Annotated in this window: 50 protein-coding genes, 1 other RNA gene and 2 pseudogenes (1 of these 53 running past the window's edge); 13 read left to right on the top strand and 40 right to left on the bottom strand. The window is 69.8% G+C overall.

The annotated features are described in order from the left end of the window. From lpxC to mraZ, 16 genes are all read right to left on the bottom strand, one after another. On the bottom strand, positions 1-292 hold the beginning of the coding sequence (gene lpxC / locus I7X39_RS18765; protein WP_198112706.1) for a UDP-3-O-acyl-N-acetylglucosamine deacetylase. Its footprint begins 644 nt before the window's first position; only the first 292 of its 936 coding nucleotides appear in the window; it begins with the start codon at positions 290-292; the stop codon falls past the left edge of the window. A gap of 83 nt (positions 293-375) precedes the next feature. Beyond that, a complete protein-coding gene (gene ftsZ, locus I7X39_RS18760; protein ID WP_198112705.1) occupies positions 376-1,614 on the bottom strand; it encodes a cell division protein FtsZ in 1,239 nt (412 codons plus the stop codon). A gap of 96 nt (positions 1,615-1,710) precedes the next feature. Continuing rightward, positions 1,711-2,940: a cell division protein FtsA gene (ftsA, locus tag I7X39_RS18755; protein ID WP_198112704.1), complete on the bottom strand. Its 1,230-nt coding sequence runs from the start codon at positions 2,938-2,940 to the stop codon at positions 1,711-1,713. A gap of 1 nt (position 2,941) precedes the next feature. Further along, entirely contained in the window at positions 2,942-3,763 is an 822-nt protein-coding gene (locus tag I7X39_RS18750) for a cell division protein FtsQ/DivIB (RefSeq protein ID WP_198112703.1), read from the bottom strand. A 7-nt stretch (positions 3,764-3,770) separates the two neighbouring features. Continuing rightward, on the bottom strand, positions 3,771-4,736 hold the full coding sequence (locus I7X39_RS18745) for a D-alanine--D-alanine ligase (protein WP_198112702.1): 966 nt from the start codon (positions 4,734-4,736) through the stop codon (positions 3,771-3,773). Positions 4,737-4,738: 2 nt separating this feature from the next. Further along, positions 4,739-6,145 carry a UDP-N-acetylmuramate--L-alanine ligase gene (gene murC / locus I7X39_RS18740; RefSeq protein ID WP_198112701.1) on the bottom strand — a complete coding sequence of 469 codons (1,407 nt, stop codon included), beginning with the start codon at positions 6,143-6,145 and terminating at the stop codon, positions 4,739-4,741. Further along, complete coding sequence (gene murG / locus I7X39_RS18735; protein WP_198112700.1) at positions 6,142-7,248, bottom strand: undecaprenyldiphospho-muramoylpentapeptide beta-N-acetylglucosaminyltransferase; 1,107 nt, start codon at positions 7,246-7,248, stop codon at positions 6,142-6,144. Before murG ends, murC begins: the two co-directional genes overlap by 4 nt. Continuing rightward, positions 7,245-8,489 carry a putative lipid II flippase FtsW gene (ftsW, locus tag I7X39_RS18730; protein WP_198112699.1) on the bottom strand — a complete coding sequence of 415 codons (1,245 nt, stop codon included), beginning with the start codon at positions 8,487-8,489 and terminating at the stop codon, positions 7,245-7,247. The genes murG and ftsW overlap by 4 nt, the downstream gene beginning before the upstream one ends. Then, positions 8,486-10,249 carry a Mur ligase family protein gene (locus tag I7X39_RS18725; RefSeq protein WP_198112698.1) on the bottom strand — a complete coding sequence of 588 codons (1,764 nt, stop codon included), beginning with the start codon at positions 10,247-10,249 and terminating at the stop codon, positions 8,486-8,488. Before I7X39_RS18725 ends, ftsW begins: the two co-directional genes overlap by 4 nt. 4 nt (positions 10,250-10,253) lie before the next feature. Beyond that, complete coding sequence (mraY, locus tag I7X39_RS18720; RefSeq protein WP_198112697.1) at positions 10,254-11,432, bottom strand: phospho-N-acetylmuramoyl-pentapeptide-transferase; 1,179 nt, start codon at positions 11,430-11,432, stop codon at positions 10,254-10,256. After that, positions 11,426-12,832: a UDP-N-acetylmuramoyl-tripeptide--D-alanyl-D-alanine ligase gene (locus tag I7X39_RS18715; RefSeq protein ID WP_198112696.1), complete on the bottom strand. Its 1,407-nt coding sequence runs from the start codon at positions 12,830-12,832 to the stop codon at positions 11,426-11,428. Before I7X39_RS18715 ends, mraY begins: the two co-directional genes overlap by 7 nt. After that, on the bottom strand, positions 12,832-14,331 hold the full coding sequence (locus I7X39_RS18710; protein ID WP_198112695.1) for a UDP-N-acetylmuramoyl-L-alanyl-D-glutamate--2,6-diaminopimelate ligase: 1,500 nt from the start codon (positions 14,329-14,331) through the stop codon (positions 12,832-12,834). Before I7X39_RS18710 ends, I7X39_RS18715 begins: the two co-directional genes overlap by 1 nt. After that, the gene (locus tag I7X39_RS18705) at positions 14,331-16,106 is read right to left on the bottom strand and encodes a peptidoglycan D,D-transpeptidase FtsI family protein (RefSeq protein ID WP_198112694.1); all 1,776 of its coding nucleotides are present in this window, start codon (positions 16,104-16,106) and stop codon (positions 14,331-14,333) included. Before I7X39_RS18705 ends, I7X39_RS18710 begins: the two co-directional genes overlap by 1 nt. Then, positions 16,103-16,396 (bottom strand): cell division protein FtsL, encoded by a 294-nt coding sequence (ftsL, locus tag I7X39_RS18700; protein ID WP_310739946.1) that lies wholly within the window; start codon positions 16,394-16,396, stop codon positions 16,103-16,105. Before ftsL ends, I7X39_RS18705 begins: the two co-directional genes overlap by 4 nt. A gap of 13 nt (positions 16,397-16,409) precedes the next feature. Then, a complete protein-coding gene (rsmH, locus tag I7X39_RS18695) occupies positions 16,410-17,339 on the bottom strand; it encodes a 16S rRNA (cytosine(1402)-N(4))-methyltransferase RsmH (protein ID WP_198112766.1) in 930 nt (309 codons plus the stop codon). 49 nt (positions 17,340-17,388) lie between these two features. Next, positions 17,389-17,817, bottom strand: coding sequence for a division/cell wall cluster transcriptional repressor MraZ (mraZ, locus tag I7X39_RS18690; RefSeq protein ID WP_198112765.1), 429 nt, complete (start codon positions 17,815-17,817; stop codon positions 17,389-17,391). Between the two features lie 236 nt (positions 17,818-18,053). Here mraZ and I7X39_RS18685 point away from each other — a divergent pair, with 236 nt between their 5' ends. Continuing rightward, the gene (locus tag I7X39_RS18685; protein ID WP_198112692.1) at positions 18,054-18,374 is read left to right on the top strand and encodes a hypothetical protein; all 321 of its coding nucleotides are present in this window, start codon (positions 18,054-18,056) and stop codon (positions 18,372-18,374) included. A gap of 99 nt (positions 18,375-18,473) precedes the next feature. On the opposite strand, the gene I7X39_RS18680 is transcribed toward I7X39_RS18685, so the two are convergent. From I7X39_RS18680 to I7X39_RS18635, 10 genes and pseudogenes are all read right to left on the bottom strand, one after another. After that, positions 18,474-19,358 (bottom strand): carbonic anhydrase, encoded by an 885-nt coding sequence (locus I7X39_RS18680; RefSeq protein ID WP_198112691.1) that lies wholly within the window; start codon positions 19,356-19,358, stop codon positions 18,474-18,476. Between the two features lie 61 nt (positions 19,359-19,419). Continuing rightward, on the bottom strand, positions 19,420-20,175 hold the full coding sequence (locus I7X39_RS18675; protein WP_198112690.1) for a substrate-binding periplasmic protein: 756 nt from the start codon (positions 20,173-20,175) through the stop codon (positions 19,420-19,422). 49 nt (positions 20,176-20,224) lie between these two features. Next, positions 20,225-21,445, bottom strand: a complete 1,221-nt coding sequence (locus I7X39_RS18670) for a multidrug effflux MFS transporter (protein WP_198112689.1) — start codon at positions 21,443-21,445, stop codon at positions 20,225-20,227. An 87-nt stretch (positions 21,446-21,532) separates the two neighbouring features. After that, positions 21,533-21,947: RNase P RNA component class A (gene rnpB / locus I7X39_RS18665), an RNA gene on the bottom strand. 22 nt (positions 21,948-21,969) lie between these two features. Continuing rightward, positions 21,970-22,974 (bottom strand): FHA domain-containing protein, encoded by a 1,005-nt coding sequence (locus tag I7X39_RS18660; RefSeq protein ID WP_198112688.1) that lies wholly within the window; start codon positions 22,972-22,974, stop codon positions 21,970-21,972. Beyond that, on the bottom strand, positions 22,971-24,317 hold the full coding sequence (locus tag I7X39_RS18655) for a S1 family peptidase (protein WP_198112687.1): 1,347 nt from the start codon (positions 24,315-24,317) through the stop codon (positions 22,971-22,973). The genes I7X39_RS18660 and I7X39_RS18655 overlap by 4 nt, the downstream gene beginning before the upstream one ends. Beyond that, positions 24,314-25,012, bottom strand: coding sequence for a DUF3025 domain-containing protein (locus tag I7X39_RS18650; protein ID WP_198112686.1), 699 nt, complete (start codon positions 25,010-25,012; stop codon positions 24,314-24,316). Before I7X39_RS18650 ends, I7X39_RS18655 begins: the two co-directional genes overlap by 4 nt. 425 nt (positions 25,013-25,437) lie before the next feature. Further along, positions 25,438-26,163 (bottom strand): annotated as a pseudogene (locus I7X39_RS23345) (NYN domain-containing protein); the annotation flags it as partial. Beyond that, positions 26,160-27,203 carry a dihydroorotase gene (gene pyrC, locus I7X39_RS18640; protein ID WP_198112684.1) on the bottom strand — a complete coding sequence of 348 codons (1,044 nt, stop codon included), beginning with the start codon at positions 27,201-27,203 and terminating at the stop codon, positions 26,160-26,162. The gene pyrC and the pseudogene I7X39_RS23345, both read right to left, overlap by 4 nt. Before the next feature lie 37 nt (positions 27,204-27,240). After that, positions 27,241-27,603 carry a hypothetical protein gene (locus I7X39_RS18635; RefSeq protein WP_198112683.1) on the bottom strand — a complete coding sequence of 121 codons (363 nt, stop codon included), beginning with the start codon at positions 27,601-27,603 and terminating at the stop codon, positions 27,241-27,243. 173 nt (positions 27,604-27,776) lie between these two features. On the opposite strand from I7X39_RS18635, the gene I7X39_RS18630 reads away from it, so the two are divergent. Next, on the top strand, positions 27,777-28,154 hold the full coding sequence (locus I7X39_RS18630; protein WP_198112682.1) for a rhodanese-like domain-containing protein: 378 nt from the start codon (positions 27,777-27,779) through the stop codon (positions 28,152-28,154). After that, a pseudogene (locus I7X39_RS23340) lies at positions 28,118-28,600 on the top strand (SRPBCC family protein); the annotation flags it as partial. The gene I7X39_RS18630 and the pseudogene I7X39_RS23340, both read left to right, overlap by 37 nt. 60 nt (positions 28,601-28,660) lie before the next feature. Here I7X39_RS23340 and I7X39_RS18625 read toward each other — a convergent pair. The 8 genes from I7X39_RS18625 to I7X39_RS18590 all read right to left on the bottom strand — a co-directional run bounded on the left by I7X39_RS18625 (position 28,661) and on the right by I7X39_RS18590 (position 39,437). Further along, a complete protein-coding gene (locus I7X39_RS18625; RefSeq protein ID WP_198112681.1) occupies positions 28,661-29,530 on the bottom strand; it encodes a DUF4394 domain-containing protein in 870 nt (289 codons plus the stop codon). Between the two features lie 8 nt (positions 29,531-29,538). Continuing rightward, entirely contained in the window at positions 29,539-33,303 is a 3,765-nt protein-coding gene (locus I7X39_RS18620; protein WP_198112680.1) for a sensor histidine kinase, read from the bottom strand. Positions 33,304-33,519: 216 nt separating this feature from the next. Next, on the bottom strand, positions 33,520-34,254 hold the full coding sequence (locus I7X39_RS18615) for an amino acid ABC transporter ATP-binding protein (protein WP_198112679.1): 735 nt from the start codon (positions 34,252-34,254) through the stop codon (positions 33,520-33,522). A 5-nt stretch (positions 34,255-34,259) separates the two neighbouring features. Next, complete coding sequence (locus tag I7X39_RS18610) at positions 34,260-34,922, bottom strand: amino acid ABC transporter permease (RefSeq protein ID WP_198112678.1); 663 nt, start codon at positions 34,920-34,922, stop codon at positions 34,260-34,262. Further along, positions 34,919-35,659 (bottom strand): amino acid ABC transporter permease, encoded by a 741-nt coding sequence (locus I7X39_RS18605; protein WP_198112677.1) that lies wholly within the window; start codon positions 35,657-35,659, stop codon positions 34,919-34,921. The genes I7X39_RS18610 and I7X39_RS18605 overlap by 4 nt, the downstream gene beginning before the upstream one ends. Positions 35,660-35,721: 62 nt before the next feature. Beyond that, entirely contained in the window at positions 35,722-36,621 is a 900-nt protein-coding gene (locus I7X39_RS18600) for an amino acid ABC transporter substrate-binding protein (RefSeq protein WP_198112676.1), read from the bottom strand. A 106-nt stretch (positions 36,622-36,727) separates the two neighbouring features. Beyond that, on the bottom strand, positions 36,728-37,651 hold the full coding sequence (locus I7X39_RS18595; protein ID WP_198112675.1) for a LysR substrate-binding domain-containing protein: 924 nt from the start codon (positions 37,649-37,651) through the stop codon (positions 36,728-36,730). Continuing rightward, a complete protein-coding gene (locus I7X39_RS18590) occupies positions 37,632-39,437 on the bottom strand; it encodes an ABCB family ABC transporter ATP-binding protein/permease (RefSeq protein WP_198112674.1) in 1,806 nt (601 codons plus the stop codon). The genes I7X39_RS18595 and I7X39_RS18590 overlap by 20 nt, the downstream gene beginning before the upstream one ends. A gap of 64 nt (positions 39,438-39,501) precedes the next feature. Here I7X39_RS18590 and I7X39_RS18585 point away from each other — a divergent pair, with 64 nt between their 5' ends. From I7X39_RS18585 to I7X39_RS18575, 3 genes are all read left to right on the top strand, one after another. Next, positions 39,502-39,918: an acyl-CoA thioesterase gene (locus I7X39_RS18585; protein ID WP_198112673.1), complete on the top strand. Its 417-nt coding sequence runs from the start codon at positions 39,502-39,504 to the stop codon at positions 39,916-39,918. A 12-nt stretch (positions 39,919-39,930) separates the two neighbouring features. Further along, the gene (locus tag I7X39_RS18580) at positions 39,931-41,070 is read left to right on the top strand and encodes an NAD(P)/FAD-dependent oxidoreductase (RefSeq protein WP_198112672.1); all 1,140 of its coding nucleotides are present in this window, start codon (positions 39,931-39,933) and stop codon (positions 41,068-41,070) included. Between the two features lie 162 nt (positions 41,071-41,232). Next, positions 41,233-43,815, top strand: coding sequence for a BACON domain-containing protein (locus tag I7X39_RS18575; RefSeq protein WP_198112671.1), 2,583 nt, complete (start codon positions 41,233-41,235; stop codon positions 43,813-43,815). 34 nt (positions 43,816-43,849) lie between these two features. On the opposite strand, the gene I7X39_RS18570 is transcribed toward I7X39_RS18575, so the two are convergent. After that, complete coding sequence (locus tag I7X39_RS18570; protein WP_198112670.1) at positions 43,850-44,629, bottom strand: SGNH/GDSL hydrolase family protein; 780 nt, start codon at positions 44,627-44,629, stop codon at positions 43,850-43,852. 9 nt (positions 44,630-44,638) lie between these two features. Beyond that, on the bottom strand, positions 44,639-45,526 hold the full coding sequence (locus tag I7X39_RS18565) for a DMT family transporter (RefSeq protein WP_198112669.1): 888 nt from the start codon (positions 45,524-45,526) through the stop codon (positions 44,639-44,641). Between the two features lie 81 nt (positions 45,527-45,607). On the opposite strand from I7X39_RS18565, the gene I7X39_RS18560 reads away from it, so the two are divergent. Genes I7X39_RS18560 through I7X39_RS18540 form a run of 5 tightly spaced genes read left to right on the top strand, consistent with a single transcriptional unit; the run spans position 45,608 to position 51,059 of the window. After that, positions 45,608-46,282 (top strand): hypothetical protein, encoded by a 675-nt coding sequence (locus I7X39_RS18560; RefSeq protein ID WP_198112668.1) that lies wholly within the window; start codon positions 45,608-45,610, stop codon positions 46,280-46,282. A 37-nt stretch (positions 46,283-46,319) separates the two neighbouring features. Then, on the top strand, positions 46,320-49,181 hold the full coding sequence (locus I7X39_RS18555; RefSeq protein WP_232352055.1) for an HD domain-containing phosphohydrolase: 2,862 nt from the start codon (positions 46,320-46,322) through the stop codon (positions 49,179-49,181). 3 nt (positions 49,182-49,184) lie between these two features. After that, entirely contained in the window at positions 49,185-49,538 is a 354-nt protein-coding gene (locus I7X39_RS18550) for a DOPA 4,5-dioxygenase family protein (RefSeq protein WP_198112667.1), read from the top strand. Next, positions 49,535-49,945 carry a GFA family protein gene (locus tag I7X39_RS18545; protein ID WP_198112666.1) on the top strand — a complete coding sequence of 137 codons (411 nt, stop codon included), beginning with the start codon at positions 49,535-49,537 and terminating at the stop codon, positions 49,943-49,945. The genes I7X39_RS18550 and I7X39_RS18545 overlap by 4 nt, the downstream gene beginning before the upstream one ends. Positions 49,946-49,952: 7 nt before the next feature. Beyond that, complete coding sequence (locus I7X39_RS18540) at positions 49,953-51,059, top strand: DSD1 family PLP-dependent enzyme (protein ID WP_198112665.1); 1,107 nt, start codon at positions 49,953-49,955, stop codon at positions 51,057-51,059. Here the strand turns inward: I7X39_RS18540 and I7X39_RS18535 are convergent. Continuing rightward, positions 51,052-51,294, bottom strand: coding sequence for a hypothetical protein (locus tag I7X39_RS18535; protein ID WP_198112664.1), 243 nt, complete (start codon positions 51,292-51,294; stop codon positions 51,052-51,054). The two genes, I7X39_RS18540 and I7X39_RS18535, sit on opposite strands and share 8 nt — an antisense overlap. A 152-nt stretch (positions 51,295-51,446) precedes the next feature. On the opposite strand from I7X39_RS18535, the gene I7X39_RS18530 reads away from it, so the two are divergent. Together I7X39_RS18530 and I7X39_RS18525 are read left to right on the top strand one after the other, a co-directional pair. After that, entirely contained in the window at positions 51,447-51,893 is a 447-nt protein-coding gene (locus tag I7X39_RS18530; protein WP_198112663.1) for a nuclear transport factor 2 family protein, read from the top strand. Between the two features lie 134 nt (positions 51,894-52,027). Continuing rightward, the gene (locus tag I7X39_RS18525) at positions 52,028-52,447 is read left to right on the top strand and encodes a cupin domain-containing protein (protein WP_198112662.1); all 420 of its coding nucleotides are present in this window, start codon (positions 52,028-52,030) and stop codon (positions 52,445-52,447) included. Here the strand turns inward: I7X39_RS18525 and I7X39_RS18520 are convergent. From I7X39_RS18520 to I7X39_RS18510, 3 genes are all read right to left on the bottom strand, one after another. Next, complete coding sequence (locus tag I7X39_RS18520) at positions 52,404-53,093, bottom strand: gamma-glutamylcyclotransferase (protein WP_198112661.1); 690 nt, start codon at positions 53,091-53,093, stop codon at positions 52,404-52,406. The two genes, I7X39_RS18525 and I7X39_RS18520, sit on opposite strands and share 44 nt — an antisense overlap. Before the next feature lie 44 nt (positions 53,094-53,137). Then, positions 53,138-55,321 (bottom strand): catalase/peroxidase HPI, encoded by a 2,184-nt coding sequence (katG, locus tag I7X39_RS18515; RefSeq protein ID WP_198112660.1) that lies wholly within the window; start codon positions 55,319-55,321, stop codon positions 53,138-53,140. 107 nt (positions 55,322-55,428) lie between these two features. Next, positions 55,429-55,727 (bottom strand): helix-turn-helix domain-containing protein (locus tag I7X39_RS18510; RefSeq protein ID WP_198112659.1); only part of this gene is annotated, 299 nt, incomplete at its 5' end.

Below are 55,727 nucleotides of genomic sequence, written 5' to 3'. Positions count from 1 at the left end.
CGATGCGCAGGTTGTCCAGGCCCAGCCCGGCGCAGGCCGAGAGCAGGTGCTCGATGGTCTGCACCTTGGGCGCGCCGGGGTCGCCACCCGGGCTGATGGTGGTGGCCATGCGGGTGTCGCACACGGCCTGCGGGTTGACCGGAATATCGACCGGCTGCGCCAGATCGGTACGGCGGAACACGATGCCGGTGTTGACCGGCGCGGGCCGCAGCACCAGCTCGACCTTGCGTCCGCTGTGGATGCCCACGCCAACGGCGCGGGTCATGGATTTCAAAGTGCGTTGAGCCAGCATGGGCGGGATTGTCCGAGCGGAATGAAAAAAGGGCTCGTACCGCAGCACGAGCCCCTAATCGCCGGTCAGCGCCGGCTTTGAAATCAATCCGCCTGACGACGCAGGAATGCAGGGATTTCAATATCGTCCAGACCCGACGCCGACAGCGCATCAACCTTCTGCGCCGCCCGCCCATAGCGCCACACCGAGGGCATGTCGCGGTTGCCGAAGTCGCCGCCGCCGCCATGGCCCATCACCGGGGCATGGCCCTGGCCCGGCAGGCCGGGGCTGGCCACGGCCTGGGTCAGGATGGGCAGGTTGTCAGTGCCGGTGCGCTGGCCATGCACCACCTGCATCTGCGGGCGGCTGTCGGTCGTTGCGGCTTGCTTGGCGCTGTTCAGGCCGGTGGCAATGACGGTGACGCGCAGCTGGTCGCCCAGGCTGTCGTCGTAGGCGGTGCCGTAGATGACGTGCGCGTCTTCATGGGCCAGGCGCTTGATGGCGCTCATGGCGGCACGCGACTCGGCCAGCTTGAAGGTGGAGCGCGAGGCGGCGATCAGCACCAGCACGCCGCGCGCGCCGGTGAGGTTGATGCCGTCCAGCAGCGGGCAGGCCATGGCCTGCTCGGCCGCCTTGGTGGCGCGGTCCGGGCCGCCGGCCTGGGCGGTGCCCATCAGCGCCTTGCCGGGTTCCTGCATCACGGTGCGGACGTCCTGGAAGTCCAGGTTCACGAGGCCGGGCAGGTGGATCACGTCGGAGATGCCGCCAACGGCGTTCTTCAGCACGTCGTTGCCGAAGGCGAAGGCCTGTTCCTGCGTGGCGTCGTCGCCCAGCACGTCGAGCAGGCGGTCGTTCAGCACCACGATCAGCGAATCCACCGCGGCTTCGAGTTCGGTCAGGCCGGCGTCGGCCTGCTTGTTGCGGCGCGAGCCTTCGAAGTCGAAGGGCTTGGTGACGACGCCGACAGTGAGGATGCCCATGTCCTTGGCCACCTTGGCGATGACCGGGGCCGCGCCGGTGCCGGTGCCGCCGCCCATGCCGGCGGTGATGAACAGCAGGTCGGTGCCTTCGAGCACGTCACGGATGCGGTCTTCGGCTTCAGCCGCGGCTTCCTTGCCGCGCTCGGGAATGGCGCCGGCGCCCAAGCCGCTACGGCCGAGCTGGATCAGCTGGTCGGCGCGCGACTGGTTCAGGGCCTGGGCATCGGTATTGGCCGCAATGAATTCGACCCCTTGCACACCCTGTTCGATCATGTGCTCGACGGCATTCCCGCCGCCGCCGCCAACACCGATCACCTTGATGCGGGTGCCTTGGTTGAACTCTTCGATCATCTCGATGGCCATACTTACCTCCGTGGACCGCGACATTCTCGCGGCAATACTGTGAAAAATCCAGATTCAAACCCGCTTTATTTGGTTTGAACCCCTTGTTTTGTGGTGTCAGAACGTCCCGGCGAACCAATCCTTGAAGCGGTGCATCAGGGTTTTCATGGAGCCGGCCTGCTGAGCCGCCTTGAAACCCCGGGTTCGCGCCAGCCGACCTTCTTCCAAAAGGCCCATGACGGTGCTGGAGCGGGGATTGGCAACCATGTCGAAAAGGGCGGCGCTATACGTCGGATTGCCGCGCCGCACGGGTTTGAGGAACATGTCCTCGGCCAGTTCGATCATTCCGGGCATCACCGCCGAGCCGCCCGCCAGCACGATTCCGGAACTGAGCAACTCTTCGTAACCCGATTCGCGGATGACCTGGTGCACCAGGGCGAAGATTTCCTCGACCCGCGGTTCAATCACGCCCGCCAGCGCCTGCTTGGACAACATGCGCGGCGCACGGTCACCCAAACCCGGCACCTCGACCTGGGCGGCCGGGTCCGCCAGCATTTGTTTGGCCACCCCAAACTCGACCTTGATTTCCTCGGCATCCTTGGTCGGGGTGCGCAGGGCCATCGCGATGTCAGAGGTGATGAGGTCACCCGCGATCGGGATCACGGCGGTATGTCGGATCGATCCGCCGGTAAAGATCGCTACATCGGTCGTGCCGGCGCCGATGTCCACCAGCGCCACGCCGAGTTCACGCTCGTCGGCGGTGAGGGCGGCCAAACTGCTGGCGCTGGGATTGAGCACCAATTGCTCGACTTCCAGACCACAGCGGCGCACGCATTTGACGATGTTTTCCGCCGCCGATTGAGCGCCCGTCACGATATGCACCTTGACTTCCAGGCGCCCGCCGCTCATGCCGATGGGTTCCTTGACCTCATGGCCGTCGATGACAAATTCCTGCGGCTCGACCAGCAACAGGCGCTGATCATTGGGAATATTGATGGCCTTGGCGGTTTCCACCACCCGGGCCACATCCACCGGCGTGACCTCTTTGTCACGCACGATCACCATGCCGGTGGAGTTCTGCCCGCGAATATGGCTGCCGGTGATCCCCGTGAAAACCCGGGTGATTTTGCAGTCGGCCATCATTTCGGCCTCTTTCAGGGCCTGTTGGATGGCTTGCACGGTGGCGTCGATGTTGACCACCACGCCGCGTTTCAAACCATGCGAGGGCGCCATGCCCAAACCCGCGAGCCGCAATTCCCCGCCCGGCATGACTTCGCCGACGACGGCCATGATCTTGGACGTGCCGATATCCAGGCCGACGACCAGATCCTTGTATTCCTTGGCCATGCTAGGGTTTCCTCGTAATTGCTTTGGGGTTGGGGTTGGGATTCACGCCAATACCGGTCAGGCGCAGGGCATAGCCCTCGACATGGCGCAGGTCGGCGCCGGCCACGCTGGTGTGAAAGCGCTGGGCCACGGCCAGGGCATGGGGCAGGAAGCGCTCGTAGCGCTGCACCAGGTCGTCCTCGCTGCCACGGCCCAGTTCCACGACGGCACCGCTGGCCCAGGCCAGGCGCCATGAACCGCGGCCCGAGAGTTCGAGGCGGGTGACACGCTCGCCCAGGCGCTGGCTGCTGCCCTGCAGGCGCATCCACAGGCGCTGTACCTGCGGGGCGCTGCCGTTGGGGCCGGCGAACACGGGCAGGTTCTCGTCCTCGACATCGCCGAGATTGGCGTGGAAGACCTCGCCGTGCGAGTTGAGCAGGGCGCGCTCGGGGGCGGGCTCGCCCCAGTCGCCGCGGCCATCCCAGAGCGCCACGGCACGGTGCTCCTCCAGCTTGACCCTCATCAGCCCGGGCCACACACGCTGCACCTGGGCATGCCGCACCCAGGGCACGGCCTCGAAGGCCTTGCGCGCCTGCGCCAGGTTCAGGGTCAGGAAGTTGCCCTGCAGATGCGGCAGCGCATTGGCCCGCAGCGTGGCCAGGCTGTTGCGCTCGACATCACCTTCGATGCGGATCTGGCGCCAATCCCACCAGGGCCGCTGCGCCAGCCAGCGCCCCCCTGCCGTCACGAGCAGCAGCACGGCCAGCAGCGCCAGCACGGGCGCGGCCAGCTGCATCCAGCGGATGTCGCTGGGCAGGCTGTCGGTGGGCAAGGTGTCGGTCATCAAGGGCTCAGCGGCGATCCAGGCGGGCCTGCGCCAGCAGCCAGAGGCAGAGCTGCGGGTAGTCCAGGCCGATCTGCTTGGCGGCCTTGGGCACCAGGGAGTGCGAGGTCATGCCGGGGCTGGTGTTCATCTCCAGCAGGAAGGGCTTCTGGTCCTTCTGGCGCAGCATCAGATCGGCACGGCCCCAGCCGCGGCAGCCCAACAGGCGGTAGGCCTTCAGCACCAGGGCTTGAACCTCGGCCTCCAGCGCGGCAGGCAGGCTGCCGAACAGGTACTGCGTGCTGTCGCTGACGTACTTGTTTTCGTAGTCGTAGTTGCCGCCCACGGCACGGATCTCGACCACCGGCAGCGCCTGGGCATCCTGGCCATCGCCCAGCACGGCGCAGGTCAGCTCAGGGCCTTCGATGCATTCCTCGAACAGCAGCTCGTCGTCAAAGCCCAGCGCCAGCTCCACCGCGCCCTGCATGTCCGAATAGCCCTGCGCCTTGCTGACGCCGAAGCTGCTGCCCTCATGCGGCGGCTTGACGATCACCGGCAGGCCCAGTTCATCAGGGATGGTGCGCACGCGCTCGCGCGTCAGCTCGTGGCGCGCCAGCACCAGGGCGCGCGGTGTGGGGAGGCCCTCGGCGATCCAGATGCGCTTGGTGCTGACCTTGTCCATCGCGATGGCCGAAGCCATCACGCCGGAGCCGGTGTAGGGGATGCCCAGGCATTCGAGTGCGCCCTGCAGGCTGCCGTCCTCGCCGCCACGGCCGTGCAGGGCGATGAAGGCGCGGTTGAAGCCCTCGTCCTTCAGCGCCTGCAGCGGGCGCTCGGCCGGGTCGAAGGGGTGGGCGTCCACGCCCAGGGACTGCAGCGCGGCCAGCACGCCGGCGCCACTCATCAGCGAGACTGGGCGCTCGGCGCTGCTGCCGCCGAACAGCACGGCCACCTTGCCGAGGGCCTTGGGGTCGATGGAGGAGGTGTCGAACATGCTCAGTTCTTGGCGTTGAAGTGCTCGGCCATGCGCTTGGGCAGGCTGCTCATGGAACCGGCGCCCATGCCGATGACGACGTCGCCGTCGCGCGTCAGCTGGGCCAGCGCGGCAGGCATGTCGGCCACTTCGGGCACGAACAGGGGCTCCTTGCCGGCCAGGCGCAGCGCGCGCGCCAGGGCGCGGCCATCGGCGGCGGGGATGGGCGCCTCGCCGGCGCTGTAGACCTCGGTCAGCAGCACGGCGTCGGCGGCCCCGAGCACGCGCACGAAGTCCTCGAAGCAATCGCGCGTGCGGGTGTACCGATGGGGTTGAAAGGCCAGCACGATGCGCTGGCTGGGGAAGGCGCCGCGCGCGGCGGACAGCACTGCGGCCATCTCCACCGGGTGGTGGCCATAGTCGTCGATCAGCAGGAACTGCCCGCCCTCACCCGCCGGCCACAGGCCGTGGCGCTGGAAGCGCCGGCCCACACCTTGGAACGACGCGAGTGCGCGCTGGATGGGGGCTTCGGCAATGCCGATCTCGGTGGCCACCGCAATCGCCGCCAGCGCATTGCGCACGTTGTGCTCGCCAGCCAGGTTCAGGGTGATGGGCAGGTCGGGCAGTTGGGTGCCGTTGCGGCGCTGGCAGATGAATTGCATCTGCCCGCCACTGAGTGCCTGGATGTTGACGGCACGCACATTGGCATCCTCGCCCAGGCCGTAGCGCACCAGCGGGCGCTCGATGCGCTCGAGCACCGCCTGAATCCCTGCGTCGTCGCTGCACACCACCGCCGCGCCGTAGAAGGGCATGCGGTGCAGGAATTCGATGAAGGCCTGGTGCAGGCGCTCCACCGAATGCCCGTAGGTGTCCATGTGGTCCTGGTCGATGTTGGTGACCACGGACAGCACGGGGCTCAGATTCAGGAAGCTGGCATCGCTCTCGTCGGCCTCGACGACGATGAACTCGCCCTTGCCGAGCTGGGCGTTGGCGCCGGCCGCGTTCAGCAGGCCGCCGATGACGAAGGTCGGATCCAGGCCGGCCTCCACCAGGATGGAGGTCACCAGCGAGGTCGTCGTCGTCTTGCCATGCGTGCCGGCGATGGCGATGCCGGACTTCAGGCGCATCAGCTCGGCCAGCATCACCGCGCGCGGCACCACCGGCACGCGCGCGGCGCGGGCGGCCAGCACCTCGGGGTTGTCGGCCTTCACCGCCGTGGACGTGACGACCGCCTGGGCGTTGCCGATGTGTTCGGCGGCGTGGCCGATGTGGATCGTCAGGCCCAGTTGCGCCAGGCGTTCGGTGACGGCGCTGGCGGATTGATCCGACCCGCTGACCTGGAAACCCAGGTTGTGCAGGATCTCGGCAATGCCGGACATGCCGGCGCCGCCGACACCGACGAAATGGATGCGTTTGACCGCGTGCTTCATGGGGCGCGGCCTCCTTGCGTGAGGGCTTCGATGGCATCCGCCACGCGCTGGGCGGCGCCGGGGCGGTGCTGGGCGCGCGCGGCCGTGGCCAATGCCAGGCAGCGCGCGCGCGTGAGTTCGGTGGAGAGCAGTGCGGCCAGGCGCGCGGGCGTGGCCTCGGGCTGCGGCAGGTGGATGGCCGCGCCCTGCGCGGCCAGGTGTTCCGCGTTGTCGCGTTGGTGCGCGGTGGTCTTCACCACCAGGGGCACCAGCACTGCGGCCACGCCGGCGGCGCAGAGCTCGCTCACCGTGATGGCGCCGGCGCGGCAGATCACCAGATCGGCGGCGGCCAGCTCGGCGGCCATGTCGTCGATGAAGGGGCGCACCTCGGCTCCACCCGGCCCCATCAAGCCGCGCTCGTCGTAATCGGCCAGCACGGCGGCCAGGTTGGCGTTGCCGGTCTGGTGCACCAGCTGCGGGCGCTGCTCGGGCGGTAGCAGGGCCAGCGCGGCGGGGATGGCCTCATTCAGGGCCTTGGCACCCAGCGAGCCACCCACCACCAGCACGCGCAGCGGGCCCGTGCGGCCGGCAAAGCGCTCGGCCGGGGCGGGCAGGTTCTCGATGGCGGCGCGCACCGGGTTGCCCGTCACCACGCCCTGCTGCACCTTTTCCACGCCCTGGAAGCCGAAGCCGAAGGCCACGCGATCGGCCACCGGCAGCAGGGCCTTGTTCGAGAGCAGCAGGCCGGCGTCGGCATTCACCAGCACCAGCGGCTTGCCGAGCAGCGCGGCCATCAGCCCGCCGGGGAAGCAGACGTAACCGCCCATGCCCAGCACGGCGCTGGCACGGCGGCGGCGCAGGATGCCGAGGCAGTTCCAGAAGGCCTTGAGCAGGCGCAGGCCGCCGAACACGGTCTCGATGAAGTTCTTGCCGCGCAGTCCGGAGAAGGCGATGGTGTCCAGCTCGATGCCGGCCCTGGGCACGAGCTGGTTCTCCATGCCATGCGCCGTGCCCAGCCAGCTGATGGTCCAGCCGCGCTGCTTCATCTCGGTGGCCAGGGCCAGGCCGGGAATGACGTGGCCGCCTGTGCCGGCGGCCATGATGACGAGGTGCTTGGCGCTCATGCGCGGCCTCCGCGCATCAGTTGGCGGTTTTCCAAGTCCACCCGCAACACCACCGCCAGCGCGATCAAGTTCATCAAGATCGCCGAGCCGCCAAACGACAGCAGCGGCAAGGTCAGCCCCTTGGTCGGCAGCGCTCCCAGGTTCACCCCGATGTTGATGAAAGCCTGGCCGCCCATCCAGATGCCCACGCCCTGCGCGTACAGGCCGGCAAACACCCGGTCCAGCGCAATCGCCTGGCGGCCGATCTGCACCACGCGGCGCGTCAGCCAGAAGAAGGCGCAGATCACCAGCACCACGCCGATCAGGCCGAGCTCCTCGCCGATGACGGCGAGCAGGAAGTCGGTGTGGGCCTCGGGCAGGTAGTGGAGCTTTTCCACCGAGCCGCCCAGGCCCTGGCCCCACCACTCCCCGCGCCCGAAGGCGATCAGCGAGTGCGTCAGCTGGTAGGCCTTGCCGGCGGCGTACTTCTCGTCCCAGGGGTTCAGGTAGGCAAAGATGCGCTCGCGGCGGAACTCGCTGAAGCTGATCATCAGCACGAAGGCGCCGATCAGCACCAGCAGCACCAGGCTGAACATGCGGCCGTTGACGCCGCCCAGGAACAGCACGCCGATGGCGATGGCCGCGATCACCATGAAGGCGCCCATGTCGGGTTCGGCCAGCAGCAGGATGCCCAGCAGGCCCAGCGTGGCCAGCATGGGCCAGACGGCCTGCCAGAAGTTCTCGCGCAGGTCCATCTTGCGCACCATGTAGCTGGCGCCGTACATGGCGATGGCGAACTTGGCCAGCTCGCTGGGCTGGAAGTTCATCACCCCCAGCGGCAGCCAGCGCCGCGCGCCGTTCACGCCCTTGCCCAGGCCGGGGATCAGCACCACCACCAGCAGCAGGATGGAGCCCAGCACCAGCCAGGGCGCCAGGCGCTCCCACACGCGCAGCGGGATCTGCGTGACCGCCAGCCCGCAGGCCATGGCAATGCCAATGGCCAGCAGATGCCGGCTCAGGAAATGGGTGGGGGCGTAGCGCGCGAACTTGGGGTTGTCCGGCAGCGCGATGCTGGCCGAATACACCATCACCAGGCCCAGGGCCAGCAGGCAGACCACCACCCAGACCAGCAGCAGGTCGAAGCCATGCGCGCGGCTCGGTTGGCTGTCGCGGATCTGGATGCCGTCGCGCACCGGCAGCGCGAAGCCGCTGGCTTCGGCACCGGCCGGCTTCAGCTTGCCCCAGAGACCGCTCCAGTTCACAGCGTCTCCCCCCGCTCGGCCGCCAGCTCGCGCGCCGTGGCCACGAAGACCTCGGCGCGGTGGGCGTAGTTGCGGAACATGTCCAGCGAGGCGCAGGCCGGGCTGAGCAGCACGGTGTCGCCTTCGCGCGCCTGCTCGAAGGCCCAGCGCGTGGCGGTTTCCAGGCTGGCGTGGCGCTCGATCGGCAGCTCCAGCCCCTGCAGGCTGAGCGCAATCTGCTCGGCGTCCTTGCCGATCAAGGCCACCGCGCGGGCATGGCGGGCGATGGGCGCGCGCAGGGGACCGAAGTCCTGGCCCTTGCCGTCGCCGCCCAGCACCAGGCTGAGCAGGCTGCCTTCGCGGTCGGCGCCCAGGCCGGCAATCGCGGCCACGGTGGCGCCCACATTCGTGCCCTTGCTGTCGTCCACGAAATCGATACCGCCCAGCGTGCCCACCCACTCGACGCGATGCGGCTCGCCGCGGTACTCGCGCAGCGCATGCAGCATCGGCGCCAGCGGGCAGCCGATCTCCGTGGCCAGGGCCAGGGCCGCCAATGCATTGGCGCTGTTGTGGCGGCCGCGGATGCGCAGCGCGTCGGCCGGCATCAGGCGCTGGATTTGCAGCTCCACCTCTTCGGCCTTGGCGCCACGCTTGACGCGCAGCGGCGTGTCGTCAGCCGGCAGCGCGCGCGCCAGCCAGGCAATGCCGCCGGCCTCCACGAGGCCGAAATCGCCCGGGGCCTGCGGTTCCTCCAGGCCGAAGCGGCACACGCGGCGTGGCGTCCACTTCACCGTCACCTTGAGCGGCTTGCCGCGCGCGCCCATCGGCGGCGGGGGCGGCGTGGGCACCATGGCTTCCACCAGCGGGTCGTCGCGGTTGATGACCATCAGCGCCTGACTGCCGAAGATGCGCGCCTTGGCGGCCGCATAGGCCTGCAGGTCGCCGTGCCAGTCCAGATGGTCCTGGGTGATGTTGAGCACCGCGGCGGCGCTGGGCTCGAAGCCTTGCACGCCGTCGAGCTGGAAGCTGGACAGCTCCAGCACCCAGACCTCGGGCAGGGCCTTGAACTCGGGCGGGCGCGGCGGCGGCGGCTCGATCGGCAGCGCCTTGTGCTCGAGCAGTTCGTCGAGCTGTTCCAGGCTGATGTCCTCGGCCGGCGCGGGTTCCACCACGTCCACCAGCAGCGGCGCATCCGCCTCCGGCTCGGGTTCGGGCATCGGCAGGTCGAGCTGCTCGGGCGTGTCGAAGGCCGGGGCATGGCCTTCTTCGCGCAGCTTGCTGCTGAGCGTGTCGAGCAGGGTCGGGCCGATGTTGCCGGCCACGGCCACGCGGCGGCCGGCGGCTTCGCAGAGCTGGCCGGTCAGCGAGGTCGTCGTCGTCTTGCCGTTGGTGCCGGTGATGGCCAGCACGGCCGGGGCGTAGCGCCATTGCGCCTTCAGCGCGGCCAGGGCCTCGGCGAACAGGTCCAGTTCGCCCTGCACACGCACGCCGGCCTCGCGCGCGCGGCCCAGCAGGGGCTGCAGGCGGGCATCGAGCGGCGACAGGCCGGGGCTCTTGAACACACGCTGCGCACCGTCCAGTTCCTCGGCGCGCAGCTCGCCGCGCAGGCGCTCGGCCTGCGGCACCAGCGCGGCCAGCGCGGCGTCCTGCGGCGCGGCCTCGCGCGAATCCCACACCCGCACGCGCGCCGCGCCCTGCCAGGCGGCCCAGGCGGCCATGGCCAGGCCGCTGTCGCCCAGGCCCAGCACCAGGATGGATTGGTCGCGCAGCAGGTCCAGCATCTTGTTAACGGAGCTTCAGGGAGGCGAGACCGACCAGGCAGAGCAGCATGGTGATGATCCAGAAGCGGATCACCACCTGCGTCTCCGTCCAGCCCTTCTTCTCGAAGTGGTGGTGCAGCGGGGCCATGCGGAACAGGCGCCGGCCCTCGCCGTACTTCTTCTTCGTGTACTTGAACCAGCTGACCTGCAGCATCACGCTCAAGGTCTCGGCCACGAAGATGCCGCCCATGATGGCCAGCACGATCTCCTGGCGCGTGATGACGGCAATCGTGCCCAGCGCGCCGCCCAGCGAAAGCGCCCCGACATCGCCCATGAAGACCTGGGCCGGGTGGGCGTTGAACCACAGGAAGGCCAGGCCCGCGCCGGCCATGGCCGAGCAGAAGATCAGCAGCTCGCCGGCACCCGGGATGTGGGGCAGGAACAGGTAGCGGCTGAACACCGCCGAGCCGGTGGCGTAGGCGAACACGCCCAGGGCCGAGCCCACCATCACCACGGGCATGATGGCCAGGCCGTCCAGCCCGTCGGTGAAGTTCACGGCGTTGCTGGCGCCGACGATGACGAAGTAGGCAAAGGCCATGAAGCCCCAGACCCCCAGCGGCATGCTGATGGTCTTGAAGAAGGGCACGATCAGGTCGGCCTTGGGCGGCAGTTCGGTGGAGAAGCCGCTCGTCACCCAGCGGAAGAACAGCTCGGCCACGCGCAGGGCATTGACCTCGGAAACCGAGAAGGCCAGGTAGATCGCCGCCAGCAGGCCGATCAGGCTCTGCCAGAAGAACTTCTCGCGGCTGCGCATGCCCTCGGGGTTCTTGTCGACGACCTTGCGCCAGTCGTCCACCCAGCCCACGGCGCCGAATCCGAGCGTCACAGCCATCACCACCCAGACGAAGCGATTGCTCCAGTCGAACCACAGCAGGGTCGAGACCGCGATGCCGATCAGCACCAGCACCCCGCCCATGGTGGGCGTGCCGCTCTTCTTCAGGTGGGTCTGCACGCCGTACTCGCGCACCGGTTGGCCGATCTTCAGCGAGGTCAGGTAGCGGATCACCCAGGGCCCGAAGGCCAGGCCGATGAGCAGCGCCGTCAGGGCCGCCATCACCGCGCGGAAGGTGATGTACTGGAACACGCGCAGCCAGCCCCAATCGGGCATCAGGGCCTGCAGCCATTCGGCCAGCACGATCAGCATGCGGCACCTCCCTTGTCATTCAGTGCCTGCAAGGCCTGCACGGCCTGCTCCATGCGCATGAAGCGCGAGCCCTTGGCCAGCACCGCGGCCGCCGCGGGGCGCTCGGCCGCGATGGCAGCCGCCAGCGCCGCGGCGTCGGCGAACACCCGCGCGCCCGGCCCATAGGCCGCGGCCGCGTGCTGCACGGCCGTGCCGGCACACCACAGGTGCTCGATGCCGCGCTCACGCGCCAGCTGGCCCACTTCGGCGTGGAAGGCCGGGCCCTGGTCGCCCACCTCGCCCATGTCGCCCATCAGCAGCCAGCGCGGGCCGCTCAATCCGGCCAGCAGCTCGATGGCGGCGCGCATCGAATCGGGGTTGGCGTTGTAGCTGTCGTCCACCAGGGCGACGCTGCGGCCGTCGAGTTGCAGCCGCTGCAGCTGCGAGCGGCCCTTGGCGGCCTGGAAGCCTTGCAGGCCTTCGCGCACCGCGGCCAGCGGCGCGCCTGCGGCCAGCGCGCAGGCGGCGGCCGCCAGCGCATTGCGCAGGTTGTGCACGCCGGGCATCGGCAAGGCCACCGGCAGCTCGCCGGCCGGCGTGTGCAGCTCAATCGCCCAATGGCTGTCCTGCCAGGTGGCGTCGGCGGTGAGGTCGGCGCCGCCCTGCAGCGCGAAAGTCAGGTGGGCGCGGTCGCCGGCCAGGTCCCACCAGATCGGTGCGCAGGCGTCGTCAGCCGGGAACACGGCGGTACCGCTGGGCGGCAGGGCCAGGAAGACGGCACCGTTCTCGCGCGCCGTGGCTTCCACCGTGGCCATGAACTCCTGGTGCTCGCGCTGGGCGTTGTTGACCAGGGCCACGGTGGGGGCGGCCAGTTGGGCCAGGGGCGCAATCTCGCCCGGGTGGTTCATGCCGATCTCGACCACCGCCGCGCGGTGCCACACGCCCTCTTCGCTCTGGCGCAGGCGCAAGAGCGTGAGCGGCACGCCGATGTCGTTGTTGAAGTTGCCGGCCGTGGCCAGCGTGGCGTCGGGGCCGACCCAGGCGCGCAGGATGCTGGCGATCATCTGGGTCACCGTGGTCTTGCCGTTCGAGCCGGTCACGGCAATCACCGGCAGCAGCTTCTTGGCGCGCCAGGCACCGGCCAGTGCGGCCAGCGCGGCGCGGCTGTCGGGCACCTGGAGGCCGTTCAAGTTTTCCACGCCGCGCTCGGCCAGCACCGCCACGGCCCCGGCCGCCGCGGCCTGGGGCAGGAAGTCGTGCGCGTCGAAGCGCTCGCCCTTCAAGGCAACGAACAGATCGCCGGCCTGCAGGCTGCGCGTGTCGGTGTGCACGCGCTGGAAGGCAATGGCGGCATCGCCAAACAGCTTGGCTGCGATGCCGCGTGCCTGCAGGGCGCTGCAGGCTTCGCCCAGGGTCCACATCACAGGCCGGCCCTTTCGATCAGGGCGGCACGCGCCTGCAAGGCATCGTCGAAGGGGTGCTTGACGCCCTGGATCTCCTGGTAGTCCTCGTGCCCCTTGCCGGCGATGACGATCAGGTCCTCGCGTGCGGCGCCGAGCACGGCGGCGCGGATGGCCTCGGCACGGTTCTCGATCGCCTGGTGGGCGCCGCTCACGCCGGCGGCGATGTCGGCCAGGATCTGCGCCGGGGCTTCAGTGCGCGGGTTGTCGCTGGTGATGACGACGGCATCGGCCAGGCGCGCGGCAATGGCGCCCATCTGCGGGCGCTTGCCGCGGTCGCGGTCGCCCCCGCAGCCGAACACCACGTGCAGCTGGCCCGCGCGCGCCGCGGCCAGGGGCTTCAGGGCGGAGAGGGCCTTGTCCAGCGCGTCGGGGGTGTGGGCGTAGTCCACCACCACCATGGGCAGCTCGCGCCCGGTGCCGATGCGCTGCATGCGGCCGGGCACCGGCGTCACCGGGCTGCAGGCGGCAATCGCCTCATCCAGGGGGATGCCCAGCGCGCGCAGCGCGGCCAGCACGCCCAGCCAGTTGTGCAGGTTGTAGTCGCCGATCAGGCCGGTCTGCACGCGGCGCTGCTCGCTGCCCTCGATGACATCGAAGGCCAGGCCCTGCGCGGTGTAGTGCGGGTTGGCGCCGCGCACGCGGGCGGCGGCGGCCGTGCCCACGGTCCAGAGCGCGTAGCGGCCCTGCAGCTCGTTGGCCCAAGCCTCGCCCTGAGGGTCGTCCACGTTCAGCACAGCAGCCTGCAGGCCGGGCCAGTCGAACAGCTTGCGCTTGGCCGCGGCGTAGGCGTCCATGCTGCCGTGGTAGTCCAGGTGGTCCTGCGTGAAGTTGGTGAACTGCGCCACCTTGATCTGCACGCCGCCCAGGCGGTGTTCCTCGATGCCAATGCTGCTGGCCTCGATAGCGCAGGCGGCAAAGCCGGCATCGCGCATGGCCTTGAAACCCTGCTGCAGACGCACCGGGTCGGGGGTGGTGAGGCCGGTGTATTCGATCGGCACGGCCGCGGCGCGGCCGTCCGGCGCGGGCGGCTCGCCCACGCCCAGGGTGCCCACCACACCGCAGCGGCGGCCGGCCAGGCTGAGCGCCTGCGCCGTCCACCAGGCGGTGCTGGTCTTGCCATTGGTGCCGGTGACGGCGATGACATCCAGCGCCTGCGTGGGCTGGCCGAAGAACTCGGCGGCGATGGCGCCGGTGTGGCGCTTCAGTTCGGGCAGCGCGGCCACGCGGGCGTCATCAAAACCAAAGGCCTCCAGACCCTCGGCCTCGACCAGGCAGGTGGCCGCACCGGCCGCGAGGGCTTGCTTGACGAAGCTGCGGCCGTCGCGCACATGGCCCGGCCAGGCCACGAAGGCATCGCCCGGGCGCACGGCGCGGCTGTCGCTCACCAGCGTGCCGGTGCACCACTCGCGCAGCCAGCGGGCGGCGGCTTCGGGGGATTTGAGGCGGGTCACACCCATCAGAAACTCTCCTGCACCGGCTTCACGGACTTGTCGTTCATGGCGACGATCTGGCTCTGCACGTCCAGGTCGGGCGGCACATGCATCAGGCGCAGGGTCTGGGCCACCACCTGGCTGAACACCGGAGCGGCCACGGCGCCGCCGTAGTACACGCCGTTGCTGGGTTCATCCACCATCACCGCCACGACGATGCGCGGCTTGGCCACCGGGGCCAGGCCCACGAACCAGCTGCGGTACTTGCGGCCGGCATAGCCCGCGCCCTCCTGCTTGTGCGCAGTGCCGCTCTTGCCGCCCACGCTGTAGCCCAGCACCTGGGCCTTGGGGCCGGTGCCGCCGGGGCTGGCGGCCAGCTGCAGCATCTCGCGCACGGCACGTGCGGTCTCGGGCGAGAACACGCGCACACCGGCGGGGTGCTCGTCGGGGGCGCGCTTGTTCAGCGTCACCGGCAGCAGCTCGCCGTCATGTGCAAAGGCGGTGTAGGCGCGCGCCAGCTGCAAGAGGCTGGCCGAGAGGCCGTAGCCGTAACTCATCGTCGCCTGCTCCACCGGGCGCCAGCTCTTCCAGGGCCGCAGCTTGCCACTCACGGCGCCCGGGAACTGCAGCTGCGGGCGCTGGCCCAGGCCGATGCTGGTGTACATCTCATGCAGGTCCTTGGGCTGGAACTGCATGGCGATCTTGGCCACGCCGATGTTGCTGGACTTCTGGATCACGCCGTCCAGCGTCAGGTCGCCATAGGCATGCACATCGCTGGGGTAGAAGCCGTTGAAGCCGATCGAGCGCGGCGCGACGTTGATGATGCTGTCGCGACGGAAGCGGCCGCTCTCCAGCGCGATCGCCGCGATGAAGGGCTTCATCGTCGAGCCGGGCTCGAACACATCGGTGAGGGCGCGGTTGCGCAGCTGGGCGCCGGTGAGGTTCTTGCGTGCGGCCGGGTCGAAGCTGGGGTAGTTGGCCAGCGCCAGGATCTCGCCGGTCTGCGCATCCAGCACCACCACCGAGCCGGCCTTGGCCTTGTGCTCGGCCACGGCGTCGCGCACGCGCTGGTAAGCGAAGAACTGCACCTTGGCGTCGAGCGAGAGCTGCACATCGCGGCCGTTTTGAGCCGGCAGCTCGTCGCCGATGTCTTCGACGATGCGGCCCAGGCGGTCGCGCAGCACGGCGCGGCGGCCGTCCTGGCCCTGCAGCTGGCGCTGGAAGGCGAGCTCGATGCCTTCCTGGCCGCGGTCTTCCAGATTGGTGAAGCCCACCACATGGGCGGAGGCCTCGCCTTCCGGGTAGCGGCGGCGGAACTCGCGGTCCTGGTAGACGCCCTTGATCTTGGCGTCCTTCAGGGCCTGGGAGCTGGCGTCGTCGAGCTCGCGCTTGAGCCAGGTGAACTTGCCCTCGGTGGCGAGCTTCTTCTCCAGCTCGGCGCGCGGCAGGTCGAGCAGCTTGGCCAGCTCGTCCAGGCGGCTGCGGTCCACCTCCTGCGGCACGGCCCAGGCCGAGGGCACGGCCACGCTGGCAGCCAGCAGCTGGCCATTGCGGTCCTGGATGCGGCCCCGGTTCGCGGGCAGCTCGAGGGTAGCGGAGTAGCGCTGCTCGCCCTGGTCCTGGAAAAACTCCTTGGCCCAGACCTGCACGTACACGGCGCGCCCTACCAGGCCCAGGAAGGAGGCGCCGATCAACGCCACCAGCAGGCGCGAACGCCAGACCGGCGTCTTGACCTTCAGCAGCGGGCTGCTGCCATAGCTCAGTGTTTGTGCAGCCTCGGTGCTGCGACGGAACAGCTTCATGGTTGCGAGGCCGCGGAGGCGGCAGGCGTGGCGGAAGGGGCGGGGGCCGTGCCCAGGGTCACGGCCGGGGTGATGGGGCGCATCTGCAGGCGCTCGCGCGCCAGCTGCTCCACACGCAGATTGGTGGCCTCGGCCTCGCGCTCGGCCTGCAGGTGCTGCAGGTCCGCGTCCAGCTTGCGCGCGGTGAACTTGGCGCGCTCCAGCTGGGCGAACAGGCGGCGATGCTCATAGCTCTGGCGCACCAGGAACAGGCTGGACAGAACCAAGGCGATCAGCAGCAGGACGTTCACGCGCAGCCACATATCAGTTGATGCGCTCGGCCACGCGCAGCACGGCGGAGCGCGAGCGCGGGTTGGCGGTCACTTCGTCCGCGCCCGGGTGGATGCGTGCGATGCCCTTCAGCGGCATGGCGCGCGGCGGCGCGAAGGGCGCGCGGCGGTCCGGCTCGTCCTTGCTGTGCAGCTGGATGAAGCGCTTGACGATGCGGTCTTCCAGCGAGTGGAAGCTGATCACCGCCAGGCGCCCGCCCGGCTTCAGATGCCGGAGGCTGGGCTCGAGCGCGCCGCGCAGCTCTTCAAGCTCGGCATTGACGTGAATCCGTAGAGCTTGAAACGTGCGGGTCGCAGGGTCCTGCCCCGGCTCTCGGGTCTTGACGACGCGCGCGACAAGCTCGGCGAGCTCTCGGGTGCGTTCCAGCGCGGGGCCAGATTCGCGGCGAGCCACAAGCGCCTTTGCAATCGGGCCAGCAAACCGTTCTTCCCCATAGTCACGAATCACCTCCGTCAGCGTGCGCACATCGGCGCGGGCCAGAAACTCGGCAGCGGATTCGCCCCGGGTCGTGTCCATGCGCATGTCCAGAGGACCGTCGGCACGGAATGAAAAACCCCGTTCGGGGGCGTCGATCTGCGGGCTGGAGACCCCGATGTCGAGCAGCAAGCCGTCCACGGCCAGGAAGCCCTGATCGGCCGCCACCTCGGCCCATTCGGAAAAGCGCGCGTGGTGGATGGAAAAGCGCGGGTCGTCGATGGCCTGGCCGGCCTGCAGCGCCGCCGGGTCGCGGTCCAGCGCCAGCAGGCGGCCCTGCGGACCCAGGCGCGAGAGCAGCAGCCGGCTGTGGCCGCCGCGGCCGAAGGTGCCGTCGATGTAGACGCCGTTCAGGTCGGCCTCGGCGTGCAGCAGGGCGTCCACCGCCTCATGCAGCAGCACGGTGATGTGCGGGCGGGTTGCGCTCAGGTCGGCGCTCGAATCGGCGCGGTCAGGGGCAGTCACGGCGGGCGGCCCCTTAGAAGTTCAGTTCGGCAATGGAAGCCGGCATCGCCGAGGCCATGGTGGCGGCCTCGTGGTCGGCATGCACCTGGGCGTCCCAGAGCTCGAAGTGCGAGCCCACGCCCATGAATTTCAGGTCGCGCTGCAGCTTGGCGAAGCTGCGCAGCTCCGGCGCGATCAGGAAGCGGCCGGCGCTGTCCAGCTCCACGTCCTGGGCGCTGCCCAGCAGGAAGCGGCGCCAGGCGGCGGCGTCCTGCGGCAGGGCGAGCAGGCGGGCGCGCAGTTCCAGCCAGATCGGCTGCGGGTAGAGCTTCAGGCAGCCTTCAGGGCTCTTCACCAGCGTGAGCTGGCCGCCGCACTGCTGCGCCAGGGTTTCGCGAAAGCGCGTAGGCACAGCGGTACGGCCCTTGGCGTCCATCGCCAAGACCGAAGTCCCCTGAAACACCTCGCCCATCGAGTCGGCCACGCCGCGCCCCCAGCTAAACCACTAAAACCCACTTTTCGCAACTTTACTCCCGCCTTATCCCCTCCCACAGCTCCGTGAAACAAAAAAACTTCCTGTCGCATCAAGTACTTAGGACGACATTTGAAGGCAACCAAGGAAGCAAAAGTCATTGCAAATAAAGCACTTGCATGAGTTAGCGAAAGTACCGCCTCAAGAGCGGCACAGCTCGTCACAGAATGCGCCTCCGTATCAATCCGGATGCCGCCGCCATGCCCCGCCAGATGCCCCAGCTGCTGCTGCTGCTCCTGACCCTGACCGCGCTCAGCCTGGCGGCGCATCGCCTGGCCGGCTTGCCGCTTCCGGCCGCTGCGGCACTGCTGCTGGCGGGTGTGCTGGCCCAGGGCTTTGCCAGCTACAAGCCCCCGGCGCGGGACTTCTTCGAGCCGCGTCGCGGCCTGGGTCCGGCATTGGCTTGGCTGCTTCGCGCAGCACTGGGCATCGCCGCGCTGTGCGGCGTGCTGCTGGGTCTGCTGTGGACGCTGCGGAACACGCTCTGAGGCCACCGCGCAGAAGTGGCGCGGGCCTTCGGCCGCGTCTGGGCCGGCCCCGGTTGGGGCGGGCGAAGCCGGGAGGCGCCGTGACGGCGCCCCGCGTCCTTAGAAGGATTCTTTGACGATGCGCCCGCCGGCCGGCTGGATGGGCCGGGCGTTCATCGGGTAGAGCTTGGCCAGGATGGCGAGCTGCTGCGCGCCCACGGGCACGGGCTGGCGCATCACCATCCACAGCACGTCCTCGCTGCAGGGCGGCGTGGTCAGGCTGCCCATGAAGGTGTAGTAGCCGCGCTCGGCCGGCAGCAGCAGGTTCAGGTCGATGGTGCCCGAGGCCGGGTTGAGCTGGTGCTTTTCCAGCGGCAGGTGGTTGAGCACCTGCTGCACCTGGGCTTGGTCGCTGCCGCGCTCCAGCAGCACGGCCAGCACGGCCAGGCGGCCGGCTTCGTCCTTGTGCACCAGATGGGCGGAGAGGTCGTAGCCGCGCCCGTTGATGCGTTCTTCGCTGGGTTTGTGGAAGTGGAACTGCTGCAGCTCGTAGCGGCGCTGCATCACGCTCAGGAAGTTGCCCGGCTCGACTTTGACCTGGATGCTGTGGCCGGTGTCGATGACGGAGAAGCTGCTGGCGCGGTACTCGAACTGGATGGGTTCGAGATCGACCTTCAGGGTGTCGCGAATGTCGATCGGGGTCTGCCGCGTGCCGATGGCACACAGGCGGTTCTCGGGGGCCAGCTCACCCCAGCGGTCGGGCGCGCCCTCGCCGGTGTAGCCCCAGTGCGGCTTGACGGCCGACTTGGCCGCCGGCTTGCCCGCTGCCCGGTCCGGCCCGGGCTTGGCGGCCTGGTTGCGCAGCTGCAGCGCTTTGCCGGGCTCCTTCTCCAGCTTCTCGGCCAGGCGCTGGCGCAGGTCCTTGGCGGGCTCTTCGGCATGAACGGCATGGACGGCGGGGGCGGCCAGCAGGGCCAGGGCAAGGCAGAGGCGGGTCAGGCGCATGGTGCAGCTATCGGCAGCAGCCGGGGGCAGCTTGAATTGAACGGCGTTCACCTACCAGTTCTCAATCAAACTCGGCGACGGCCTGCTGGTAGGCCGGCGATTCACGCACCGCTCCCACCGCATCCCAGATGCGTTCGGCCAGCGCGCCATCGCGCAGCACCAGGGCGCGCGACAGCAGCAGGTAATAGGGCTTGGCCACCAGCGGGGGCTCCAGGCGCTCGATCAGCCCGGCCCACTCGGGGTGCTTGCGGATCAGGTGCTCGGCCTGCTGGGTCTGCAGCGCGGCGGCGTCGATGCGCTCGCGCACCAGCTTGGTCAGCACCGCCTCGGCCTGGCGCGTGCCCTCGTCCACCTTCAGGCCCTTGGCCTGCAGCCAGGGCACGATGGAAAAGCCTGCCTGCGCGCCCACCGGGCGTTCCCCGACCTGCAGCTGCTGGCCATCCCAGTGCACGGCGGTGCCCTTGCGGCGAAACAGGTGGTAGCTCTCGGTGAGCATGCGCCGCTCCTCGTCCACCCGGCCGTTGCGCAGCGGGTAATGGGCGAAGGCCTGGCGCTCGGCGCTGAAGCTGGCCTTGAAGGCGCCGTCCACCAGGTTGTCGCGCAGGGATTGCAGGCAGCGCCGCCAGGGCTGGCGCTCCACCAGAATGCGCAGGGCCAGGCGCTCTTCCACGGCGCCGAGCATGACCATGTTCAACCCGCGTCCGCCCTTCAGCAGCCAGGGGTGGCTGTCCTCGTCTTCGGCGCAAAAGCGCAGCACCGGCTGCGCGCCGGCCGTCTGCATCCCCACCACCAGGCACAGCATTCCCAGCCAGCGCATCGCCGCTCCTGCATCTGAAGTGGCCCGAGCCTAGCGCGGATGCCGCAGCTCAAGCATCGGGGCTGACCGGCAGAGCGCGCCGCACCGTGCGCCATGCCACCAAACCCACCAGCATGAAGCCGGCCGAGGTCAGTGCCAGCCCGATCAGCGAGTGCATCACCAGCGGCACCAGCGCGCCCGCCACCAGGGCGTTGGCACCGGCGGCGATGGCCGACTGCAGCGAGCTCGCCATGCCGCGCCGGTCCGGCGCCTGGTCCAGCACCATCAACGTGACCACCGGCACCATCAGCGCCCAGCCCAGGCTGAAGAGCCCGATCAGCGGCAGGCTCCACACCTCGTGGCCGGGCAGCAGCAGGTTCAGCAGCAGGTTCAGCAAGGTGGCGGCAACCATGATGCTGAAGCCGCGCCGGATCTGCACATGGGGCTTGATGCGCCCGGCCAGGCGCCCGCTCAACGCGGCGCCGCCCATGATGCCGCCGATGGTGCAGAGGAAGAACCAGAAGTACTGTGTGGGCGCAAAGCCCAGGTGCTGGCCCAGGAAGGTCGGCGCCGCCAGCACGTACAGGAACATGCCGTTGAAGGGGATGCCGCTGGCCAGCACCAGCAGCAGGAAGCGCGGGTTGCGCAGCAGGCCGCTGTAGCCGCGCATCAGCGGCTTCACGGCAAAGGGCTGCACCGACTCCGGCGGCAGGCTTTCGGGCAGCAGGCGCCAGTTGATCGTCAGCAGCAGCAGGCCCACGCCGGCCAGGAACCAGAAGATGGCGTGCCAGTCGGCATGCACGTACAGATAGCCCCCCACCAGCGGCGCGATGGCCGGCGCCACGCCGAAGAAGATCGTCACCTGCGACATCACGCGCTGCGCCTCGGAGGGCGGGAACAGGTCGCGGATAACGGCGCGCGAGACCACCATGCCGGCACCCGCGCTGACGCCCTGCAACGCCCGGAAGAGGATCAGGGTCTCGATTTGCTGGGAGAGTGCGCAGCCGACCGAGGCCAGCGTGAACAGCGCCATGCCGCCCAGCACCACCGGCCGGCGCCCGAAGCAGTCGGACAGCGCGCCGTGGAACAGATTCATCACCGCAAAGCCCAGCAGGTAGCTGGACAGGGTCTGCTGCAGCTGCACGGGCGTGGCGCCGGTGCTGCGCGCGATGCCCTCGAAGGCGGGCAGGTAGGTGTCGATCGAGAAGGGGCCGATCATGCCCAGACCCGCCAGCAGCACGGCCAGGGTCCAGTGAGGGTAGCGCCAGAGCGTGGCGGCTTGGGGATGCATGGGCGCTGAGCTCGGTACGGCGAAGCGAGCCAGTATCAGGGCGCGCTGCCCCGGAAGCCATCCGTCAGGGCATTGCTGCAAGAGGTGTCGTGAAGCACCCCGATAGGCCGGATTCTGTGTCCGACCCCTTGCGGGGCCGGTGACCGCCATTCCTCTGGGCCGGGGCTCACACCCCGGCTCGATGCCACCTACCCGCCGGCTCAGCGAGCCACCTCAAAACCGGCCTACTTGGTGTTGCTGCGCGTAGAGATTGCCCGTTTCACCCCATGGCCCTCGCCTTGCGGCGCCCCGCCCAGCATGCCCGGCAAGCCAGGCCCTGTGGGTCGGATTCAGGAAGTGGCAGCTTGCACCGCGCCTTCCTTGAGACCATGGACTCGTCTCTGTTGCTCTGATCCTCGGCTCACGCCGGAGGGGTGTTACCCCCTACGCTGCTCTGTGCAGTCCGGACCTTCCTCCAGTGCGGCCTTTCGGCGATTGCACCAGCGGCGGTCTGGAGTGCTTCACGACGGGCCCATTGTCCGTCATCAGTCCTCTTCGCTGATCTCGTTGCCCTGTGGGTCGCGCTTGGCCTTGGCGGCCAGGGGCTCGCGCAGCGCGGCAGCGTCCTTCAGCAGGGCGTCCACCGGGCGCAGCGGCGCAGCGCGCAGCTGCGGCGGCAGCAGCGTGGCCAGATAGGGCGGGCGCCAGCGGTACTGGCGCTGCTCCTGCGCGTTCCAGGCAAAGACGAGCCAGGTGGCCAGCGCGCTCAACACCAGGGCGTTGAGCATCTTGCGGCGCTTGGGCAGGGCAATGCGGCCCTGCCACACCACCAGGCCGGCCAATGCCAGGCCGGGCAGCAGCGTGGCCGGCACCATCAGCCAGGGCGACGAGGCGATGTAGGCGCCAGCGCTCAGCAGACCGTCCAGCACCGTCACCCCCAGCAGCACCAGCAGGGTGCGGCGCAGGTGCAGCTGGAAGGGGAAGCGGCGCTGGAACAGCTGGGTCAGCAAGGCCCACAGTGCGGCCCAGATGCTCACCGCCGCCCCCAGCATCAGCAGCGGGCGCAGATGCGCGGACCAGGGCGTGTCGGGCTCGGCGCCGAGCCAGAACTCGAAGGCCGAGAGGCCGCCCACCGCCAGCAGCAGCAGCAGCATCTGCAGGCCGCTGGACAGGCCCTGGCGGCTGGTCTGCAGCGGCGCCAGCTCTTCGGCCAGCGGCGCGGCCGCATGGCGCAGCCTCAATCGCGTGTGGCCGATCTGGATCACGCCATCGGCGGCCCAGTTCAGCGTGGCGCCGGCGCGCAGATGGTGCAGGCCCTGCCAGGCGCCGTTCAGGCTGGGCAGCAGGGTCAGCGTGGCCTGCGGTTCGGCGTGGATGTGCAGCTCGGCGTGCTCGGCCGCAAGATGGGCGTCGTCCAGATTGAGGGCGCAATCGAAGCTGCGGCCGATGCGCAGACGCGCGCTGCCGTCCTCGTCGGGGTAGACGGCCAGGCTGCTGCGCGCCTGGTCGCCGTCCAGCACATCGATGTAGGCCAGGGGTTTGCGGTTCATCGTGCCGCTCCCTTGCGGCCATAGCCCTGAATGAAGTGGCGGGCCAACTGCATGGCGGCGTCGAAGCTGACGCCGCGGGCATCGAAGCGGCCCAGCAGGCCTTGGGTCGGGTGGTCCACCGCCGTCAGCAGCACGGTGAGGTCGTGCACGCCTTCCATCTTGCGGTAGGCCCGCAGGCAGATGACGGCGCGCGCCGGCAGGCCCTGGGCATCGACGAAGCTCTCGGTGCAATGCGGCGCGGTGCGGTCGCGGTCGTTCGGGCGGCCCAGGTTCTCGTTGCGGAAGCTCTGCGTGTACTGCTTGGCAAAGCGCAGCGCGCCGAGCTTGGCGCCGTCATAGACCTCGGCCTGCACCTCCAGATAACCCGTCTGCAGGCTGTTGTTGATGAAGAGCGCGTGATCCTGACGGCACTGGCTGCGCGCGAACTGCAGGCCCTTGCTTTCGGGGTCGGCGCTGCGGCCCCAGCAGCGCAGGAAGCGCTCCTGCGGGATCGGCAGGCGGTAGCGGGCGTGGCCCCAGTCCTGCCAGGGCTGCGCCATGAAGGCCTTGACCAACTCGTCGCTGTAGGCCAGCAGTTGATCGCGCGCCTGCGCCCAGGCCGGGCCGCGCAGCGGGGCATGGCCGCGCTCGCGCTCCAGCAGCGCCTCGGCAAAGCCACCCGGGATCAGGAAGCTCATCTGCTGCGAGAACAGCAGGGTCGAGACGTTCACCGCCACGACGCGGCCGCGATCGTCGAGCACCGGGCCGCCGCTCATGCCGGGGTTCAGCGAGCCGGCGTAATAGATCAGGTCGTCGAAACTGCGTTCGACCAGGCCGTTGTAATTACCCTCGACGATGGCGAAGGCGACATCGTGCGGATGGCCCAGCGAGTAGATGCGGTCGCCCTTGTCGAGCTTCTCGGCGGCGGGGCGAAAGCGCAGCGGGCTGGTCCAGCGCAGCGGCTCATCCTTTTCGCTGCTGGCGCGCAGCAGGGCGAGGTCGCGGCGCACGTCGATGGCGAGGATCTGCAGCTTGCCGCGGCGGCCGTCGGCGGTCTGGAAGCGCAGGCGGTAGCTGTCGGGCTCCAGCGCCGCCTGGCTGACGACGTGGTAGTTGCTGACGATCAGGCCGTCCTCGCTGACCACGAAGCCGGAGCCCACGCTGGCCTGGCTGTCCTGCTGGGCCAGCAGGGTGCGCACCTGCAGCAGATTGGCGCGTGCGCCATCGAACAGGCGGCGCGCGGTGGCGGACAGGGGGGCCGCCGGCTCGGAAGCCGCTGGGGCCGGCGGAGCCGGCGGCGGGGCCTCCTGGGCCAGCGCGGCGCCACACAGCAGCGCGCCCAGGAGCATCAGGAATCGCTTCATGCGGGGAGCTTCACTCTCAAGGGACGGAAGACGGCCGGATCATCGTAGAAGTCGGGGCTCGCGTTGGCCGGCCACCAGCCCGGCACGCCCAGCACCGGCAGCGGCAGGAAGGGCTTGGCCGCCCAGTCGGCAGCGTTCAGGGTCATCGGGTCGGCCAGCAGCACATGGGCGCACAAGGGCTTGCGCGGGGCCAGCGCCAGCTGCTCCAGCAGCGCATGGCCGAACAGGCGCGGGCGGCTCTGCCACTGGCCGCGCAGGCCCAGGAACAGGTGTGGCCAGTCACGCTGGCGCCAGGCTTCGGCCAGCGCGGGCGGGCAGTCGGGCCACCAGGCGCCGTTCTCGTCGAACAGGGTCAGCGCATCGCGCAGCGGGCCGCGCGGGCCGCTGCTGCCTTGGGCCGCCAGGGCCTGCGCCTGCAGCTCGTTGAGCCGCGCCTTGATGGCCGGCTCTGCGCACCAGAGCAGGCCGTTGAGCAGGTCGTGCGCGTTGTCGCGCGTGGGTACCTGACCGCTGCGCGCGATGAAGGCCTCGTAGGCCTCTCCCGGCGGCAGTTCGGCCTGGGGCACGAAGCGGCGCGGCGCCAGGCCGGCCTGGTTCAGCCGTTCGGCCACCGTGCCACCGCGGCCCACGCGCGCCCAGGCGGCACGCAGCGGCGCGCACCAGGGAGCGTCGATGAAGCCGGGCGGCAGCGGCAAGCTCAGGCCGCCTTGGTGCGGCGGCGGCGCGGGGCCGGGGCAGGGGCGGGGGCTTCCACTGCGGCGGGCTCGGCGGCCGGCGCGGCCGCCGCCTTCTTGCGGGGTGCGCGCTTCTTCGGCGCCGGGGCGGGCGCGCTGGTGGTCTCGGCGCTGGGCTCGGCCATCAGGTCGGCCAGCACCTCGGCCACCGGGTCGGCCACCGGGTTGGCCACCACAGCGGGGGCCGGCAGCGGCTCGGCCACCAGCTCCACCATCGGCTCATGGTGCGCCGTGGCCTCGGTGGCTTGGCGCCGGCCACGCTCGCCACGGCGGCGTTCGCCGCGTCCTTCACGGGGCTCACGGGGCTCCCGCGTCTCGCGGCTCTCACGGGGTTCACGAACCTCCGGCGTCTCCGTACGGCCACTCTCCACGTCGGCGCGTGAATCGGGCTTGCCCTCGCGGCGGTCGCGCACCCAAGCCACCGAGCCTTCGCGACGCAGCTCGAACAAGTTGGTGGCTTCAAGCAGGCGGCTGAAGCTGGGGTAGCCGTAGTTGCGCGGGTCGAACGGCGCCTGGTTGCGGATCTGCTGGCTGACGTTTCCGGCCATGGCCCAGCCCTCCTCGCCGGCCGCCGCCTGCACGGCGTGGCGCAGCAGGGTGACGAGCTTGCCGTCCTGGCGCAGCTGGCTGCCACTCATGCGCTGGGGCGCATTGGCGCCGCCGCTGCCGGCGCTCTCCACTTTGTCCAGGTAGAGGAACTGCGAGCAGGCGTTGACGAAGGGCTGCGGGGTCTGGCGGTTGCCGAAGCCGTACACCGCGGCGCCCTTGGCGCGCAGGTGCATCACCAGGGGCGTGAAGTCGGCGTCGCTGCTGACGATGCCGAAGGCGTCGGGCTTGTCGGTGTAGAGCAGCTCCAGCGCGTCGATGACCATCGCCATGTCGCTGGCGTTCTTGCCCTTGCTGTAGTCGAACTGCTGCATGGGGCGAATGGCGTGCTCGTGCAGCAGCTTTTCCCAGCCCTTGAGCGCGTCCTTCTTCCAGTTGCCGTAGGCGCGGCGCACATTGGCCACGCCCAGGGTGGCGAGCTCGGTGAGGATCAGGTCGATCTTGCCGGCGGGCGAGTTGTCGGCATCGATCAGCAGCGCGATGCGCGTGGGGCGTTCACCATTCATGCGAGCAATTTCCAGTTCAGGGTTTCACCCCCACGCAGGGGCTTGATGAGGCTGTCGCCGAAGGGCAGGGTCTCGGGCAAGGTCTGCGGCGCGCGCACCAGGGTGACGGTGCCGGTGTTGCGCGGCAGGCCGTAGAAGTCCGGGCCATGGTGGCTCGCAAAGGCTTCGAGCTTGTCCAGCGCGCCCAGGGCCTCGAAGGCCTCGGCGTAGAGCTCCAGTGCGGCCGGGGCGGTGAAGCAGCCGGCGCCGCACACGCTGGCCTCCTTCAGCTGCGCCGCATGCGGCGCGCTGTCGGTGCCCAGGAAGAACTTCGGGCTGCCGCTGGCTACGGCCTGCAGCAGGGCCTGGCGGTGCACCTCGCGCTTGAGCACCGGCAGACAGTAGTAATGCGGGCGCAGACCGCCCATGAAGATGCTGTTGCGGTTGTAGAGCAGGTGCTGCGGCGTGACGGTGGCGGCGGTGTAGCGGTCAGCCGCGGCCACGTACTCGGCAGATTCCTTGGTGGTGATGTGCTCGAACACCACCTTGAGCTCGGGGAAGTCGGCACGCAGCGGGCGCATCACCTGGTCGATGAAGACGGCCTCGCGGTCGAACACGTCGATCTCGCCATCCGTCACCTCACCGTGCACCAGCAGCAGCAGGCCAGCGCGCTGCATCGCTTCCAGGGTCTTGTAGGTCTTGCGGATGTCGGTGACGCCGGCATCGCTATTGGTCGTCGCCCCGGCCGGGTAGAGCTTGAGCGCCACCACGCCGGCGGCCTTGGCGGCCTCGATCTCGGCGACCGGCGTGTTGTCGGTCAGGTACAGCGTCATCAGCGGCTGGAAGTCGCTGCCCGGGCCTTCCTGGGGCCGCGCGGCCAGGATGCGCTCGCGGTAGGCCACGGCCTGGGCGCTCGTCGTGACGGGCGGGCGCAGATTGGGCATCACGATGGCGCGGGCGAACTGGCGCGCCGTGTAGGGCAGCACGGACTGCAAGGCGGCGCCGTCGCGCACATGCAGATGCCAGTCGTCCGGCCGGGTGATCGTCAGGGTGGTGTTCATGGCCCGGATTGTCGGGCCCGGGATTCGAGGCCGAGCCTCAGCCGCAGCGCAGCGTCAGCACCAGGCGGCCGATGGAACGGCCTTCGTGCACGATGGGCTCGCTGAGCTCGCAGCGCGGCCCCAGGGGCATGGGCACGGCACGGTCCACGCGCGCCATCAGCCCGCCCTGCCATTCATGCACTTCCAGGCGCTCCACCCCGTTCAGCGTGGTGTAGGCCTGCAGCACGCGCCGCACCATGTCCGGCTGCACCTGCCACACCAGCGGCGCCACGCCCTGCGCCGCCACCCGCGCCAGATCCTGATAGCTCAGCTGGAAGGACAGGGGCTCGGCGCGTGCACCGCTCAGCGCCAACACCAGTCCGGCGAACACAGGAACAAGACGGGACAGACGCGCGGACATGCGGACTCCACAGACGGAACAGCCAGCCAACCCGGCCAGCGTAGTGAGGCGCGGCGACTATGCCGCAGCCCGACGCGCCGGCCATCCCCTCCTTTCGCAGGAACGGGTTTGCCCCAGGATGACGGCGCACGACGCAGAATGCCAGCCCGCTGCCCGCTCCCTTCTTGCCCGCCATGAAACTCCCCCGCCGCACCCTGCTGCTGCTTTGCCCTGCCCTGGCCCTGCGGGCCGAACCGGCCCCCAGCGTGCCGCTGGAAGTCGCCCGCGAGGCCCTGGGCCAGGGGAAGCTGCGCGTGATCGACATCCGCGAGCCAGCCGAGCACGCCGCCGGCGTGGCCGAAGGGGCCCAGCTGCTGCCCATGAGCCAGCTGCCCCAGCGCCTGGCCGAGCTGCCGGGCAAGGACGAGCCCCTGCTGCTGATCTGCCGCACGCAGAACCGTTCCAAGGCCACCGCGCAGAAGCTGCGCGAGGCCGGCTACACGCAGGTGCAGTACGTCGAGGGCGGCATGTCCGAATGGGTCAAGCGCGGCTGGCCAACCGTCAAGCCCTGAACTGCATCCGGGCCGTCCGCCGGCGCGTACAGGGGGGCATGCACAGCCCGCCCCCCGCCTTCCAGCTTGAAACCCTGTGGCGCCTGGACGCCGCGCCTCCCGCCGTCTGGCAGGCCCTCACAAGGGTGGAGGACTGGCCGCAGTGGTGGCCCTATGTGGCCGAGGTGCAGACCCTGCGCGCCGGCCAGGGGGTGGGTGCGGTGCGACGCCTGCGCTGGCGCACCCGCCTGCCCTACACGCTCAGCCTGGTGATGACTTGCACCGCCGCCGAGCGCGAACGCCGCCTGGCCGGGCGCGCCGTCGGCCATCTGCAGGGGGAAGGGGAATGGACGCTCTGGACCGAGGGCGCACAGACCTGCGTGCACTACCGCTGGGCGGTGGATGTGCAAAAGCCCTGGATGCGCCGCAGCCTGCGCTGGCTGGCGCCGCTGTTCCGCTGGAACCACCAGGCGGTGATGCGCGCCGGCGAGCAGGGCCTGCGCCGCTGGCTGGCGCAGCAGCCCGCTTCAGGGCTCGATGGCCAAGCCGCGCAGGCTGGCGCCGCCGACCAGGGGTCCGATGCGGCGCGCCTGGCCGCTGCCCAGGTCCACCTGGAACAAGGTGTCGCCGGCGCCCTGCCCGTCCACCGCCAGATAGGCCTGATTGCGCACATCGGAGATGTCGAACTGCGCCCGCACGAAGGGCTTGAGCCCCAACGAACCCACCGTGAACAGGCGGCCGCTGTTCGGTGAGACCACGGGCTGCACGCCTTCGCGGCTGCCCTGGGTGAGCAGCAGGCCGCGCGCGGCGTCGATGGCGTAGTTGGTGGTGAGCTTCTCGTCGTCCTTGTTGTAGCTGTAGGCCGCCGCCACCACCTCGGCGCGCTGGCCGGCATGGCGGTCGCTGGGGTCGAACTGCAGCAGGGCATCGCCCTGCAGGCCGGGCTGGTTGGGGTCGCCATCGACCTGGGCGCCGCTGTCCGGGTGCCGGCGCAGATTGGCGCCATGGCTGTTGACGACACGGATGCGGTCCACCGTGGGGTTGAAGTCGAAGCCCCACTCACCGGCCCCGCCGTTGGGCAGGGGCTGCGGCTCGCCCACGGGCTCGAGCTGCGCGCTGTCCACCTTGACGCGGTACAGCTGGCCGCTGCTGGCCAGCAGGTAGAGCTGGTTGCGGGCGACGCGGAAATCGATGCCCAGCACCCGCTCGCCGGGCTTGAGCCCGCGCAGCGCCAGGCTGGCCAGCAGGCGCTGCGGCTGGCCAGCGTTGAAGCGGATCAAGCGGTGGTCGGCGGTGACGGCCAGGATGGTTTCCTTGGCCGCCGGCCCCGGGGGTTCGGAAGGGCCGCTGGCGCAGGCGCTCAGCAACAGGGCGGCAAGCAAGATCAGGCGGGTCATGGCGAGGTTCATGTTCCAGGTTCGGGGGGTGCGGCCGGCGCCAGCACGCAGGGCAGCAACAGCTCGAAGCGGCAGCCCTGGCCCGGCGCGCTGTGCACGCGGATCAGGCCCTGCAGCTTCTGCACCACCAGGTTGTAGCTGATGTGCAAGCCCAGCCCGGTGCCACCCTGGCCGCGCTTGGTGGTGAAGAAGGGATCGAAGACGCGCGCCAGGTGCTCGGCCGGGATGCCGCGGCCGTCATCCGCCACCTCCAGGCGCAGCTGGCTTTCGCCCAGGCGCTCGGCGCGGATGCGGATCTGGCCGCGCTGCTCGGGCGCGAAGGCGTGCAGCAGCGCGTTCTGCACCAGGTTGCTGAGCACCTGGCCGAGCGCGCCCGGAAAGCTGTCCATCCACAGGCCGCGCTCGACGGCGCACTCCACCACCACCGGCCGGTGCTTCCAGCTCGGGCGCAGGCTCTCCAGCAGCTCGTCCAGATAGGGCCCGAGCTCGAAGCGGCGCTGGCCGTCCGAGGTGCGGTCCACCGAGACCTCCTTGAAATGCTCGATCAGCCCGGCGGCGCGGCGCAGGTTCTGCTCCAGCACCTGGCCGGTGTGCTCGGCCTCCTGCAGAAAGCCGGCCAGCCCGCCGCGCGAAAGCCGCTGCGCCTGCAGCTCGGCCTGCACCTGCTGGGTGCGCTCCAGCAGATGCGAGCTGGCCGTCACCGCAATGCCCAGCGGCGTGTTGACCTCATGCGCCACCCCGGCCACCAGCTGGCCCAGCGAGGCCAGCTTGGCATGCTCCACCAGCTGCGCCTGCGCCTGCTGCAGCGCCGTGAAGGCACGCGCATTGCCGATCGCGATGGCCGCATAGGCCACCAGGCTGCGGAAGATGTCCAGCTCCTGCGGCCCGTAGGCCTGGGCGCGTCGGCTCTGCATGGTGACGATGCCGATGCGCTCCTCGTTCAGCGTGAGCGGCCGGAACACCAGCGAGCGCATCGGTTCGCCCACCTCGATGCCCGCCACCTCGGGCGCGGACTCGCTGCTTTGCTCGTCCAGCACATCGAGCTCGCGGGCCTCGCGGAAGGCACGCGCGCTCAAGGAGAGCGGGTCGTCCAGCTGCACCGTGTCGCCCTGCACCAGGCGGTCTTCGAAGTAGTAGGGAAAGCGCAGCTGCCGGCCATCGGGCTCCAGCAGGGCCACGCCAAACGCATCCACCGGCAGCAGGCGGGCCAGCTGCCGGTGCAGGGTGGCGCAGATGGCCTGCAGGTCCAGCTGCGCGGTCAGGGCCTTGCCGGTGTCGCCCAGCAGGCTCAGGGTGTCGGCGCTGCGCGCCAGCGTGGCATTGGCGGTGGAGAGCTCCTGCGTGCGCTGCGCCACCTCGGCCTCCAGCGCCTGGCGCTGGCGCTGCAGGCTGCGCGTGCGCAGCTGCACCAGGCCGGCCAGCGCCAGCGCCACGGCCAGCAGGGCCAGGGCACGCGCCCACCAGGTCTGCCACCAGGCCGGCAGCTGCTCCACCGGCACGCGCAGCGCGGCCGACCAGCCCTCGCCCGGCAAGGCGGCCTGCAGCTCCAGTTCGTAGCGGCCCGGCGGCAGACGGCTGAAGGTGGCGACGCGCTGGCTGGCATCGCCCTCGGTCCAGGCCTCTTCGAGCCCCAGCAGGCGATGCCGGTAGCGCAGGCGTTCGGCGGCGCGGAAATCGAGCGCGCTGAACTCGATCTGCAGCGACTGCAGGCCGGGCGCCAGGCGCAGCCCGCTGGCGGGCAGGTGGCGGCGCTGGCCGTCCACGCGCAGACTGCTCACCACCAGCGGCGGCGCCGCGGCCGCACCGGGCACCCGCGTGGGGCGCACCACCACCAGGCCGCCCCCGCCGCCGAACAGCAGCTCGCCCTGCGCGGTGCGCGCCGCCGAATCGACCCAGAAGCTGCGCACCGCCACGCCCTCGCTCAGGCCGAAGCTGCGCAGGTGCGCGCCGTTCGGCTCCAGGCTGAACAGGCCATCGGCACTGCTGGCCCACAAAAGGCCCTGGCCGTCGACCTGCAGGCCGCCGACGTTGTCGTGCGGCAGGCCCTCGGCGCGGCCGAAGTGCCGGAAGCGGCTGGCCGCCTCGTCTTGCAGCAGGCACAGGCCGCCCCCCAGGGTGGCGATCCACAACCGCCCCTTGGCGTCCTCGCGCAGCGAGACGGCGTCGCTGTGGCAGAAGCTGTCGGGGCGGCGCAGGTCGCGCACATGGTTGGCAAAGCGCGCCTCGCCCAGCCAGCGCGAGAGCCCGCCGTTGCTGCCCACCCAGATGCGGCCCTGGTGATCCTGCAGCAGGGCGTTGACACGGTTGTGCGGCAGGCTGTCGCGGCGGCCCGGCTCGTGGCGCAGCAGCTCGAAGCCAGCGGGGCGCTGGCGCAGCAGCCCTTCGGTGCTGCCGACCCAGAGCCCGCCGTCGCGGTCCACCATCAGCGCATCCACGCGCGGGTGCGGCTGGGCGCTGGGCAGCGCCACGCGTTCGGCGCGCCGTGCCGCCCAGTCCACCCGGTACAGGCCCTGCAGCGTGCCCACCCACAGGCGTTCCCCTTGCCAGACGCTGGCCAGCACACGCTGCTGCTGCAGCGGCAATGCCGCGCCCGGGCTGTCCAGCTGCAGCGGCAGCAGGCGCGCCGGGCCATCCGCCGGCGTGCTCAAGAGGCCCAGGCCCTGCCCGCCGTAGCCGAGCAACCATTGCTCGGGCGTCGGCCCGGCGCCGATGTGCACGACATGGCGGTCCGCCAGGCCCTCGGGCTGGCGCGGCGAATGCAGCAGGTTCACGAAGCCCTGGGCCTGGGGGTCGTGACGGTCCAGGCCCTGGTCGGTGCCCAGCCAGACCAGACCCGAGCGGTCGCGCAGCAGCGCACGCACGCCGTCCGAGGCCAGGCTGCTGGTCACATAGGGGTCGTGGCGCAGCGCCGCCGCGGCCGGCCCGGGAAAGCGCACCACGCCATTGCCATAGCCGGCCACCCAGAGCTCGCCCGGCGCCACGCGCAGCAGGGCCTGCACGCCGCGGCCATTGAGCTGCGGATGCTCGGCCGGCCAGACCGTTTCCCAGATCCCAGCCGGTGTCACCCGGCCCAGGCCGGCGCTGCTGCTGCCCACCCAGAGCGTGCCGTCGGACTCGGCCAGCAGCGCCGTGATGCCCGTGGCCGGCCCGACCCGCTCCGCCCTGCCCTGCCGGATGTGCACCAGCCCCAGCGCGCCACCCACCCAGAGGCTGCCATCGGCCGCGCGCGCCAGCGCGCGCTGCGGCGCCTGCAGCAGGGGTGCCAGCGGGTCATCGGCCGGCCAGGTCTGCGCCTGGCCCTGCTGCAGGCGCAGCAGCCCGGCTTCGCTGGCCAGCCAGAGGGCATCGGGCCCTTCGTCCTGCAGCGCCCAGATGCCTTGCAGCCCTAGCGCGGGCACGGGCAGGAAGCGGTCGCTCTCGGGTTCGTGGTGCAGCAGGCCGGCGCCGCGCGTGGCCACCCACAAGCGGCCCTGGGCATCGACATGCAGGGCCTGGATGTTGGGGTCGGGCAAGGCGCCGGGTCCGTCGCCGCCAGGGTAGCGGCGCAGGCGGTGGCCGTCGTAACGGGCCAGGCCGCCCTGGGTACCGATCCACAAAAAACCGACGCGGTCCTGCGCCAGCGCGGTGACGATGGGGTGCGGCAGGCCCTCGTCAAAACCCAGATGGCGGAACGCCGGCCGCGCCAGGGCGGACCAATCGGTGGCGGCACGGGCGGCGGGCAAGCCGAACATGGCCAGCACCAGCGCGAACCCAAGCCAGACGAGTCGCCGCATTCCCTGCCGCCCTTCCAAGCTGCGAGGGGACCATCATCGCGGGGCGACGCGGGGTGTGGGTGAGGAATACGGCATGGAATGCCGGGGGTAGGGGCGTGCGCTGGCCTCTGAGCAGGCCATTGGGCCTGCTCAGAGGCCCCTTCGCCAGTCCCCGCGGGACGGGGACTGTCCTTCGATCGGGGTCGCAGGGCCCTCGGGGCCCTGCTCGCTCCGATCTCAGTGCTGCAGGATCTTGGAGAGGAAGTCCTTGGCGCGCGGGCTGCGCTCGTCGGGCTTGCCGAAGAAGTCGTCCTTGCTGCAGTCCTCGACGATCTTGCCGGCGTCCATGAAGATCACGCGGTGGCTGACCTTCTTGGCAAAGCCCATCTCGTGCGTCACGCACATCATGGTCATGCCCTCGTTGGCCAGCTGCACCATCACGTCGAGCACCTCGCCCACCATCTCGGGATCGAGCGCGCTGGTGGGCTCATCGAACAGCATCACGATCGGGTCCATCGACAGCGCGCGCGCAATCGCCACGCGCTGCTGCTGGCCGCCGCTGAGCTGGCCGGGGAACTTGTCCTTGTGGGCCGAGAGGCCCACGCGGTCGAGCATCTTCAGGCCGCGCGTCAGGGCGTCGTCCTTGCTGCGCCCCAGCACCTTGATCTGCGCCAGGGTCAGGTTCTCGGTCACGCTGAGGTGCGGGAACAGCTCGAAGTGCTGGAACACCATGCCGACGCGCGCGCGCAGCTTGGGCAGATTGGTGCCGGCGGCGGTGACGGACTGGCCATCGATGACGATGTCGCCCTTCTGGATCGGTTCGAGCGCATTGACAGTCTTGATCAGCGTGCTCTTGCCCGAGCCCGAGGGCCCGCAGACCACCACCACCTCACCCTTCTGGATGCGGGTCGTGCAATCGGTCAGCACCTGGAAGCTGCCGTACCACTTGGAGACGTTTTTGATGTCAATCATGGTGCTCACCGAATGATTTGAATGCGGGCCTGCAGCTTCTTGACCAGCATGGAGAGGCTGAAACAGATGACGAAATAGATGCCGGCGGCCAGCAAATAGGCCTCGACCGGGCGGTTGAAGTTGCGGCCCGCCACCTCGAAGCCCTTCAGCAGGTCATAGGCGCCGATGGCGTAGACCAGCGAGGTGTCCTGGAACAGGATGATGGTCTGCGTCAGCAGCACCGGCAGCATGTTGCGGAAGGCCTGCGGAAGCACCACCAGGCTCATGGTCTGGCCATAGCTCATGCCCAGCGCAAAACCGGCGTGCTGCTGGCCCTTGGGCACGCTCTGGATGCCGGCGCGCATGATCTCGGCGTAGTAGGCCGCCTCGAACAGGGTGAAGGTGATGTAGGCCGAGGCCTCGGCGCTGATCGGACCGGTGAGGAAGGGCACGAGCAGGAAGAACCACAGGATCACCATCACCAGCGGGATGGAGCGCATCAGGTTCACGTACGCCGCGGCCGGCGTGGCCAGCCAGGCCTTGCCCGACAGCCGCATCAGCGCCAGCACGGTGCCCAGCAGAATGCCGCCCACCATCGCCACCAGCGTGAGCGTGACCGAGAAGATCAGGCCCTTGAGGACGAAGCCCTGCAGGAACTCGCCCGTCAGAAAACTGAAGTCGAGATTCATCGCGCCGCTCCCGCCACGCCCGGCACCTTGACCCAACGCTCGATCAGGCTGGCCACCAGGTAGACGCTGAACGCGCTGACGAAGTACAGCAGCGTGACCATGGCGTAGACCTCGGTGGGTCGGGAGGTTTCCTCACCCACCTGGCGCGCGAACTGCGTCAGCTCCAGCACCGAGAGCGCGAAGGCCACCGAGCTGTTCTTGACGATGCTCATGGCCTCGCTGGTCAGCGGCGGGATGACGACGCGGAAGGCCACCGGCAGCAGCACGAAACGGTAGGTCTGCAGGCGCGTGAAGCCCATCGCCAAGCCGGCGTAGGTCTGGCCCTTCGGAATGCTCTGGATGCCGGCGCGCACCTGCTCCGAAATGCGCGCCGAGGTGAAGAAGCCCAGACCGATGGCCGCCACCATCCAGCTCGGCATGCGCTTCAGGAAGGGCAGGAACTCCGGCAGCACGAAGTACCAGAGGAAGAGCTGGACGATCAGCGGGATGTTGCGGAACAGCTCGGTCCAGGCATTGCCGGCGAACACCAGGCCCTTGTTCGGCGTGGTGCGCAGCACGCCCATCACGCTGCCCAGCACCAGGGCGATCACCAGACCGATCGCGCTGACCGCCAGCGTCCAGCCCCAGGCCGAGAACAGCCAGTCCAGATAGGTCTGCGCCCCGGCCTGGCCAAAACAGGCGCCCACGGTGCCATCCACCGTGTCCTTGCACCACAACTCGCGCCACTCAAACGCCATGGCTCTCTCCAAAAAGCGACGGGCGCCCGGGAGCGCCCGCCTGATTCATCGCCGCAAACCGATCACTTCTTTGCGTAGGCTTCCATGGGGTTGTCGTTCGGGTTGGCCCAAGCCGCCTTGGTGGCCTCACTGGCCGGCAGGCCGATGCGGGTGTTGGCCGGCGGGATGGGCTGCATGAACCACTTGTCGTAGAGCTTGGCGATCTGGCCGCTCTTCATCATGGCCTTGATGGAGTCGTCCACGGCCTTCTTGAAGGCGGGGTCGTCCTTGCGCATCATGATGGCGATCGGTTCAACCGACAGCACCTCGCCGACGATCTTGAAGTCGTTCGGGTTCTTGGCCTTGGCGATGTTGCCGGCCAGGATGGAGCCGTCCATCACGAAGGCGTCGGCACGGCCGCTCTCCAGCAGCAGGAAGCTGTCGGCGTGGTCCTTGCCGAAGATTTCCTTGAAGTCCACGCCGGTGGCGCGCTCGTGCTTGCGCAGGGTCTGCACGCTGGTGGTGCCGGTGGTGGTGGCCACCGTCTTGCCGTTCAGCTGGCCGATGCCGGTGATGCCGGAGTTGGCCTTGACGGCGATGCGCACCTCTTCCACATACGTGGTGACGGCGAAGGCGACGTCCTTCTGGCGCGTCTGGTTGTTGGTGGTGGAGCCGCACTCGATGTCGACGTTGCCGTTCTGCACCAGCGGGATGCGGTTCTGCGAGGTGACGGGCTGGTACTTGACGGCGATGCTGTCCATGGCCAGCTGCTTGCGGATGTCCTTCAGCACCAGGTCGCAGATCTCGACATGAAAGCCGGTGTACTTGCCATCCCCCAGGGTGAAGGACAGGGCGCCGGAGGATTCGCGCACCCCCATGGTCACGGAACCGCTGTCCTTGATCTTCTTGAGCGTGTCGGCCTGGGCCAGGGAAACCGCGGTCAGGGCCAGCGCCACGGCGCCAAGTCGGAACCAAGTCTTCATGTCGTCTCCTGCATTGAGGGGTTCGGTGGAATCCCGCAACGATAGCGCCAGCCTCCCCGCGCCGAAACGCACCGAGGGTTTTTCAGCGGGCGGGAAACCGCATTTTTCAGGCTGAGGACCGTGTGGTGAGGCTCTCCCACAGCGCGCTGGCGGCCGGTTTGACGCGCTTGCGCAACTCTGGCTTCTCGCGATAGAGACGCAGCGCGATCTGCAGTTCGAACTCGCCCGGCGGCGCGGCCGGCACCAGGCGGCGCGCGCGCAGCTCGCGCTTGACCGAGCTGGCGGGCAGGAAGGCCAGGCCATGGCCCTCGATGGCCATGGCCTTCAGGCCTTCGGCCATGTCGGTTTCGTAGCAGGGGTCCAGGTGCAGGGGCATGCCGGCATCCTTGACGATGATCTCCACCAGGCGGCCCAGATACGCCCCTTCCGCATAGGCCAGGAAAGGGATCTTCTGGCCCTTGTGCCCGGGCAGGCGGAACATCGCCTGGCCCTCGGGGTCGGGCCGGGCGAAGGCGGCCAGGGTGTCATTCCCGACGCTCAGCATCTCGAAGCGCTCGGGGTCGAGCTGCAGGGGCTGGCTGGGGTGGTAGTAGGCCAGCAGCAGGTCGCAATGGCCTTCGCTGAGTTGCAGCACGGCGTCGTGCACGTTCAGCGCATTGAGCCGGCTCTTGAAGGGCGCGAGCTGCTTGCGCAGCTCCATCAGCCAGTGCGGGAAGAAGCTGAAGGCGAGCGAGTGCGGCACCGCGAACTCGACCATGTCCTGCCCGCCGCTCTGGTGGCTGCGCAGCATGTTGCGGGTGGCCTGCAGCTGCGCCAGGATTTCCTGCGCCTGGCCCAGCAGGGTCTCGCCCGCGGGGGTCAGGCGCGTGGGGTAGGAGCTGCGGTCCACCAGGTCCATGCCGGCCCAGGCTTCGAGCGCCTGGATGCGGCGCGAGAACGCCGGCTGGGTGACATGCCGCCCTTGAGCCGAGCGCGAGAAGCTGCGCGTCTCGGCCAGGCTGACGAAGTCTTCAAGCCATTTGGTTTCCATGGTCTTTATGGGAATTTGCCTGGATCTGCCACATGCGAGCGTACGCCCCGCCACGCGCCAGCAAGTCGGCGTGGCGGCCGCGCTCCACCACCCGGCCGGCCTCCAGCACCAGGATCTCGTCGGCGTCGACGATGGTGGAAAGCCGGTGCGCGATCACCAGCACGGTCTTGTTGCGGCCCACGGCGTCGAGCTGCGCCTGGATGGCGCGCTCGTTGTGCGAATCGAGCGCCGAGGTGGCCTCGTCGAAGATGAGGATGGGTGGGTCCTTCAAGAGCGTGCGCGCAATCGCCACGCGCTGCTTCTCGCCACCACTCAGCTTGAGGCCGCGCTCGCCCACGCGGGTCTGGTAGCCCAGCGGCGTGCTGGCCACGAACTCGTGCAGGCGTGCGGCGCGAGCGGCAGCCTCGATCTCGGCCTCGCCGGCGCCCTCTTTTGCGTAGCCGATGTTGTAGGCCAGGGTGTCGTTGAAGAGCACGGAATCCTGCGGCACGATGCCCAGCGCGGCGCGCAGCGAATGCTGGCTCACCGCACGGATGTCTTGGCCGTCGATCAGCACGCGCCCGCCCTGCACGTCGTAGAAGCGGAACAGCAAGCGCGCCAGCGTGCTCTTGCCCGACCCACTGGGCCCCACCACGGCGAGCTTCTTGCCGGCCGGGATCTCGAAGCTCACGCCCTTGAGCACGGGCCGCGCCGGGTCGTACGCGAAGTGCACATCCTCGAAGCGCACGGCGCCGCCCTGCACCCGCAGGTCGCGCGCCTCGGGCGCGTCGGCCACTTCGCGCGGCTTTTCCAGCAGGCCGAACATCTTGTCCAGATCGGTCAGGCTCTGCTTGATCTCGCGGTACAGCACGCCCAGGAAGTTAAGCGGGATGTAGAGCTGGATCATGAAGGCGTTGATCATCACCAGATCACCCAGGCTCAGGCGCCCGGCCACCACGCCCTCGGTGGCGCGCCAGAGCATCAGCACCAGAGCCACGCCGATGATGAATTGCTGGCCGGTGTTGAGCAGCGAGAGCGTGGTCTGGCTCTTCAGCTGGGCACGGCGCAGGGTTTCGAGGGCGCGGTCGTAGCGGCGCGCCTCAAAGTCTTCCTGACCGAAATACTTCACCGTCTCGTAGTTCAAGAGCGAGTCGATGGCCTGGGTGTGTGCGGCCGAATCGAGCTCGTTGAGCTGGCGGCGGAACTGGGTGCGCCATTCGGTGACCGTGATGGTGAAGCCGATGTACAGCACCAAGGCCACGCCGGTGATGAGCGCAAACGCGGCGTCGAACTGCGTGGCCAGCAGGGTCAGCACCAGCGCCACTTCGATGAGCGTGGGCAGGATGCTGTAGAGCGAGTAGCTGATGAGCGCATGCACGGCGCGCGTGCCGCGCTCGATGTCGCGCGTCATGCCGCCGGTCTGGCGCTCCAGGTGGAAGCGCAAGCTCAGATCGTGCAGGTGCCGGAACACCTGCAGCGAGACCTGGCGCGCCGCGCCCTCGGTGGCCTTGGCGAAGATCAGCTCACGCAGCTCGGTGAACAGCGAGGTGCACAACCTCAATCCGCCGTAGGCCAGCAGCAGGCCGAGCGGGATGACGAAGGCCGGGTTGGCTGCGGCGCCGTTGAGCCCGTCCACCAGGCGCTTGAGCAGCAGGGGCACGCCCACATTGGCCAGCTTGGCGCCCACCATGAAGGCCAGCGCCAGCGCCACGCGCCAGCGGTACTGCCAGAAGTAGGGCAGCAGCTTGGCCAGGGTCTGGCGGTCGCGCCGCTGCGGCGGGGGCTCGGTAAGGACGGTTCTGCGCATGAGAGAGGCGGCATTCTCGGACTGCCCGCACAATCCCCGGGTTTCCACCAGGGTCTTGCCCGCCATGAACGAACCGGTCCGCCCCGTCATCGACCCCGCTCACCTGCCCAGCGAACGCGAGCTGGTGTTGCGCGTCATCCCCATGCCCGCCGATGCCAACGCCAATGGCGACATCTTTGGCGGCTGGATCATGGCGCAGGTCGACTTGGCCGCCTCGGTGCTGCCCACGCGGCTCACGCGCGGTCGCGTCACCACCGTGGCGGTGAAGGAATTCATCTTCAAGCAGCCCGTCAGCGTGGGCGATCTGCTGAGCTTCTATTCGCGCGTGCTGCGCGTCGGCCGCACGTCCATCACCCTGCAGGTCGAGGTGTTCGCCGAGCGCAACCCCGAGAACCCGGAAGTGGTGAAGGTCACCGACGCCGAGCTGACCTTCGTCGCCATCGACGAGCGTGGCAAGCCGCGCGTGTTCAACCACGCCTGAGCGCTTGAGCGCATGAGCCTGCTGATCCTGGGCGGCGGTGCACTCGGCTGCGCCGTGGCCGCCTACCTGGCCGAGCGGCCGGACTGGCGCGGCCGCATCCAGGTGCTGGAGCGCGACCCCAGCTACGCGCAGGCCTCCTCGGCGCTATCGGCCGCGTCCATCCGCCAGCAGTTCAGCACGCCGCTGAACATCGCGCTCTCGCAGTTCGGCCTGCAGGTGCTGCGCGCCGCCGGGCCGGCGGCCGCGCTGGTGGAGCGCGGCTACCTTTACCTGGCCGGGCCGGCGCAGGCGCCCGCGCTGGCGGCACTGCAGGCCGAGCAGCAGCGCCTGGGTGCGGCAACGCGGCTGATGGACCGCGCCGCGCTGCGGGCCCGCTGGCCCTGGCTGAACCTCGACGACATCGAGCTGGGCGCCTGGGGTGAGCAGGGCGAAGGCTGGTTCGACGGCTGGGGCCTCCTGATGAGCCTGCGCGAGCGCGCCCGCGCCGCCGGGGTCGAGTTCCTGCGCGGCGAGGCCCAGCAGCTGGAACGCCATGCCGACGACAGCCTGGCCGCCGTGCACAGCAGTTTGGGGCGGCTGGAGGCCGAGCGCTTTGTGCTGGCCTGCGGCGCCTGGTCGGCCCCGCTGGCCGCCACGGCCGGGCTGGCTCTGCCGGTGACGGCGCGGCGCCGCAGCGTCTACGCCTTCCACAGCCCCGAGACCGCGCCGCTGGCGCCGCTGCTCATCGACCCCAGCGGCCTGTGGTTCCGCCCCGAGGGCGAGCCGGGCCAGTTCATTTGCGGTGGCACGCCCCTGGACGACACGCCGGGCCGGCCGCTCGACCCCGAGCCCGATCTGTTCGAGGAACGCCTGTGGCCCGCCCTGGCCGCGCGCGTACCCGGCTTCGAGAGCCTGCGCCCCGGCGGTGCCTGGGCCGGCTACTACGAGATGAACGACTTCGACCACAACGGCCTGGTGGGGGCGTTCCGCGACTGCCCCAACCTGCTGCTGGCCTGCGGCTTTTCCGGCCATGGCCTGCAGCACGCACCCGGGGTGGGGCGTGGGCTGGCGGAATGGCTGGCCACCGGGGCCTATCAGACCCTGGACCTGAGCCCGCTAAGCCCCGAGCGCTTGCGCCGGGGTGAGCGCTATCTCGAACGCAACGTGATCTAAGCTCCCTGGGGGCCAAGGGAGCCAAGCGCTAGCCATCTTTGCTTGAGCGGTCGGAGTACTCCGCGCCGGATGCCTCTCTGCGCCAAACTGAGCGGGCCGTCATTTCTAGAATGCGCCCCCCCGGACGATGCCTGGGGCAATAAGACTTGACAGGGAGATTCAGTGCTCAGTCGCATTCATCGGCGCAGCGCCGCGCTGCTCGTTTTGCTTGCCGTGTTCCTTACAGCGTGTGGGGGTGGAGCAGCCGGTGGGGGAAGCAACAAGCCGCCGCAAGCCGCGCTCAGCTTGAGCACCTCACAGGTCTCAGCTTCGCTGGAGTACCGAGTCGGCGGAAGCCTGCGTGTCGGCGCCCATGTGAACGACCCCAGCGCGTTCGGCTCAGGACCCCTGTTTGTGCTCGTTGTCGATCCCCAGGGCATCCTGGAAGGAGTGGACGGTCCTCGCCCCGTGGACGCCAGCAACTATGAGGCCGCACTGCGAATCAAGCGCGACCTGGCCCCTGGTCAATACCAGGGCCAGTGGCAGGTGCGGCTGTGCAAGGACGCGGCCTGCGCGGCCGAGTATCCGGGTTCGCCGCTGCAGTTGGGCTTCGACATCAAGGTGGCACAAGGGCGCTTGCATTCCGGGTCTCCTATGCCTGAACGCCAGCAGTTCTATTCCGGCGAACTCAGCACGCCCAGCTATGACCTTTGGGTCGATGCAACCACATCCTGGACGGTGAGCAGCGATGCGCCCTGGCTGAAGCTTGAAGGCGCTACCGGTACGGGCAATGGCAAGGCGCGCGTGACCCTGGATGCCCGCAGCCTGCCTGCTGGTACTCACTCCGCTCGCATCACGGTCAAAGGCAGCGATGGCCAGTTGTCGACACACCTCTATGCCGTCGAAGTGGTATCGAACCGCTTGTTCAGCAGCTCGCCTCAGGTGGAGTGGTCCGGAGTGAATGGATCCTCGCTGGCGTCAACGACGCTGAGCCTGACCGCGCTGGGCTCCTCCCAGATCGCCTGGATGGCCAGTGCGAGTGCGGGCTGGATCAAGCTGCTGAGCAGCACCGGACAGACTCCAGGTCCCCTGACCCTCGTAGCGGATCTGAGCAATGTCATTGCCGGCGTGTACACCGGCAGCATCAGCATTACCGCCCAGGGGTTGCTTCAGCCCCTGACGGTTCCGGTCAAGCTCAATGTGGCGGCTGCCACACTGAAGCCATCCAGCACGAACATCGTGTTGGGTGGCGTCGACGGGCGCAAGCTCCAGGACAGCCAGACTCTGAGCCTCTCCCTCAACACCGGCTCGAAGGCCTGGCCCTGGCAGGTCAAAGAGGCGCCGGGCTGGCTGCAGGTCAGCAGCTTGGGCGGACTGATCAGCGCCGAGTCCACAGCCATCACACTGAGCCTGAAGCGAGATCTGCTGCAGGCCGGCAGCACCAAGGGAGTGCTGAAGCTCGAAGCGCGTGTGGCCGGCGACCTCATCAGTACGTCGGTCGATCTGACGGCCCAGGTCGACCGCCGTCGCCTCTTGCCATCCGCCTGGGGCATTGGGTTCTCCAGCACTCCAAATGGTCAAGTTCTGACGCGTACGCTAACCGTGCGCGACAGCCAGGGTGGCGACCTGAGCTGGAAAGCATCCAGCAGCGCGCCCTGGCTGCAGGCCAGCGGCAGCGGTAGCACCGGAAGCAACAGCGTACTGACGCTGCGCGCCATTCCCGACTCTCTGCCCCAGTCGTCCCTAAGCTATGCGACGGTAACGCTCACGACTACCGTGCCCGGTGTCGAACCGGTGCGCCTACGCGTGGGGCTGTGGAAGGATGCCGTCGGGCTCTCTGAGCCGCGACGCCTCCCGGACCGCTACACCCATGTTCAGTCCGATCCGATCCGACCGCATGTCTATCTGCATTCGGGCGGTTCCACGGTGGATGTGTTTCATGCCTTCACGGGCTTGAAGCTGCGCAGCTTCACCAACCTGGGTAGCTCCTTGGCGGGCATGACGGTCGAACCCGATGGCGGCCGCCTGTTTGTGCTGGACACCGGCAGCCGACGTGTGGCAGTGGTTGATCTGGAGGCCAACGCCGCGCTCACGCCTTGGAATCTGGGCGCCGCTGTTCACGGCGGGACCGTGCCTTTGGCTGTGAAGGTCGACGGAGTCAGCCTGCTATTGCTGGCCGATGGACAGGCACTGCGCGAGGGCCAGTTGCTGCCGGCTCTGGCGCTCGATTCCTACTCGGGTTCGCTAGCCTCCAGCGGTGACGGCCGCATTCTGGTCAAACATGTCCAAGGAATAAGCCCCTCCAGCACCTACAGATTCAAGTTGGACTACTCCGTCGTCAACGGCGGCGTTCTGGCCGCCAAAAAGCTGGCGGAGAACTGGAGCTTGGGCGGCGCCGGCAATGGCAAGGATGTCGCGGTATCGCTGGATGGCGAGACCACGGTGACAGCCAGCGGCGCGCCCTATGCGTGCCCTCGTGGCGATGCCAAGTTGGACCTGCTTGGCATGCTCCCCGGCGGAAGCCACTATCCGAACAATGCCGAGCTGTTGTCCGATGGCCGCTGGGTGTGCGGCGCCTCTTCCACGTACGAGTCAACGGATGTGTGGGTCCACAGCGCAGATGGCGTGCTGGAGGAGAGTTTCCGGATTGGCTCCTATGGCAGAAGCATGCTGGACCGCCAGCTTGTAGCGACCCCGGACGGTCGCATCTTGATCGGACTTAGTGAGGAACCCAAGCTCGTGTTCCAGCCCTTGCGGCCGCGCTGAGCGGCAGTACGAATCGGCTGCAAGCAAAGTAGGACTATTCCGTTCCGACCGCGACCCGTTCGATGCGCCGCCAGCGCCGCGCCACATGCTCGGCCAGCTGGCGGCCCCAGAGCGCATAGCCGGCGGCACCGGGGTGGAAGCCGTCCTCGGCCATCAGCTCGGCGGCGGCGGCGCCGGCCAGTCGGGCGGGGGTGCGCATCAGGCCGCGGTCCAGCTGGTCGCCCAGGGTCTGGGCCAGATGCTGGTTCAGCAGCTCGGCCTGCGTGCCCAACACCCAGCGCAAGGGGCTGGGCAGCAGGGGGAATTCCTGCATCGGCGGTGCGGCGTTGTGCACCCAGTAGCGCACGCCGGCCCGTGCCACGGCCTCGGCGTGCAGGTCCTGCAGCTGCTGCAGCGTGCGCTCGGGCGGCACCTGGCGCACCACATCGTTCACGCCCAGCGCCGTCACCAGCACATCGGCCGGTGCCAGCAGGGTGTCGCGCACATGCTGCAGGGCCTCGCCGCTGGTGTGGCCGGTGCGGGCCAGCAGCTGCCAGTGCACCGGCCGGCCCAGCTCCTCGGCCAGGGCGGTGGCGAACTGGCCGGCCAGCGCCTCCGACTGCTCGCGCACGCCCACGCCGGCGGCGGAGGAATCGCCCACCAGCAGCACGCGCAGCGGCGTGGCCTCGCGCGCCCGCGGCGGGCGCACCTTGGCGCGGCACGGGCCGGCGGCCTCGGGCAGGTCAAGCGCACGGCGCCGCACCTGCACGGCCTGCCAGAGCAGCAGGGGCAGCAGAGCGACCTTGGCGGTATTCAGGGCAAGAGCACGGGGCATGCCCGAAGACTAACGACGCCGCGCCAGCACGGCCACCCCGGCCAACACCAGGGCCGTGCCAATCAGCACGGTCGGCGTCAGGGGCTCGCCCAGCAACACCACACCCATCAGCAGGGTGCTCATGGGCCCCACCATGCCGGTCTGCGCGGCGCGAGCCGCGCCAATGCGCTCGATGCCCAGCATCACCAGCAGCACCGGCGCGAAGGTGCAGGCGGTGGCGTTGAGCAGCGAGAGCCAGAACACCGGTGCCGGCACGAAGGCGGCTTCCAGCGGCCGCAGCAGCAGGAACTGCAGGATGCACAGCCCGCAGGCCACGCTGGTGGCCAGACCGGTGAGGCGCAGCGCGCCCAGGCGCTGGAGCACCTGGCCGCTGTGCACCAGGTAGACGGCGTAGCTGAGCGCGCTGCCCAGCACCAGGGCCGCACCGATGAGGGTGCTCCGCCCCTCGAAATGCAGCTCCTGCCCGAACACGATCAGGATGCCGGCGTAGCTCAGGCCCAGTGCCAGCAGCTGCGCGCGCGTGGCACGCTGGCCCAGGAACAGCACGCCCATCAGCAGCACCAGGGTGGGGTTGAGGTAGAGGATGAGCCGCTCCAGCGAGGCGCTGATGTACTGCAGGCCGGCGAAGTCCAGAAAACTGGCCAGGTAGTAGCCGGTGAAGCCGAGCAGGCCGATGTCGCGCCAATCGCGCGCGTTGAGCGCCGGCCGGTCACGCCCGGCCCACCAGGCCAGAGCCAGAAAGAGCGGCAGCGCCAGCAGCATGCGCCACATCAGCAGGGTCACGGCGTCCACGCCATGGCGGTAGGCCAGCTTGATGATGATGGCCTTGCCCGAGAAGCCAATCGCGCCCAGCAGGGCGCAGGCCAGGCCGATGCGGGCGGCGCGCGCGGAATTCATGGGGGCATTGGACCGCGCGCTTGCGCGGTCCACGCTTCTTCATCGCCGCAGGGCCCTTGCCGGCATGGAAAGATGCCCGGCATGCAGCGCGTTCTCTTGATTCTTCTGCTGGCCGGCACGGCTCAAGCCCAGGCCGACACCCTGTGCAGCCACGAGCGCGAGGCCCTGCGCGCCCACGCCGGCCGCTACGCCGCCGACGACCTGCTGGCCACGCTGGCCCGCACGCGCCGCTGGGATTTGGCCGTGCAGGCCCCGACCGGCGCCACCGAGCTGCAGATCACGCCGCAGGGCGAGGTGCTGCTGAGCCTGCGCTGGCACGAGGCCGGCCGCCTGGAGGATGAGTTCGGCCCCGGCTGCCTGCGCTTCGACGGCGAGCGCGTGAGCCTGCACATGCAGCACCTGGGCATGCCGGCACACAGCCGCTTCACGCGCGTCGCCGGGCCGAAGAGCGCCCTGCCCGCCCCGTACGCCGAGCGCCTGCTGCACGGCTGCTACCGCAGCGGCCAAGGGGCACGCTGGTGCCTGCGGGGCGAGCGCATCGAAATCAACGGCCAAGCCCATGCGGTGCGCCTGCTGCTGGACCCGATGGAACTGCCCGAAGGCGGCAGCGTGCTCGAGGTGACCGGGCAGACCGACTTCTGGCTGCTGCGCCCGCAGGGCCAGGGCTGGGCCGTGCACCGCACCGGCTGGGCCTCGGCGCCCGGCCACCGCCCGCCGGACTGGCGCCGGCCCTGGCAGGTCCTGCGTCCGGAGTAGGCGTGCAGCCGCCTGCGGCTCCTAGACTCAACGCGTCATGTCCATTTCCCCATCGCCCCTGATGCAGCGCCTGCGGGCGCGCCTGCACCGCGGCCTGGGCCTGCGCCTCTGGCTGGCCTCGCTGGTGGTGGCCTGCATGGCCCTGATGGCCAGCCTGCAACTGGGCATCAATGTGTGGATGGCGCGCGACCGCTTTGCGCAGGAAGCCCAGCGCAGCGCGCAGGCCGCCAGCGTGCTCATCGAGGAGCGCACGCGCCGCCTGCTGCAACCCAGCAGCAGCGTGGTGCGCCAGCTCGGCTTCGACCCCATCAGCAGCGCGGACAGCCTGGCCGAACGCCTGAGCCGCAGCTATGTGCTGACGGCCGAGCTGGAGGCCAACGCGCTGCTGGCCGCGCTCTACGTGGGCTATGACAACGGCGACTTCATCCTCGCCCGCCCGCTGCGCAACGAGGCCGAGCGCCAGCAGTTCCAGACCCTGCCCGAGGCCCGCTACCTGCTGCAGAGCATGACGGTGGGGGCCGATGGCCGGGCGCTCGGCCGCTACCACGAGCTGGATGAGCAGATGCAGATGCTGCGCACGCGCGAGCTGCCCGACTACCGCTTCGACCCGCGCACGCGCCCCTGGTGGGCGGCGGCGCTGCAGGCGCCGGGCATGGCCATCAGCCCGCCCTATCTGTTCTTCACCACGCGCTCGCCCGGCCTCACGCTGAGCCAGCGCAGCCGCGCCGGCGGCGCCGTGGTGGGGGCCGATCTGCTGCTCAGCGACCTGGCCCGCACCCTGGGCACGCAGCGGCTCACGCCCGGCACCCAGCTGGCCCTGGTGGACGCCCAGCAGCGCGTGCTGGCCTACAGCGAGCCGCACCGCCAGGTGCTGCAGGAGGGCGAACGCCTGAGCCTGGCCGGCTTGGGCGAGCTGGGCCAGCAGGCCCTGCCCGCGCTGGCGCGCCTGGCACCCGGCCGTGCGCACACCGACGAGACCGCGGCCGAGCCCTGGGTCGGCATCCGCGTGCCCTTCGACGTCGGCCTCGGGCCCCATCTGCAGCTGATGGCGGTGACACCGCTGGAGGAGTTGGTCGCCCCGGCGCGCGCCCGTGCCCACCGTGCGCGCTGGATCGCCGTCGGCCTGGCCCTGCTGCTGCTGCCGATCGGCTGGTGGGCCGGCTCCACGCTGGCGCGCCGGCTGGACCGCCTGAGCCAGCGCACCGAGCGCCTGGTGCGCTTCGATTTCGCCACCACCCCGATGCGCCAGTCGCGGGTGCGCGAGGTCAACCAGTTGCACCAGGCCATCGAGCACATGGGCCGCACCATCGAGGCCTTTCTGCGCCTGAGCCAGCAGATGGCCAGCGAACCCGAGACCGAGCGCATGCTGCAGCAGGTGCTGGAACAGCTGGTGCAGGCCACGCATTGCGATGGCGCCCAGGTCTGTCTTTGGGACTACCAGGCCCAGCAGATGCAGCACGCCGCCCAGGCCGGCGGCCTGCTCGCCCCCCTGCCTGCGCAGTTCGCCCACCCGCACCCGCCGCGCGAGCTGCCCGCCGGGCGCGAACAGCTTCCGCTGGAGCTGCACGGCCGCGACGGCCGGCTGCAGGGCCTGCTGCTGCTCGAGTTCCCCGCGCACGACGAGCACGAGGACCCGGCCTTCCTGCACTTCGCACGCCAGCTCAGCGGCATGCTGGCCCTGGCCATCGAGACGCGCCAGCTCATCAAAGCGCAGCGCCAGCTGTTCGACGCCGTGATCCGCCTGATGGCCGACGCCATCGACGCCAAGAGCCCCTACACCGGCGGCCATTGCGAGCGCGTGCCCCAGCTCGCCATCGCCCTGGTGGACCGGCTTTGCGCCGAAGCGCAGGGCCCCTACGCCGGCTACCAGCTCAGCGAGGCCGAGCGCTACGCCTTCCGCCTGGGCGCCTGGCTGCACGACTGCGGCAAGGTCACCAGCCCCGAGCACATCGTCGACAAGGCCACCAAGCTGGAGCTCATCCACAACCGCATCCACGAGATCCGCACCCGCTTCGAGCTGCTGCACCGCGACGCCACCATCGCCCAGCTGCGCGGCGAGCTCAGCCCCGAGCAGCTGGCCGAACGCCACGCCCAGCTGCAGCAGGACTACGCCTTCGTGGCCAGCTGCAATGTCGGCGGCGAGTTCATGGCCGACGCCGCCATCGAGCGCCTGCACCGCATCGCCGCGCAAACCTGGCAGCGCCACTTCGACGACCGCCTCGGCCTTTCCGCCGAAGAGGCGCGCCGCCTGGCCGAGGCCCGCCCCGAGCCCCCCACCCTGCCCGCCACCGAGCCCCTGCTGGCCGACCGGCCCGAGCACATCGTGCCCTGGGGCGCGCAGCGCCCGCCCGTGGCCGCGGCCGACCCACGCAACCGCTACGGCTTCGACATGCAGCTGCCCGCCCAGCAGCAGCACCAGGGCGAGCTGCACAACCTCAGCGTGCGCCGCGGCACGCTCACGGACGAAGACCGCTTCAAGATCAACGACCACATCGTGCAGACCTACATCATGCTCAAAGGCCTGCCCTGGCCGGCCGAGCTGGAGCGCGTGCCCGAGCTGGCCGCCACCCACCACGAGAAGCTCGACGGCAAGGGCTACCCGCGCAAGCTCGGCGCCGGGCAGCTGACGGTCGAAGACCGCGTGATGGCCCTGGCCGACGTCTTCGAGGCCCTGACCGCCGCGGACCGCCCCTACAAGGCCCCCAAGACCCTGACCGAGACCCTGAAGATCATGGCCTTCATGTGCAAGGACCAGCACCTGGACACCGAGCTGTTCCGCTACTTCCTGCACAGCCGGCTCTGGGACGAGTTCGCGGCACAGTTCATGCAGCCCGGGCAGCGGGATGCGGTGGATGTGGCGGCGATCGAGGCGCTGCTGCCGCCTCCTGCGGGAACCTGACCCATGAGCCCCCTCGACCCCGAGCAGATTCGCGACTGGCACGCCCATGTCTACTTCAACGCCGCGCGCCGCGAACGCGCCTGGGCGCTGCGCCAGCGCATCGCCACCGAACTGGGCGAGCGCGTGCGCATCGGCCGCTTCAACGAAGGCCCGGTGGGCCCGCACCCGCAGGGCAGCTACGAGCTGGAGATTGACCCCGCGCAGTTCGGCTTCGTGCTCAGCTGGCTGGTGCTGAACCATGGCGGCCTGGACCTCTTCATCCACCCCAACACCGACGACGGCCTACGCGACCACCGCGACAGCGCGCTCTGGCTGGGGCGCATGCATGAGCTGAAGCTGGACGCGCTGAACGAATGAGCGAGCGCACCGCCCACTGCAGCTGCGGCCAGCTGCGCATCACCGTGCAGGGCGAACCGCGCGTCGTCGGGCTCTGCCATTGCCTGGCCTGCCAGCGGCGCACCGGCTCGGTCTTCGCCGCGCTGGCGGCCTTTGCCGGCCCCTACGAGGTGCAGGGCCAGGCCAGCGAGTTCGTGCGCCAGGGCGACCAGGGTGCGCGCTTTCGTTTCCGCTTCTGTCCAGCCTGCGGCACGAACCTGTTCCACACCGAGGAGGGGGTGGACAGCGGCTCGGTCAGCGTGGCGGTGGGCACCTTCGCCGACCCCGACTTTCCACCGCCCCGCTTCTCGATCTACGACAGCCGGCGCCATGGCTGGGTGCAGCTGCCTGCGGGCTGCCAGGCCTTTGCCAAGGACCCTGCCCCCTGAACGCCCCATGACCCACCCGCACTGCCACGCCGGCGACCCTGTCGCCACCCTCGACACGCCTGCCCTGGTCGTCGACCTGGACGCGCTGGAACGCAACATCGCCACGCTGGCGGCGTTCGCACGCGAACGCAAGCTGCGCCTGCGCCCCCACGCCAAGATGCACAAGAGCGCCGCCGTGGCGCGCCTGCAGCTGCAGGCCGGTGCCGTGGGCCTGTGTGTGCAGAAGACCAGCGAGGCCGAGGCGCTGGCCGCCGCCGGCATCGATGACCTGTACATCAGCAACGAGGTCATCGACCCCGCCAAGCTGGCCCGCGTGGCCGCACTGGCGCGGCGCGTGAAGCTGGCGATTGCGGTGGATTCGCTGCTGGGCGTGCAACGCCTGGCCGCGGCCCTGCGCGCGGCGGGCAGCACGGTGGACGTGTTCGTGGAGATCGACGTCGGCCAAGGCCGCTGCGGCGTGGCGCCCGAGCAGGCCGGCGCGCTGGCCGCCGCGCTGCGTGCCGCCGGGCTGCGCTTTGCCGGCCTGCAGGCCTACCAGGGCAAGGCCCAGCATCTGCGCAGCCCGGCCGAGCGCACGGCGGCCATTGAGCAGGCCGCGGCGGCCGTGCGCACCGCGCTGGCCAGCCTGGAGCGCCTGGGTCTGAGCTGCCCGCTGGTGACCGGCGCGGGCACCGGCAGCTTCGTGCACGAAGCCGCCAGCGGCCTGTGGGGCGAGCTGCAATGCGGCAGCTATGCCTTCATGGACCGCGACTACGCCGACAACGAGCGCGACGCCGACGCGCCGCGCTTCGAGCAGGCGCTGTTCATCAAGAGCCAGGTCATCAGCCGCGGGGCCGAGCATGCGGTGCTGGATGCCGGCCACAAGAGCCACGCCATCGACTCCGGCCTGCCGCGCGTCTGGCGGCATGAATGGAGCGTGCAGAACGGCGGCGACGAGCACTGCATCCTGCGCGGTGCCGGCCTGCCGCCGCTGGGCGAGACGGTCTGGCTGGTGCCCGGCCATTGCGACCCGACCGTGAACCTGCACGCGCAGCTGGTCGCGGTGCGCGGCGGGCTGGAACGCGGCGTCGTCGAGGCCGTCTGGCCCGTGGACGCCCGCGGCTGCGTCAGCTGAGGGACTGAGTCAGCAGGCTCTTGGCCAGCACCTCGGGCGGCAGCAGCATGGCGCCGCTCATCAGCTCGGTATGGCGCAAGCTGAGCTCGCGCTCGGCCTGGCCCGCTTCACGCACCTTGGCATGCCAGGTCACCTCGGCCCCGGCCTGCGTGGCATGGCGGGAGACGATCCACACCGTGCACTCGCAGGGCGAGCCGGTCTTCGGGTGCCCTATCGACAGTTCGACATGTTCCATAGCGGCCTCGTCAGGCAGGGGATGGCTCCGTTCTAACGCATCGGCGCGCTTCTGTACATGCGGTTGGCCCACTTGTCGGTCCACTTGTCGGTCCACTTGTCGGTCCACTTGCCGGCACACTGCGCGCCCTCCTCCCTTCGTCGACCCGAACCATGTCCATGAACCGCGCCCAGGCGCTCACCGCCCTGCTGGGCCTGCCCCTGCTGGCCCAGGCCAGCGCCGCCGAAGATGCCACCCTGGCCCTGCTCAGGACCCAGGCCGATCGCTGGGACCAGGCCATCGTGGCCAAGGACCGCGCGGCCATCGAGGCGAACATGGGGGCCGATTTCCGCCAGATCGACGGCGCCGGCAACCTGGAGGACAAGGCCAGCTTTGTGGCCGGCCTGCTCGACCCGCAGTTGCAGATCGAGCCCTACACGGTCGAGGACTTCGAGATCCGCCTGTACGGCGAGGTGGCGCTACTGAGCGGCCGCACGCGCATGCGCGGCCGCTACGCCGGCAAGGCCTTCGAGAGCCATTACCGCTACATCGATGTGTATGTGCGGCGGAATGGCATCTGGCAGATCGTCAGCGTCCAAATCAGCAAGATCGCGCCCTGACGCCGGCACTGGCCCTGCCCGGCACGGACGCCCACAATCGGCGTTGACCTGCCCCGGCCGGTCTGGCGCCTGTTGACCAGGCGCGGCCCGGCAAGCCGAGGAAGGCCCCTCAACCCCGACCCAAGGAGAACGCGATGGCTTCCACCCAAGCATGGCTTCGTTCGATGGCGGCGGCGGGCCTGATGGCACTGCCTCTGCTGGCCCCAGCCGATTCGGTCGTCCAGACCCCGGCCGAGCTGAAGTGGAAGGACATGGGCAACGGCATCAAGGCGGCGGTGGTGTCGGGCGACATGGACAAGGGCGCCAGCCGCTTCTTCCTGAAGTACCCGGTCGGCCTGGTGACGCCGCTGCACCACCACGATGCCGACCACTACGTCACCGTCCTCTCGGGCAGCATCACGCTGAGCACCGGTGGCAAGGACCACAAGCTCGGCCCGGGTGCCTACTTTGCGCTGACCAAGAAGGCCCCGCACATCGCCAAGGTCGAGGGCAAGGAAGAGGCCGTCTTCTTCATCCAGGCCGACAGCCCGTGGAATGTGGTGATGGCGAAGTAGTGGCCTCCAGCACGGCCTCCACATAGGGATCGTGCAGGCCGCGCGCCTGCAGGGCCTGCGCCAGCTGGTGCAGGTAGTCAAGGTTGGAGCCAAAGGCGCCGGCCGCCACGGCGATCGGGCCGGCCACGGTGGCGGGCTCGGCGTCAACCTCGTACAGCGGGTGCTCGGGCAGGCCCAGGAAGGTCAGGGCCGGCAGCGTCGGCCCCTCCTGCAGTTGCACGTCCACCCAGGCCGGCCGGTAGCAGCCGGTGCTCATCTCGCGCGCCCACAGCAGGCGCAGCTCGGCTTCGATGTCCTCTTCCACCAAACGCAGCGCCACGCCATCCACGGCGCCACCGGGGCGCAGCGCCAGCAGGCGGCCGGGGTTCTCGGGCCGGCCGCGCCCGGCCACGGAGCGCAGACAGAAGCTGCGGTGCCAGCCTTCCAGCCGGGCGTTGTGCTGGACGTCGCAGTGCAGCAGCGGGTTCCAGATCAGCGAGCCGTAACCGAACACCCACACGGGCCCGGGCGGGCGCTGGGCCCAGGTGGCCAGAAAGGACTGCTCGATCTGCGCCTCGCTCCAGGCCAGCTCATCCGGCAGAGCGAGGTCACGGCGCATGCTGCCGTCGCGGAGATTGCAGCGGGTCAGGCGGTTGCGGGCATTCATGGGCAGACGGGCGCCGATTGTGCGGCGCCCGGCTTGCCCTCGGCTTACCGCAAGTCGAAGCGGTCGAGTTCCATCACCTTGGTCCAGGCCTTGGCGAAGTCGTCCGCGAACTTCTGCTGGGCGTCGGCGCTGGCATAGACCTCGGCAAGCGCGCGCAGCTGCGAGTTGGAGCCAAACACCAGGTCCACGGTGCTGGCCCGGCCCTTGACGGCGCCGCTCTTGCGATCTCGCCCTTCCAGCAGGCCCGGGCCGACCGGCTGCCAGGCGGTGCCCATGTCGAGCAGGTGGACGAAGAACTCGTTGCTCAGCACGCCGGGGCGCGGCACCAGCGGGTGGCCGGCCTCGGCGCCCACGCCCAGGGCGCGCAGGCCGCCCAGCAGCACGGTCATCTCCGGCGCGCCCAAGGTGAGCAGTTGGGCCTTGTCCAGCAGCAGCTCGGGCGCCAGCCCCTCCAGCCCGGGCTTGACGAAGTTGCGGAAGCCATCGGCCTGCGGCTCCAGCACGGCAAACGAGGCTGCGTCGGTCTGGCCGGCACGCGCATCCATGCGGCCGGGGCGGAAGGGCACGCTGAGGCTCAGGCCCGCCTGCTGGGCTGCGGCCTCGATGGCGGCGCCGCCGGCCAGCACGATCAGGTCGGCCAGCGAAATCTTCTTGCCGCCGCCTGCTTGGGCGTTGAAGCGGCTGCGAACGCCTTCCAGCACCGCCAGCACCTTGTCCAGTTCGGCCGGCTGGTTGACGGCCCAGTCCTTCTGCGGGCTCAGGCGGATGCGCGCGCCGTTGGCGCCGCCGCGCTTGTCGCTGCCGCGGAAGGTGGAGGCCGAAGCCCAGGCGGTGCGCACCAACTGGGCGATGCCCAGGCCCGAAGCGAGCACCTCGGCCTTCAGCGCGGCCACGTCCTGCGCGTCCACCAGCGCATGGTCCACGGGCGGGATCGGGTCCTGCCAGATCTGCTCTTCCTTCGGCACCAGCTTGCCCAGGTAGCGGGCGCGCGGGCCCATGTCGCGGTGGGTGAGCTTGAACCAGGCGCGCGCAAACGCGTCGGCGAACTCGGCCGGGCTTTGGTGGAAGCGCCGCGCCACCTTCTCGAAGCCGGGGTCGAAGCGCAGCGAGAGGTCGGCCGTGGTCATCATCGGCGGGTGCTTCCGGCTCGGGTCATGCGCGTCGGGGATCAGGTGCTCGGGCTTGCAGTTCTTGGCCACCCATTGGTGCGCGCCGGCCGGGCTCTTGGTGAGCTCCCACTCATAGCCGAACAGCATGTCGAAGTAGCCGTTGTCCCAGCGCGTGGGGTTGGGCTTCCAGGCGCCCTCAATCCCGCTGGTGGTGGTGTGCACGCCCTTGCCCGTGCCGAAGGCATTGATCCAGCCCAGGCCCTGGTGCTCGATGGCGGCGCCCTCGGGCTCGGGGCCCACCCGCTTGGGGTCACCGGCGCCATGGGCCTTGCCGAAGGTGTGGCCGCCGGCCACCAGGGCCACGGTTTCCTCGTCGTTCATGGCCATGCGGGCAAAGGTCTCGCGCACGTCGCGGCCGGAGGCCACGGGGTCGGGGTTGCCGTTCGGCCCCTCGGGGTTCACGTAGATCAGACCCATCTGCACCGCCGCGAGCGGGTTGGCGAGCTGCCGGTCGCCGCTGTAGCGTTGCTCGCCCAGCCAGGTGCTCTCGGGGCCCCAGTCGATGTCCTGCTCGGGCTCCCAGATGTCGCGCCGGCCGCCGGCAAAGCCGAAGGTCTTGAAGCCCATCGATTCCAGCGCGACGTTGCCGGCCAGGATCATCAGATCGGCCCAAGAGAGCTTGCGACCGTACTTCTGCTTGATGGGCCAGAGCAGGCGGCGCGCCTTGTCGAGGTTGCCGTTGTCGGGCCAGGAATTCAGCGGCGCGAAGCGCTGGTTGCCGGTACCCGCGCCGCCGCGGCCATCGTGCACGCGGTAGGTGCCGGCGGCGTGCCAGGCCATGCGGATCATCAGGCCGCCGTAATGGCCCCAATCGGCCGGCCACCAGTCCTGCGAGTCGGTCATCAGCGCCGTCAGGTCCTTCACCACGGCGTCCAGGTCCAGGGTTTTGAACTCGGCCGCGTAATCGAAGTCCTCGCCCATCGGGTTGCCCTTGGGGGCGTGCTGGTGAAGGATGGCCAGGTTGAGCTGGTTCGGCCACCAGCGGTGATTGCCTGCGCTGCCGGCCTGGGTGGTCTGGGGCACGCCGTGGTGGAAGGGGCACTTCGCTTCGTTGGACATCGCAGGGTCCTCCTGAGTCGTTGGGTGAGGCGCAGTCTAGGAAGGCCCCCCGGGACGGGCAACGCATTTGCGGCAATGGCCGCAATAGGCAGATTTGCAGCTTCCCGTCAGGCTGGCTTCGCTGCGTCGGCCGCCAGCAGGGCCGGCAGCTCGGTGCGCGAGCGCAGACCCAGCTTGGCCAGCAGGTGGCGGGCGTGGTTCTCCACCGTGCGCGGGGAGCGGTGCCAGCGCGCGGCAATGGCGCGGTAGCTGTCGCCGCCCGCCAGTTCCTGCAGCAGGCGGCGTTCGCGCGCGGTGAGGCCCAGCGGGTCGGCGCGCGTGGCCTGGCCACGGCCGCGCAGGCCGCCCAGGCTGCCGGCCTCGTGCAGGCGCCGGCGGGCCAGGGCGGCGGCCGGCTGGGCGCCCA

It is taken from the genome of Inhella proteolytica, assembly GCF_016093275.1.
Classification (GTDB): domain Bacteria; phylum Pseudomonadota; class Gammaproteobacteria; order Burkholderiales; family Burkholderiaceae_C; genus Inhella; species Inhella proteolytica.
Note: the sequence above shows the minus strand (reverse complement) of the source record. Positions and strands in the feature narration are given on the sequence as shown.

Excerpts from the sequence above, each read along its gene's own strand:
- ftsZ (WP_198112705.1), bottom strand. The coding sequence starts at position 1,614 with ATGGCCATCGAGATGATCGAAGAGTTCAACCAAGGCACCCGCATCAAG.
- ftsA (WP_198112704.1), bottom strand. The coding sequence starts at position 2,940 with ATGGCCAAGGAATACAAGGATCTGGTCGTCGGCCTGGATATCGGCACG.
- I7X39_RS18750 (WP_198112703.1), bottom strand. The coding sequence starts at position 3,763 with ATGACCGACACCTTGCCCACCGACAGCCTGCCCAGCGACATCCGCTGG.
- I7X39_RS18745 (WP_198112702.1), bottom strand. The coding sequence starts at position 4,736 with ATGTTCGACACCTCCTCCATCGACCCCAAGGCCCTCGGCAAGGTGGCC.
- murC (WP_198112701.1), bottom strand. The coding sequence starts at position 6,145 with ATGAAGCACGCGGTCAAACGCATCCATTTCGTCGGTGTCGGCGGCGCC.
- murG (WP_198112700.1), bottom strand. The coding sequence starts at position 7,248 with ATGAGCGCCAAGCACCTCGTCATCATGGCCGCCGGCACAGGCGGCCAC.
- I7X39_RS18725 (WP_198112698.1), bottom strand. The coding sequence starts at position 10,249 with ATGCTGGACCTGCTGCGCGACCAATCCATCCTGGTGCTGGGCCTGGGC.
- mraY (WP_198112697.1), bottom strand. The coding sequence starts at position 11,432 with ATGCTGATCGTGCTGGCCGAATGGCTGCAGGCCCTGATGCCCGATTGG.
- I7X39_RS18715 (WP_198112696.1), bottom strand. The coding sequence starts at position 12,832 with ATGTGGACCCTGGGCGAAGCCTGCAGCGCCCTGCAGGCACGCGGCATC.
- I7X39_RS18710 (WP_198112695.1), bottom strand. The coding sequence starts at position 14,331 with ATGGGTGTGACCCGCCTCAAATCCCCCGAAGCCGCCGCCCGCTGGCTG.
- I7X39_RS18705 (WP_198112694.1), bottom strand. The coding sequence starts at position 16,106 with ATGAAGCTGTTCCGTCGCAGCACCGAGGCTGCACAAACACTGAGCTAT.
- I7X39_RS18685 (WP_198112692.1), top strand. The coding sequence starts at position 18,054 with ATGCGCCTCCGTATCAATCCGGATGCCGCCGCCATGCCCCGCCAGATG.
- I7X39_RS18680 (WP_198112691.1), bottom strand. The coding sequence starts at position 19,358 with ATGCGCCTGACCCGCCTCTGCCTTGCCCTGGCCCTGCTGGCCGCCCCC.
- I7X39_RS18675 (WP_198112690.1), bottom strand. The coding sequence starts at position 20,175 with ATGCGCTGGCTGGGAATGCTGTGCCTGGTGGTGGGGATGCAGACGGCC.
- I7X39_RS18670 (WP_198112689.1), bottom strand. The coding sequence starts at position 21,445 with ATGCATCCCCAAGCCGCCACGCTCTGGCGCTACCCTCACTGGACCCTG.
- I7X39_RS18660 (WP_198112688.1), bottom strand. The coding sequence starts at position 22,974 with ATGAACCGCAAACCCCTGGCCTACATCGATGTGCTGGACGGCGACCAG.
- I7X39_RS18655 (WP_198112687.1), bottom strand. The coding sequence starts at position 24,317 with ATGAAGCGATTCCTGATGCTCCTGGGCGCGCTGCTGTGTGGCGCCGCG.
- pyrC (WP_198112684.1), bottom strand. The coding sequence starts at position 27,203 with ATGAACACCACCCTGACGATCACCCGGCCGGACGACTGGCATCTGCAT.
- I7X39_RS18635 (WP_198112683.1), bottom strand. The coding sequence starts at position 27,603 with ATGTCCGCGCGTCTGTCCCGTCTTGTTCCTGTGTTCGCCGGACTGGTG.
- I7X39_RS18630 (WP_198112682.1), top strand. The coding sequence starts at position 27,777 with ATGAAACTCCCCCGCCGCACCCTGCTGCTGCTTTGCCCTGCCCTGGCC.
- I7X39_RS18625 (WP_198112681.1), bottom strand. The coding sequence starts at position 29,530 with ATGACCCGCCTGATCTTGCTTGCCGCCCTGTTGCTGAGCGCCTGCGCC.
- I7X39_RS18620 (WP_198112680.1), bottom strand. The coding sequence starts at position 33,303 with ATGCGGCGACTCGTCTGGCTTGGGTTCGCGCTGGTGCTGGCCATGTTC.
- I7X39_RS18615 (WP_198112679.1), bottom strand. The coding sequence starts at position 34,254 with ATGATTGACATCAAAAACGTCTCCAAGTGGTACGGCAGCTTCCAGGTG.
- I7X39_RS18610 (WP_198112678.1), bottom strand. The coding sequence starts at position 34,922 with ATGAATCTCGACTTCAGTTTTCTGACGGGCGAGTTCCTGCAGGGCTTC.
- I7X39_RS18605 (WP_198112677.1), bottom strand. The coding sequence starts at position 35,659 with ATGGCGTTTGAGTGGCGCGAGTTGTGGTGCAAGGACACGGTGGATGGC.
- I7X39_RS18600 (WP_198112676.1), bottom strand. The coding sequence starts at position 36,621 with ATGAAGACTTGGTTCCGACTTGGCGCCGTGGCGCTGGCCCTGACCGCG.
- I7X39_RS18595 (WP_198112675.1), bottom strand. The coding sequence starts at position 37,651 with ATGGAAACCAAATGGCTTGAAGACTTCGTCAGCCTGGCCGAGACGCGC.
- I7X39_RS18590 (WP_198112674.1), bottom strand. The coding sequence starts at position 39,437 with ATGCGCAGAACCGTCCTTACCGAGCCCCCGCCGCAGCGGCGCGACCGC.
- I7X39_RS18585 (WP_198112673.1), top strand. The coding sequence starts at position 39,502 with ATGAACGAACCGGTCCGCCCCGTCATCGACCCCGCTCACCTGCCCAGC.
- I7X39_RS18580 (WP_198112672.1), top strand. The coding sequence starts at position 39,931 with ATGAGCCTGCTGATCCTGGGCGGCGGTGCACTCGGCTGCGCCGTGGCC.
- I7X39_RS18570 (WP_198112670.1), bottom strand. The coding sequence starts at position 44,629 with ATGCCCCGTGCTCTTGCCCTGAATACCGCCAAGGTCGCTCTGCTGCCC.
- I7X39_RS18565 (WP_198112669.1), bottom strand. The coding sequence starts at position 45,526 with ATGAATTCCGCGCGCGCCGCCCGCATCGGCCTGGCCTGCGCCCTGCTG.
- I7X39_RS18560 (WP_198112668.1), top strand. The coding sequence starts at position 45,608 with ATGCAGCGCGTTCTCTTGATTCTTCTGCTGGCCGGCACGGCTCAAGCC.
- I7X39_RS18555 (WP_232352055.1), top strand. The coding sequence starts at position 46,320 with ATGTCCATTTCCCCATCGCCCCTGATGCAGCGCCTGCGGGCGCGCCTG.
- I7X39_RS18550 (WP_198112667.1), top strand. The coding sequence starts at position 49,185 with ATGAGCCCCCTCGACCCCGAGCAGATTCGCGACTGGCACGCCCATGTC.
- I7X39_RS18545 (WP_198112666.1), top strand. The coding sequence starts at position 49,535 with ATGAGCGAGCGCACCGCCCACTGCAGCTGCGGCCAGCTGCGCATCACC.
- I7X39_RS18540 (WP_198112665.1), top strand. The coding sequence starts at position 49,953 with ATGACCCACCCGCACTGCCACGCCGGCGACCCTGTCGCCACCCTCGAC.
- I7X39_RS18535 (WP_198112664.1), bottom strand. The coding sequence starts at position 51,294 with ATGGAACATGTCGAACTGTCGATAGGGCACCCGAAGACCGGCTCGCCC.
- I7X39_RS18530 (WP_198112663.1), top strand. The coding sequence starts at position 51,447 with ATGTCCATGAACCGCGCCCAGGCGCTCACCGCCCTGCTGGGCCTGCCC.
- I7X39_RS18525 (WP_198112662.1), top strand. The coding sequence starts at position 52,028 with ATGGCTTCCACCCAAGCATGGCTTCGTTCGATGGCGGCGGCGGGCCTG.
- I7X39_RS18520 (WP_198112661.1), bottom strand. The coding sequence starts at position 53,093 with ATGAATGCCCGCAACCGCCTGACCCGCTGCAATCTCCGCGACGGCAGC.
- katG (WP_198112660.1), bottom strand. The coding sequence starts at position 55,321 with ATGTCCAACGAAGCGAAGTGCCCCTTCCACCACGGCGTGCCCCAGACC.